Source organism: Dokdonia genika (assembly GCF_042652845.1).
Lineage (GTDB): Bacteria > Bacteroidota > Bacteroidia > Flavobacteriales > Flavobacteriaceae > Dokdonia > Dokdonia donghaensis.
Genome location: NZ_JBHSHB010000016.1, coordinates 1 through 57,671, shown reverse-complemented (window position 1 = coordinate 57,671; position 57,671 = coordinate 1). Strand labels below are relative to the sequence as shown.

Genomic DNA, 57,671 nt, shown 5'->3' with positions numbered 1-57,671 from the left:
CCACTATCTATCTTCATAAATATATAGACAAATAAGGCTAGAAGCCCTGCCATAAGTAGGTAGGGAAGTATCTCTACCACAAACCTCCATACTCCAGATGCTTCATCACCACCAGTAAGCCATCTTATAAAGCTGCTATAAATATCATTGAGTTTTTGTTTAAAGCGAGTCCACCAGGTATCTTCTGGAATGGCTTCTTTGTAATTAAACTCATCGTCGTTTTGATAGTCCCTTAATGTAGCTTCATCTATGGTAAAGGGTGAGACTTTTTCTTCATCATAGATTATGACGCCTCTAGGGTCATTATAAACTTGTTCTGGTCTATTTATTTCTTCTATAGCTATTTCTTCGGCGGTTGTCTCATCTTCATTTTGTTGTACGATGGTTGCTTTCGCGCAAAGCGAAATAAAGAAAAACGTAATAAGAAAGAGCTGTCTATGCATTAGTGCGACCTATACTGTCTATTTGATCTAAGCTTCCAGACTGGTCTTTGCGCTCATTAAGGTTAAAGTAAATGAGGTTTATAGAAATAGCAAGGATTACGTATAAAATATAATTCATTGCTGAAGCGAGTGTTTGTAGGGTTATAGAGACGGTGTCATATAAAGCAGCAGGGTCACTCATAGATCCAGCATCTACAGCTGCAAATGTTTTGATAATGGTATAAATTAATACAGGTATCTGGAAGACAAAACCTATAATGCCTATTAAAAATGCCATTATGATAACGGTGATAAAAGTCATCCACCACTCATCTTTTACAAGTCTCCAGCTTTCTTTTAATGAGGCTACAACGGTAAGCTCTTTATTTACCATTGCAGGAAAAATAACCATAAGCTTTGTATAAATATATAACAGTGGGAAAAACAAAAGTAATAATAAGATAACACCCATTGCATTAGACCCAGAGGCGATTAAAAATCCTCCAATACCTGCAGGAATAAGTGCAACTCCAAGTACGATAAGTAGGTTTACAAAACCTAGAGCAAGAAAGTTTCCGGTTTTCTTTTTTATAGTCTCTACAATAGCATCTGTCTCAGGTGCCTCACCACTTGCGACATATGCTTTTATATATTCAGAAGTACTGCCATATAACATAGAGTTGTAGATAATACCAGCTATAGCAAGACCACAACCGGCTAGTACAAAACCTATTATATCACTCTCAGTACTTAGTGCTGCTATCAAGTTTGCCCCAGAAGACTCGTTTGTATAAAAACCTATTGCTACGATGAGTAGAATAAACGGAATAATACAAGTGCGTACAAGTACTTTAAAAAGGGGTTTTGCATTAGTCCTTAAGAACTTAAATGTGTCACTTATAACATCACCTAGTTCACGTTTTTTTCTAAACTCAACGTATTTCTTTATACTCATTCTTATAATTTTTATAATGTGGGAAGCGCAGCTAGACGAGCTTTCTCTTCTTTATGTTTTTTTATAGGGTAATAGACGTAATAGAATATGATTAAGGCAAGTGAGCAACTTATAATCGTAATTGCTAGCCAGTCTGGCATCTCTGTGTGGCGTGTTACAAACCCTTCAAGAAAACCTGCAATAACAAAAAGGGGTATGGTGCTCACTACAATCTTAAGCCCGTTTTTCATTCCTCTCTTAAAAGATTCTAGGCGTGTATAGGTTTTAGGAAAGAGGATAGAGTTACCTAGTACCATACCTGCACATCCCGCAATTATAATCACAGAAATTTCTATAGTACCGTGAATCCATATAGTACGTACAGACTCCCAGCCTACACCTTGCTCAAAAAAGAAATACTGAAAACTACCTAGCATTACGGCATTACGCATTATTATATACAGCGAACCTACCGTAAAGAATATTCCATAGATAAAAGCAAATAGGGCTACCTTGATATTGTTTATGGTAATACCTAAAAACATATTTATTTCTCCCTGCTTCTTATAAACGCCCATAGGGTCGCCTTTTTCTATATTATCTAGGGTCATATTAACATAACCATCACCCATAATACTTCTTACAAAGGCACCATCACTAGCAGCGCTATAAGCACCTATAATGCTAAATAATAGAAAGACTAAAAATGCAATGAGTAGCTGTCGCTGGTATTGATACATTACAAGCGGAAACTCTTCTGTAAAGAAGGTAATAAAGCGCTTACTTGACTCGCGCTTTGTTTTATAAATAATCTGGTGTGATTGTGAAGCAAGGTGATTGAGATACTCTAAAGTCTTACTATGAGGGTAAAACGTTTGTGCATAACTTAAGTGGTCTGTAACTTCCATATACAGGCTAGATAGCTCATCTGGGTGAATCTGGTCTTTGTTTACCAGAACACTTTCAAATGTTAACCATTTATCCTTATTTTGCTTAACAAAAGCAGCCTCACGCATATACCCTTAATTATACAGGTAAAGAAAAAGAATATATGGATAACTTTCAAATAGAAACCGCTCAAAATGTGAGCATTTATCAGAATGTTGCAAGCATAGGAGATCGTATACTTGCATACATTGTCGATTTGCTCATAATTATTGCTTACTGGGTTGTTTCCATTTTTATCATAGCTCAGTTTGGGTTAGACTCTCAAGCAATGGGTGATATCTGGGCATACTACCTTGTATTAGGGCTACCTATATTTTTATACTACATACTTTTTGAGACCTTCTGGGATGGTAAAACACCGGGTAAGGCTGTGATGAAAATAAGAGTAGTAAAACTAGACGGCTCAAAACCAGGTTTTGGGAGTTACTTTGTAAGATGGCTTATGCGCATTATAGATATAGCTGGCTCTTCTGGAGGGATTGCTGTAGTAAGTATCCTTATGAGTGAGAAAGGGCAAAGACTAGGTGATATGGCAGCAGGTACAACAGTCATTACAGAAAAGAAACGAGCACGTCTATCTGACAGTTTTATTGTAGACATACCAGAAAACTATATACCTACTTATCCTCAGGTTACCGTTTTTAACGATAAGGATGTACAACTTATTAAAACGCTCTTTAAAGATGCTAAGCGCAATGGAAATCACAACGTGATCATAAAACTAGCAGACAGACTTAAAGAAAAAATGGATGTCACTCCAGAAGAGACTAATGTAGCCTTTGTAGAGCGTGTGCTTGCAGACTATAATTATTACACACAGCAGTAAATGGAAATTACCACAATTATAGACATACTAGGTACGGTCTCGTTTGCCATATCTGGAGCACTTACAGCTATGCGTAAAAAGCTTGACGTCTTTGGGATATTAATAATAGCGCTTGTTACCTCTGTAGGTGGTGGTACACTGCGAGATATTCTCATAGGCAAGACACCCGTAAGCTGGATGCTTAATATGACCTTTGTTTACGTGATTTTTGGAGCAACACTAGTGGCAATTATTTTTAGAAGTTATTTAAAATACGTGAGGAGGTCTCTCTTCTTGTTTGACACTATAGGTATTGCCTTGTATACCATTGCTGGAGTTCAGATTGCTACTGCAGCAGGTTTACACCCTGTAGTTTGTGTGGTGCTTGGTACAATCTCGGCGTGTTTTGGAGGTGTGCTTAGAGATATACTATGCAATGAGATCCCTATAATATTTCATAAAGAGATATATGCCACCGTATGTATATTAGGAGGAAGCGTATATCTAGCCTCTTCCACAGCTGGCCTGCCGCAATCTATAGCGATGCTCGTTGCAGGTTGTATTATCATTATTGTAAGAACGCTGGCAGTAGTAAAGGAGTGGAGCTTACCTAGTGTATATAAAAAAGATTATTTTAAATAAACAAAAGGTCCCTGCGTGAGCAGAGACCTTAAGAAACCTAATAGACTCTTTAGAAAATAGGTTTAAAATATTATAAAGGCTAATTCAAATAATTTAAAATCCTGATATGACTATTCAGTTGAGACTATTACTTATCTATTAGACGTAAAAAATCAATCAATGTTTCATTTACTTAGATCAATTAACAATTATTTAACCGTAAAATCAGCAGGTTAGCCCAAAAACAACAAAATCCCGAGACTCGATATCTCGGGATTTTTTGTTAGGTAGCATCTAAAATTAACACTAACCATCAAAACGAATTAAAAACGTACCTAACAAGTAAGTTAACTTATAATAGAGACGTTTAAAATAGCGGTCTGTTACACCGTAATAATTTTTTAACTTTACCTTATGTTAAAAACCACAATGGTTATCGGGGCATCCTTAAAACCTCAACGATATTCACATAGAGCAATCATCCGCCTTAATGCGCAAAATCATCCTGTGATCGCGGTAGGATTAAGAGGAGGAAAGGTAGGTGATATAGGCATCATCACTTTTGACCAAGCCATAGAGACAGTTGAGGAGCTCAAAGAAGATTTAGATACTATCACACTTTACCTCAATCCGCAGCGGCAAGAGGCTTATTATGATTTCATAATTAACCTGGCTCCTAAGCGTGTCATCTTTAACCCAGGCACAGAAAATCCTGTTCTTTATAAAATGTTACAAGCGCACAATATCGAAGTTGATGTTGCGTGTACACTTGTTTTACTGGGGACAGATCAGTATTAAAATTTTCTAGATTTTATAAGTACGCTTTCGCGAAAGCGTAATAAACTACTTTCTTATTAATAATAATCCTAAAAAGGTCAATGCACCGTTTAAGATTAATATAAAGAACCCAAATTCAAACCCCACTCCTGCCGAAAGCGTACTTATGATGTATGCAAGAATAGGCGATGCAATGGCAACTACTGGGACAAACTTGTCTTTTACATTCCATTTTGTAAAGAGTCCGTAAGCATATAGGCCTAAGAGAGGTCCATAGGTATATCCGGCAAACGTAAATAGTTTTGCGATTACTGTAGCATCTGCAATTACGTATTTAAATATGATGATCACGGCAATGAGTACAAGCGACATTACAATGTGGATGCGTTTGCGCACTGCTACTTGCTTTACAGCATCATATTTTTTTTCGATGTCTAGTATGTCTATACTAAAAGAAGTGGTAAGTGATGTAAGGGCGCTATCTGCACTTGAATATGCAGCTGCGATTAGTCCCAGTAAGAATACAATAGCCAGCCCAATACCTAAGCCACTATTTACAGCAATGGTAGGGAAGAGTTGGTCTTTATGAGCATCGATTCCATTTTGAGAAGCATATACAGTGAGTAATAATCCCAGTGCTAAGAATACAAGATTTACAATGGTAAGCACGATGGTAAACCAAAACATATTTTTTTGAGCATCACCTAGATTACGACAAGTAAGATTTTTTTGCATCATATCTTGATCTAGCCCTGTCATTACAATAGATATAAAGGCTCCAGATAAAAATTGCTTTACAAAGAAGTCACCACTTTTCCAGTCGTCAAAATAGAAAATCTGACTCATATCGCTATTAGAAATGAGATCTAAAGCCGCTCCTGCATTGAGACCCATCTCATCGCTCACAAAGTAGATTGCCACACCCACCGCGATAAGCATAAAGAGTGTTTGTAATGTGTCTGTCCACACAATAGTTTTTATACCAGCTTTAAAGGTGTATAGCCAGATAAGGATGATTGTAAGAGTTACTGTTACAAAAAATGGTACTCCCATCTCATCAAAAACAAGTAGCTGTAATACGTTTGCAACTAGGTACAATCTAAAACTCGCACCTATAATCCTGCTTAGTAAAAAGAAGGATGCTCCAGTCTTATAAGAATAGGTACCAAATCTCCCTTCTAGATAGGTGTAGATAGAAGTAAGGTTCAATTTATAGTAGAGTGGAAGTAGTACGAGGCCTATTACCGCATAACCCACAGTATAACCCAGGACGACTTGAAAATAGCTGAAGCTTGATGCCTCAATCCATCCAGGTACAGATATAAAGGTAACGCCAGATAGCGAAGCACCTATCATCCCAAAAGCAACAAGATACCAAGGAGATTGCTTGCCTGCTTTAAAAAAATCTGTATTAGAATCTCCCTTGCTTGTTAAGTAGCTTATGAGCATAAGCACACCAAAGTAACCAGCAATAAGAAGTAATATATGTAAGGGCTGCATATCAATTAAATTAAGAATACGAATATACTCTTTTGATAAATGATTGCAGATTGTGCAGTTAAGATTTCTCTATACAGGACTTCTCTTACTCGTAACGTAAAGACTCTACGGGGTCAAGTTTTGCCGCTTTTATAGCTGGAAATAATCCTGAGATAATTGCAATAACAAAGGTGATAATAGTCGCTGCAATAATAGCTCCCCAAGGCGTAGTAAATACAAAATCTGCCACAGATGCTATGAGCGCTCCTATACTTATACCAAGTACAATCCCTGTGAGACCTCCTAGCTGCCCTACGATGATTGCCTCGTATAAGAATTGTGCTGCAATGGTAGATTTTTTTGCACCGAGTGCCTTACGCACGCCTATCTCACGTGTACGCTCTGTTACAGAGACAAGCATAATATTCATAAGAGCAATACAAGACCCAAAGATTGTAATAATACTTATAACCCAAGCGGCAACACTTAGAACTCCTGTTATCTCACCTATTTGATTAATAAGGTCGTCACTGCGTCCTATACCAAAATTATTTTCTTCTAAAGGTGTAAGCCCACGTATGTTTCTAAAGGTGAGTATCGCTTCTTCTTCGGCGCTGTCTAGAAGTTCGGCGTCTTCTACCATTACACTCACGTTGTAGTTTATGTTAGGTTGTGTAAACATTGTTCTTGCTACTTGTATAGGTATGAGAACTCGCAAGTCTTGATTGTTGCCAAAGGTGGCTCCCTTTTCTTCAAGCATTCCTATTACGTTAAACTTGGTGCCACGTATACTTATAGTTTTCCCTATGGGGTTATCATCCTTAAATATATTTTTATAAAAGTCACTCCCTAGTACACAAACACGTGTGTTGTTATTTATATCAAAAGAGGTGAAGTTTCTTCCCTTTTCTAGCTTGAGGCCGGAGTTGTTTAAGAAGTTTTCATTTACACCTACTACACTTGCTTCTGGATCTGTCTTTTCATTTTCATACTTCACTTCTGCACTTCGTGTTCCTTGAAAAGAGATAGCCGTACGTGCGGTAGGGTAATTATATTGCTCTGTAAATTCTTTTACTTGGCGATAACCTATAACAGGGTTAATCACCTGTTTTTCATCAGAGCGTCTAGAGGTAAACTCATAGCGTTGCAGGTTAAAGGTGTTACTTCCCATACTTGCAAAATCTGAGCTTATTGTATTTTCAAGCGCCTTTACAAGACTTAAAATCCCTACCAGTGCCGTGATACCTATGGCAATGATAAATACAGTCAAAATAGTACGCAACAGCTGACTTTTAATACTGTCAAAGGCGATTCTTAAATTCTCGCGAAATAGTGAAAACATAGGTTCAAGTATGAATTAAGCATTTCAGAAACACAATTGTCTCTGTACACAATGTACTATAAGACTATTAACTCGTCAAAAAGTTACCAAACTTTTCAAATAATTCTCTCGTGGCTTCATTTTTTAAGATATTTGCGAGTGCATTTTAAAAATGCCACAACCGCAATTTTTGTGGTAAATCACATTGAAAAAAAGAGATATACGCTTTCGCGAAAGCATAAAAAAAATACAGGTAGTCTTTCCTTCTATTAATTTTGAAAGTAATTACCTTAAAGAATACGACTGTAACATATGAGTACAAAACCTTCTATACCTAAAGGAACCAGAGATTTTTCACCAGAAGAAGTTGCAAAGCGCAGCTATATTATGAACACCATACGCACCCAGTTTCAGCGTTTTGGTTTTCAGCCTATCGAGACGCCTAGTTTTGAAAACAGCAGCACTTTGATGGGAAAGTATGGAGAAGAAGGTGATCGCTTGATATTTAAAATTCTTAATAGTGGTGACTATTTACGTAAGGTGAAGGATGACGCTTTCGCGAAAGCGGACTCAACAGCACTCACACCACAAATTTCAGAAAAAGCACTTCGTTACGATCTTACCGTGCCTTTTGCGAGATACGTAGTACAGCACCAAAATGACATCGTTTTCCCTTTTAAACGTTTTCAGATGCAACCCGTATGGAGAGCAGATCGCCCACAAAAGGGACGTTTCCGCGAGTTCTATCAGTGTGATGCAGATGTGGTAGGAAGTGATTCTCTTTGGCAAGAAGTGGAGTTTGTACAGTTATATGATGCTGTTTTTAGCGCACTAAAGCTAGAAGGAGTGACTATCAAGATGAACAACCGTAAGGTACTTTCTGGTATTGCAGAGGTGATAGGCGCAAGTGATAAACTTATAGATTTTACCGTAGCACTAGATAAGCTTGACAAAATAGGAGAAGAGGGCGTTACTAAAGAAATGCTTGCCAAAGGCATTACTCAAGAGGCGATAGATAAAGTAGCACCGTTGTTTTCGTTATCTGGCACTTTTGGTGATCAGCTAGGGACGCTTAAAACTCTACTTGCAGATTCTGAGACGGGAATGGAAGGAATAAACGAATTGCTTTTTATCAATGATGCTATAGAGAGCTTAGGTTTACAAACCGCAACACTACAACTAGACGTAACACTCGCACGTGGTCTTAATTATTACACAGGTGCTATTTTTGAAGTAAGTGCTCCAGATGGTGTAAAGATGGGGAGTATAGGTGGCGGTGGTCGCTATGCAGACCTTACTGGTATTTTTGGTCTTAAGGATATGAGTGGTGTAGGGATCTCTTTTGGTCTAGATCGTATTTACCTTGTGATAGAAGAGCTAGGCTTATTTCCAGAAGAGGCGACAGAAGGTGTAAAAGTGTTTTTTGTAAACTTTGGTGATCAAGAAGCGGGTTATGCAATGCAAGCGATAAGCAAGCTACGCCAAGCAGGAATCTCAGCCGAGTTATATCCAGATGCTGTGACGAGCAATAAGCAAATGAAAAAGCAAATGACCTATGCAAACCGTCGCAATATTCCGTTTTTAGTATTGGCTGGAAAAGAAGAGATGGATGCAAAACAATACACGCTCAAAAATATGGCAGAAGGCTCGCAAGAGACTGTAACCATAGACGAGCTAGTAGCAGCTTTGAAATAAATTTAAACAGAGCCAGCCTATAAGAAAGGAAAGGCTGGGTGACTAACGACTATTGACACAACACCTATGAACATCGATTTTAAAAAACTTCTTCCGCATATTCTAGTTGTACTTGGCTTTATAGTCGTGGCGTTGGTTTACTTCAACCCTGTGTTATCCGGAAAGCGCATTTATCAAAATGATATTAAGCTCTATGAAGGGATGGCAAAGCAACATCGTGACTTTAGAGCAGAGACTGGTGAGGAGACTTACTGGACTAATAGTGCCTTTGGAGGGATGCCTACCTACCAGATGGGAGCGAGGTTTGAGTATGATATGATGGATAAGTTGGACCGTGTGATTCGTTTTTTACCACGCCCAGCAGATTATCTTTTTCTATATTTTATATCCTTTTATGCATTAATGCTTGTGATGCGCGTCCCTTGGAAGCTTGCCGTAGTTGGTGCGCTTGCCTTTGGACTGTCTACCTATCTCATTATCATTATAGGCGTAGGGCATAACTCAAAGGTGCACGCCATAGGGTATTTCCCGCTCGTGCTTGCCGGTATCATACTCACGTATCAAAAAAAATACCTCTGGGGGTTTTTACTCACTGCCGTGGCAATGGGACTAGAAATACAGGCAAACCATTACCAGATGACGTATTACCTAGGGTTGCTTTGTGTGATTTTAGGGATTGCATACCTCATAGATGCTATCAAGAAAAAACAACTTCCACATTTCTTTAAAGCTTCGGGAGTATTAGTAATTGCAGTGTTGCTAGGTCTCGCTACAAACGCTACAACCTTACTTGCTACGGCAGAGTATGCAAAGACAAGCATACGTGGCGAACAATTATTAAAAGATGAACTAGCCAAAGACGCCGTAGAAGACGGTCTTGGCTTTGATTACATAACGCAGTGGAGTTATGGAAAGCTAGAGTCTCTCAATCTCATTGCATCAGATTTTATGGGAACCGGTACCGCTGCCGATTTGGGTCGTGATTCCGCTTTCGCGAAAAAGCTAAGCGAGCTTGGAGTACCTCCTAATGAAGTAAGTTATTACGCTCAAGGAACGAGATTATACTGGGGAGAACAACCCTTTGTAGAAGCTCCTCCATACCTTGGAGTAACAGTTTTTGCACTTGCATTATTAGGACTGTTTCTAGTAAATGGAAGATTGCGTTGGTGGTTACTAGCAGGTATGATTGTTTCCTTAGTACTGAGTTGGGGTAAGAACGTAGAAGGAATTACACGTTTCTTTATCGACTACGTGCCATTGTACAATAAGTTTAGAGCGGTTACAAGTATACAGGTGATTTTAGAATTACTGTTACCTATCGCTGCAATGGTAGGTTTACACAGATTTTTAAACGACCGAGTAGATCAAGCCGAAAAGCAAAAGAAGTTGCTCATCGCTATAGGTTCACTAGCAGGTCTTTTTGTGATACTCTACCTTTTTAGCGGAAGCTTATTTAACCTGCGCTCTGCTGCCGAAGGACAGATGGCCATCGAGCAACCAGAAATATTAAATGCCATAAAAGAAGATCGCCTCGCTGTATTAAAAAGTGATGTGTTGAGGTCTTTACTATTTGTGATTTTTATAGGAACCGCTTTGTGGTTAACGCTCAAGAAAAAGATTTCAGAAAATATCGCAATAATCACCATTGGTGCGCTCATAGTTTTTGACCTTGTAGGTGTAGATAGACGTTCTGTAAATGAAGAAAACTTCATCACCCAGCGACAGTATAATCAAAACTTCCAGATTACTCCAGCAGATGAGGAGATACTTAAGGATGATAGTTATTTCCGCGTGATTGATCTCGCTCGAGGATTTAATAATAGTCATACTTCGTACTATTTCAATTCGCTTAACGGTTATTCTGCTGTACAACCGCGTACGATTGATGACTTATACAATCAGCAGATTGCTCAGGGTAATGCAGAGGTTCTTAATATGTACAATGTAAAATATATCCTTCAAGATAGTGAGCAGGGTATGGGGATAAGCAAAAACCCAGAAGCAAACGGTCCAGCTTGGTTTGTAAATGAGATACAGTACGTGCCAGATTATAATGCAGAGTTTGATGGGCTCACAAAAGTAGACACAAAAAATACAGTACTCATCCGTGAAGAATATCGTGAGGAACTAGGAAACTTCCAGCCGCAACGTGATAGCACGGCCGTGGTAAAAACACTGGAGGTGCAACCTAACAAACTCGTGTACCAAGTAGAAAATGGAAGCGATGGTTTTATGGTTTTTGCAGAGAACTATTATAAAAATGGATGGACTGCAACCGTAAATGGTGAAGAAACTACTATTTTACCAGTAAACTATGCCTTGAGAGGTATAAAGGTACCTGCAGGCGCTCACGAAGTAGTAATGACTTTTGAGCCACAAGTGGTAAAAACCGGAGGGATGATTATGCTAGGCAGTAGTTTATTACTTTTCTTACTAGTTGCCGGAGGAATATTCTACACGGTAAAAAACCGTGATACAGACGCACAGGCTTAATGAATAACAAGGTACTCATCATCGCATATTATTGGCCACCTGCTGGTGGTCCTGGTGTGCAACGATGGCTTAAGTTTACAAAGTACCTACCAGAATTTGGTATAAAACCTATTGTTTACGTTCCAGAAAATCCTAGTTATCCTATCGTAGATGATTCTTTGGTTGCTGAGGTTTCAGATAAGGTGACTGTAATTAAACAACCTATTAAAGAACCGTATGGGTGGGCGAGTACGCTTTCGCGAAAGCAAACTAAAACCATTTCATCGGGCATTTTACCTAAGGAAGGAAAGCAGAGCTTGTTGCAAAAAGCGATGCTCTACGTGCGTGGAAACTTCTTTGTGCCAGACGCAAGAGTAGGGTGGGTAGCACCTTCTGTGACGTTTTTGAAAAAGTATATCGAAGAAAACGATATTGAAAAAATCATTACTACAGGACCGCCACACAGCCTGCATCTCATAGGCAACCAACTCAAAAACTGGAAACTCAACCTAACTTGGCTAGCAGATTTTAGAGATCCGTGGACGACTATTGGTTATCACGATAAACTCCGAATGACCGCCAAAACAAAAGCGCGTCACAAACAGTTAGAAAAGCAAGTACTTACCACTGCAGATCATATCATAGTAACCAGCCCTGGAACAAAAAGAGAATTTCACGCGATTACCAAAAGACCTATTACCGTTATCACAAATGGGTTTGACGATAGAGTAATCACTCCGCATCAACCTACAGAGCGGTTTGTATTATCTCACATAGGTTCTTTACTCTCAGACCGCAACCCGCAGTTGTTGTGGAAGGTGTTGAGAGAATTATGTGATGAGTTACCAGCCTTTTCTAAAGCGTTAGAAATACAGCTTGTAGGGAAAGTAAGTCAAGAAATTATTGACGCAATAACGACAGCAGGTCTAGAGTCACAATTGAACCTTGTAGGTTATGTAAGTCATCAAGAAGCACAGCGATTACAAGAACAGGCAAATGCCTTGCTCCTCCTAGAAATTAACGCCGAAAAGACAAAAGGCATCATAGCAGGAAAACTCTTTGAATACCTAAGCGCACAGCGACCAATAGTCGCTATAGGTCCAAAGGACGCAGATATAGGAGCTATTATAGAAAAAACAGCAACAGGTAGTTTTGTAGATTACAGTCAAGAGAAAAAGTTGAAATCAGTGATTGAAGCGTTATTTGCTGGTGACTACAATTATGCTAGTAATACAACCGAAGTAGCCAAATATCATAGGAGAGAGCTCACAGCACAATTGAATAATTTAATAGCGCAACTATAAAAGGAAACTGTGGGAATCGTATTAAAACAATCTTTTCAGAATCTTATCACCACCTACTTAGGTTTTGGTTTAGGTGCCGTAAACACACTGTTTTTGTACGTAAACTTTATGAGCGACACCTATTATGGCTTAGTGAGCTTTATGCTGTCTACGGCGTTTATTTTAGTGCCTTTTCTAGCCTTTGGGGTTCAAAATACGATAGTCAAGTTTTACTCATCTTTTGAGGGAGAAGATCAAGATCGGTTTTTAAGTTGGATGCTGGTTTTACCACTATTTTTAATTATTCCCATTACTGGAATCACGTATTTCTTACATCAACAAATATCAGATTTCCTTTCGTCAAAAAATGAGATTGTTTCTGGCTACGTATGGTATATCTTCATTATCGCCTTATCGTCGGCTTATTTTGAGATTTTTTTCTCTTGGTCTAAACTGCAGCTCAAAAGTACATTTGGTAATTTTTTAAAGGAGGTTTTTCATCGTTTGGGCGTGACCTTACTTCTTGTGTTACTGGCTTTTTCTATCATAAATGTGGATACTTTTTTAGTGCTTACGGTTGCAATCTATGTAGTGAGAATGATTGTGATGCTGCTCTATGCCTTTGGACAACGAAAGCCTGTTTTTACGCTTTCGCGAAAGCTTAACCCCTCAAAACTTGATAGACAGCGCACCGCTATTTTAAAGTACTCAACGCTTATCATTATTGCGGGTTCTGTGGCGACTTTGCTTATCGATATTGACAAGTTTATGATAGGTAAATATGTGGCTATAGAAAATGTAGCTTACTATGCAGTAGCTATCTACATCGCAACGGTAATAGGTGTGCCTGCGAGGGCAATGCACCAGATTACGTACCCGATGGTGGCTGGTATGCTCAATAATAAACAGTGGGATGAAATGCGCATACTTTACAAGAAAAGTAGCCTGAGTTTATTAGTGATTTCTGGCTTGTTATTTTTACTGATATGCTGTAATATCAAAAGCCTTTATCTCATTGTAGGTCCAGCCTATGCGACGGCACTTTATGTAGTACTTTGTATAAGTGCGTCAAAACTTTTAGATAACTGTCTGGGTATAAATAATGCTATTGTATTTAATAGTGATTATTATCGTATTGTACTGGCAATAGGTGTTGTGGCGGTAATTGTAGCAGTAATTTTAAATATGATGTTGATTCCTACACTGGGAATTAATGGTGCTGGTGTGGCAACGCTTATCGCAACAGTAGGCTACTCGCTTGCCAAATTACTTGTGGTGCAAACCAAATTTAAAATGCAACCATTTTCTAAAAAGTCGCTATTAACCTTTGGAGTGATTGCTACCTTGTTTTGTGGGTTTTACTTTTGGGATTTTTCTTTTAATCCGCTAGTGGCAATTGTTGTAAAAGGCACTATGTTAGGAAGTATATACCTCATACTTTCTTATAAGCTTAAGCTTTCTTTAGATATTAATAACGCAATCGATAGCTTACTTGGTACTGTGTTTAAAAGATAAAAACATTGCTTAATAACATAGAAAACCCCGATTTACAATTGTAAATCGAGGCTTTAACAAACCAACCAAAGTTATCGTTAGTATTTGAGGATGAATATTTATCCTCGTACACGTATTTTTTTATTCTTCTTAATCTTTATATTTCTTCCGTTTGCACGCTGTGCTCTGTGTGTACGGTAGTTATAATCTACAAGATCTACAATACGACCTCTTCTATTATAAATTACCTTCATATCTCCTACACGATCTAGACGACCATTATTATATCTCAAGGCAACAGAACCTATCTGTCTTACTTTACCACGACGGTTGTAATCTATGAGATTGCGACCTACTTTATAAATTTCACCGTAACGGTTATACTTTACAAAAGTGTTATTTCTGTAAGGATATGTTACACCATAAGCGTGTCCTGGCGTACCTTGATTAAAACCTCTGCGCCCTTGTGTGCGAGTTTGATATCTATTACCACGTTGTGTAAAATCAAACTGTCCATTTGTATATACCTCAAAGGTGATACCTCTCTCAGTAAATGTGATAGACTGTGGTACATTGTAACGTGGCCCTCTTTCTGTAGTGTGATCGAGATCTGTCACTGTGTTTGCTTGTGCAGTCATTCCTCCTAGAAACAATACTGCGATTAATAGCTTTTTCATAATATAAAAGTATTAGGGTTGATACGTTACCGTCTTTCGGTGTACGCTTGCTAGTTAGTTTGCAATCAGCGTGCCAGAAATGGAAAAACCTTGTTACGTGCAGTGTTTAAAGGTGTTTACGCTTTCGCGAAAATGTACTCGGTATGAGTCTTAGGAATTAAAAAAGCGCTATTTCAAAACTTTTATAATCAGAAAAGCGCTATTTAATGATATAAATAACGCTTTTCCTCAACCAAACCTCAACCTTAGTTATAGATTTACTTTTTTATATTTTGGATACTTCAGTTCATAAGAAAATTCTTTGCTATTAGATGAAGCAGGAGAGAGTGTAAGTGTCCACTCAAGAATACCAGTATCCTCATCGTATAAAGCATCGCCTGTAACAATTTTTCCTACCTTGATTTCTTTGTTTTGTGATATAGGAACACGATCTACTACTTTTATAGTGATAGGTTTTGCTTTATTATTTTTTACAACTACTTCATATTCTTTGTTGATAATACGTTGCGAGCCTATTAAAGATCTAGACTTAAAATTATCTAGTTCCTTACGTTTTACAATCAAATTTGGATCAATACCTAATGATATGGAAAGCTTTTCTGTGGTTTCTAATGGATTGAGATATGTCTTGCCAGAAAAACTACCCTCAAAATAGACATTTGCCTCACCTGGTAATAAGCTATAGTTAATCCAATCTTTAATGGAAGCAGTGAGAAAAACATTTTCATTTATCGCTGGTGCTACGTAGTACTCATAACTTGCTGGAATCATAAAGCTATCTATCTCGATCACGGTTACATCACCATCTGAGTCTATAGAGTATGGTTTATTAATTTCAAACTTTGTATTGGTGATTCCTTCTGTTTTTATATCGCCAGTTGCAGTTATATTTTTTTTAGTCTTTACTAGAATTACACCATTTTTTCCGCTTGATCCATACAATGTCGTGGCAGCAAGGCCTTTTAAAACATTAATGCTTTCAATATTACTATTATCTAAAATGAGATTATTAGAGTTTCTATTACCATACATATCTTCAAAGTCTTTAGATTGAAATGGAACACCATCAACGACATAGAGAGCATCATTAGCACTGTTTATGGAGTTATAGCCTCTTATTTTAACGTTAGTTGTGGAGCCTTTACTACCTGAGCTATTGGTTATTTGAACACCAGACACTTTTCCTTCTAAAATTTTATCAATCGGCTCATTTTTAGATTCTTTCTCATTTTTGTAATTGTGTTGTGATATAATCTTTGTCGTATTATGATTATAGTTTCTATTTACAAAATTGAGATATTTAGTATCTAAATCTGGTTTTATGTTATTCGTATTGGGGTCTCCAGTAGACAGTACAAGTTGCACGTTGTCCCAATCTTCACTTGTTTTTTGATACAAATGAGCTTTGTAAGAAACATCTAGCGGAGCGTCTGTACCTGTTGCCTTAATATCATATTCTGGATACCAGCCCGCTTCACGTACATTGTATTTGAGTATTAAATTAAGAGTTGTGGCTTCTTCGCTAGATAATTTTAAGGTTATCTGTCCTTTACTTTTCTCTTCTGTGACATTTAGCTCTGCAAATTGCTTTTCTATATCTCTGATGTGTTTCTGTATTTTAGATTTTTCTAATTGAGCATCTACAAGAGCATTTTTAATTTCTGTAACACGTGTTCTGTAATAGGTAGAAAGCTCCTTTACTTTAGAAATGTCTAACTCCTTACTAGTACCTCCTAAGCGCTGATTTGCTGAGATAACTTCTTCCTCCTTAGACAATCCACTCATATTACTATTAAGTTTAAGAATTTTAATTTCTAAACTGTTTTTTAAAATATTAAGGCTGTCTATCTGAGAAGAGTTGCGCTTCTCTGTTAGGTAATTGATACCAAAGTTTATAGATAATATAGATGCGTTATCTAGACCAGATATTTGAATACTATTTTCGTCAATATCATTAGAAAGATTATCAAACAAAATACTCGTAGCACCGGGCGCAATGTTTACCTGTGATGATCTTTCTACCTGAGCACCACTTAAATAAACGGTAACCTTAGATATTTTAGATGTAGTAGGTCTTAGTGGGTTCGAGTACGCTTTCGCGAAAGCATAATTTACAAGTAGCAATAGCGAGGCGAGAAGTGTTAGTTTTTTCATCGGTTTGGTTTTTAAAGTTGCTCAAATCTATGAGTAACTCATACCGACTGAAATAGCCATTGAGGGAAGTGCCCTTATGGTTGAGTAAACATAACACTACATAGGTGTAGTGTACAGAAACTTACTCTTAAGTTCTGGAGTAGGAATCATACAGGCTTCTTTTTTGCCAAACCATTTATAGCGATTACGGGCAATAAAGTCATATACCGCATCACGCAAGAATCTCGGAAGAATTAAAAACACAGCAAGCAAAGGCCAGCCCGCAGATAGTTGCTTTGCAATGCGAAGCGCCGCCGTAGATTTTGCATATGCTTTATCTTCAGTCACTAAAATGATAGAGTCTACCTTATCAAGATCTATATGATGTTTTGTAGCAAGTTCTTTTCCTATCTCGCTTTGCAATGGAGCATATCTAAATATATCCTTCTTATCACGCTGTATGATAAAGGTGATGGCCCCGTTGCATAAATTGCAAACTCCGTCAAAAAGGATGATTTTTTTAGTCATAATTTCGAATATACTATAACGTTTTTAGTCCGGTTGATTAAAATTAAAAAGCATTTGATTTAAAATTTGAATAACTCATTTCATCAATGTTTATAGTTATATTCCAAAAGCAAATACCACCATCGTTAACTTTTAAAATACCGTTTCGTAAAGAAACTTGTTTTGGCTGAGGGTCCTCAAAATTCGGAACTGGATTCTTTACAAAACTCTCACACAAAGCGTTTACATAAAAAACTTTATCACCGTTCGCTAAAACATAAGGAACTAATTGATAATAGTAATTACTTTTCATTTTGTGCTGTGTAGGTACATCTGGATTAATTTTATAGGCGGTAATAGACTTATCTATCATAAGTTTGGCCTTATTCTTATCTGAATGAGAAGGGTGCCAAATATCAAATTCTTGAAGGTTTAAATTTTCTAGCTCTAATTTGTCTTCAAGAAAAATGTAATTGTCATCAATACTTTTTTTTGTGCAGGATATAATTATTATTAATATCAGCATAAATTTTAGAGTGTATTTCATATTGAAATCTCTTTACTTAGCATTCTTCTTTTTGCGTTGTACGAGCTCTAGTTGTTCTAGAGAAACATTCGTGGTAAACATCCCGTAATCTACGGTGGCTTTGCCTTTTTCTATACTATCTATCACTCCCACAGCCTTACCGTCAAACATACGCACACGATCTCCTTCTCTTAAAATCACCTTTGGTTTTACAACCTCTGGTGCTGTTTTCTTAGCCTCTTTCTTTTTCTCACGTATGACTTTTACGTGCTTTTCGGCTTCTTTTTTTGTGGCGATTGCTTTGGCTTTTTCTGCCTTGGCTTGTTTTGCACTTTGTTTTTTACGCTTGCTATTTTCTATCTGTACGATTTTCATAAACTCGGCTACGAGTTCGCGTTTTTTCTTATCGTGATAGAATTTCTTGCTTATGCCATCTAGCTTTGTACCTAAGTAAATCAGGCGCTGGTTGCTGTCATACAGTTCTTGGTAAGCCTCTAGCTTGCTTTGTACTTTCTCGTTTATTTCGGCGAGTTGGGCTTTTTCTTTTGCGGCTTGTTGTTCTTTCGCTTTAAGCGAACTAGTAGTTTTTGAGAGTTTGCTGCGCTCCTTTTGTAGGTTTGCGATACTCTTGTCAAAACGTATTTTTCCACGCTCTACCTTTTTCTTAGAACGGTTTATAAGCGAATAGGGGATGCCATTTTTTTGTGCCACCTCAAAGGTAAAAGAGCTTCCCGCTTCTCCCATATGTAGCTTAAATAGTGGCTCCAGCGTGCGTGCGTCAAAGAGCATATTTGCATTTACAATCTCTGGTGTCTCGTTTGCCATCATCTTGAGATTTGCATAGTGCGTTGTGATAATACCAAAGGCCTCACGCTCGTGAAAAACTTCAAGGAACGTCTCTGCCAGCGCACCACCCAGCTCAGGATCTGATCCTGTACCAAATTCATCTATAAGAATAAGCGTGTTTTTATCACACTTCTTAAGGAAGTAGTTCATATTCTTAAGGCGGTAGCTGTAGGTACTTAAGTGATTTTCTATACTCTGGTTATCACCTATATCTGTAAGAATCTTATTAAACAGGCACATTCTAGAATACTCGTGTACCGGTATAAGCATACCACTTTGTAGCATTACTTGCAGCAGCCCTACGGTTTTTAAAGTGATACTCTTACCGCCGGCATTAGGTCCAGAAATTACAATAATGCGACTCCCTTGATCTAGGTGTATGTCTTGCGGATATGTCTTCTCATTTTTTGCATTGTTATTAAGAAGAAGTAGTGGGTGATAGGCATCTTTTATGGTAAGTTCCCTATCTGTAGTGATTTTAGGAAGTAAGCCATTCAACTTTTCGGCATACTTCATTTTTGCGGCAATTACATCTATGTCACTCAGGAGGTCTTGATACTCCTCAAATAGCGGGATGAAAGGACGCATCGCATTAGTAAGTTCTTTAAGAATACGTTTTACCTCCTCATCTTCCTCAAAAATAAGGTTGTTGAGTTCGCGCTGCGCCTGTAGCGTCGCTTCTGGTTGTATATAAGTGATGCTGCCCGTTTTTGAGCTACCCATAATAGAACCTTTTACCTTACGTCTATGCATCGCAGTTACAGCAAGTACACGCACATTATCTACTATAGTCTCGCGTATATCATCTAGATAGCCATAACCAGCATACTGCCCTAGTGCGCTAGAAAAGCTTGAGTTTATGCGACCCTTAGTTTGGTTAATCGCTCGGCGTAAGGTGCCTAGGGTAGGTGTTGCATCATCGCGCACCTCACCATACTTATCTATTATTCTTGTGACAGCATCAATAATCGCTGTGGTATACTCTGTTTCCCTCACCGTATTATAAAGCGTAGGGTAGAGTTCTTCAAACTTTTTAAAAAACTTGAGGTGAATATTTACTGTCTCAGAGATGCTAGATAGTTTTTTAAAACTCCCTTTCTCGAGGGTACTATCTTCTATGGCTAGGTATTTTAACTCGTGGTCAAGACTATCAAAGCCGTGATTAGGTATTGCACTATCTGCGGTTCTAGAAGACAGATACTCATTAGTCTGATGAAGGCCAAAAAGCGCTTGCTTAGGCGTAGGGTAGGGCTCTATGGTGAGCGCTTTTGCTTTACCTTTTTCTGTCGTACAACGCTCAGAAACCTGCTCACAAACAATATCAAATTCTAAGTCTTGAAGTGTCTTTTTATTGATTTTTATCATAGGGATCTCGCTTTCGCGAAAGCGTAATAGAACCACAACGGCTCTGTAATTATTTCTTTTTTCTCTAGCTTTGAGTTGTCTAATAGCAATGACAAACTCTTATACAAAAATACGGATTATGCACGTAAATATAGAAGACAGCTGGAAGCAAGAACTCACTGCCGAATTTGAGAAGCCTTATTTTAAATCGCTTACCACATTTGTAAAGGAGGAGTATGCTACCCACACGTGCTATCCGCCGGCTGCGGAGATTTTTTCTGCCTTTGACCATTGCCCTTTTGATAAGGTAAAAGTCGTGATTATTGGCCAGGATCCTTATCACGGAGCTGAACAGGCTAACGGACTTTGCTTTTCTGTACAAGATGGCGTAGCGCATCCTCCATCACTTAGAAATATCTTTAAGGAGCTAGAGACAGATATGGGACTACCTACACCAGTATCTGGTAATCTCGATAGGTGGGCAGCACAAGGAGTGTTACTTCTCAATGCAACGCTTACAGTAAGAGCAGCCGAGGCAGGATCTCATCAAAAGCAAGGCTGGGAGCAGTTTACAGATGTGGTGATAGATACGCTTTCGCGAAAGCGTGAAAACATCATTTTCTTACTCTGGGGAGGATTTGCCAAAAAGAAAGGTAGAAAAATAGATGCGTCAAAACATTTTATCTTACTCTCTGGACATCCATCACCACTAAGCGCAAACCGTGGGTACTGGTTTGGAAACAAGCATTTTAGTAAGGTAAATGAGATTTTATTAAGTAAAGGAGAAGCACCAATAAACTGGTAAAACAAGACATAAAAAAACGACGCCGAAAATTTGAATTAGCTTTCAGCGCCGTTCTTAACTTAATATATAATTAGCTTACTCTTCTTCCTCAGTTTCTACTTCTGACCCCTTGTTGCAAGAAAATTGCAGCAGTAAAAAATTTACAGCGACTAGAATTCCTATAACAATAAAAAATGTCGTCATCTAGGGTATTGAAAGTTGGTTGTTGTGCTATAGATGCACAGAAATAGGAATGGTTGCGTATAAAATGATAAAAATTATAAATTAATCTTAAATTTATTTATATCTATCTGATTTTCAATCATATTTAGATCAAATATTTTAGACTGTACACGTGTTAATTCTTCGTCTGTAATCTGTTTTTGAGACCAAGTGGTCATAGAGAGCCATTGCTGTATGTCTTCTAGTTGTTGCTCGTATCTATTTGCTAGGGTACGGTCTATAGATGGTATTTTCTTAAAATCTGCTGTAACGGTATTAATTACATCTAGCACAATCTTTATTGATGCCTTATGTTCCTCTATAAACGACTCTCTACCTGCAATTACAAAACAACTCCAAGGTGTAGGAAAGTCACCTAGACGTCTAAAGACTCCATTATCTACAATGGGTTTTGTGGTAAAATGTTCCCACATAAAATAGTCTGCAGTACCTTCAGTGAGTGCTTCTATAGCCCCGTCTAGTGTGTTAATCACATTAAATGTAAGAGCACTAGTATCCCAGCCTCGCTGTTCTGCTTGTACGTGTGCCATTACGTGAGAGCCAGACCCATAACGACTTATGGCACAAGTAGCGTTCTCAAGTTCTTCTATAGATGTAAACTCACTTTTTGCACCTACGTGCACTCCCCATTGTAAAGGAGATGATACGTAGACTTGCAATATTTTTGATGGATTGCCATTTGCTATGTCTTTTATTATTCCTCCCGTGAGGATAACAGCAAGGTCAATCTCTTTGTTGCGCAGTGCTTTATTCATTGCTCCAGTTCCTTCTGGAAACATTATCCACTCTAGATCTATGCCGTGATGAGCAAACATCCCATCTTCTATAGCTAGGTGCCAAGGGAGGTTAAAGTGTTCTGGTACTCCGCCTATGCGTATTTTAATCATATATTAGGTATGCTTATTCTTTAAGTAGTCAAAAATAGCATATTGTGACCTAATAGGGGTTTTATTTTTATCTTGGATTTTTACATACGAGTTTGTAGCCTCAGCATCTTGTATGCGGGCTTTAACAGTATCTGCCAGTTGTAGTTTAAATATATCTAGCAACTCTTTCTTACAATCGGGTTGTGTGATAGGTACTAGTACTTCTATACGTCTATCTAAGTTGCGCGTCATAAGGTCTGCACTTCCCATATACACTTGCTCCTCACCGCCGTGATGAAAGTAGTAGATGCGACCGTGCTCTAAGTATCTATCTAATATAGAGGTAATATAAATGTTTTGACTCAAGCCAGGTATACCAGGGACTAGAGAAGTAAACCCTCTTACCAGCATACGTATTTTTACTCCTGCCTGACTAGCTTTATACAGCAACTGAATCATTTCTTTATCCTCGAGGCTGTTGATTTTTATTTTAATTTCTGCCTTTTGTCCTGCTTGAGCATATTCTATCTCATCATATATAAGTTTTTCAAAAGTGCGACGCGTGGTAAACGGACTTACTAGTAAGTGTTTGTTGCGCGGTACAATGAGGTCTCCCTGTAGTACTTTAAATACCCTATCGAGTTCTTTACTTAACTTCTTATTTGCAGAGAAGAAGCCGTGATCTGCATAAATTTTTGAGGTTTTTGCATTAAAATTACCTGTACCTATGTAAATGTATCTTCTGTTTTTTTCGTCCTCAAGACGTTTAATTAGTAATATTTTAGAATGTACTTTTATTCTGGGGTAACTATAAATGACTATAGCACCTTTTTCTTCAAATTTTCTACCCCATTTTATATTGTTCTCTTCGTCAAATCGTGCTTTGGCCTCTATAAAAATGAAGACTTTCTTACCGTTATCTAAAGCCTTAAGTAGCGCAGTTGTAAGTGGTGACTCATTTGCAACACGATAAAGCGATATTTTTATTTCGGTAACAGCTGGATCTATAGAAGCTTGTTCTATAAGACGTTCAACATAGTGAAAGGACATAAAAGGAAAATGGACCAGATGATCGCGCTCTTTTAATGCTGTAAAATAATCGTCAGTATGGGCTAGCGTGCCGTGTGGGATTGCAGGCTGATCTTGATAATGAAGTTTTGGGTTATCTGTCGGATCGGGAAAACTAAAAAAATCATTAAAGTTATGATAACGACCTCCTGGCATCATATCTACCTTACCCACATTGAGCAATTTTCTTAAGCGCGTTGCATCGTTCTTGTCCATAGATGCATCGTAGAGTAGACGAGTAGGCTGTCCTTTATGCCTGCGTTTTAACGATTCATAAATACGCTCTGCAAGTATACCATCTACCTCATCATCCAGGTATAACTCTGCATCTCTTGATATTTTTACCTCGTAAATTCCTCTAATAGTTTCGGCAGGAAAAATATCTTGCATTTTATGATGAATGATATCATCTATAAACGTGAGATAATGCGCTCCATTTTCTTCATATAGCTCTAGAAAACGATTTATTTTATCTGAGGGAATATTTACAAATCCTACCTTTTGAGTATCCTTAAATAGCACATAAAAATATAGCGCTTGATCCTGCAAGAAGATATCCCCTTGAGTTACATCTACTATGGTTACCTCTAGAAGTGGTTGTATTACTTGGTCGTAGTAATTGTCTATTAAATCAAAATGCTTTTCTGTATATGATTTTGAGGTAAGTAGGTGTATGTTATTTGCTTTAAGCTCTGGTATGATATGTAACCTAAAGACTTTACCAAAACGCTCCTGCTGAGTATTTACAGTTTTTTTTATCTCCTTTACAATCTTATTAGGTCGTAGTGTAAGTTCTTTACGTATCTTCTTTTTTACACGTTTAAGCTGGCGTAGTTGTGACACGCGCACACGAAAAAACTCATCAAGATTAGTAGAGTAAATAGCAAGAAACTTGAGGCGCTCATAAAGCGGATTATTCTCTACATCTTCTGCTTCTTGTAATACGCGCTCATTAAAAGCTAGCCAGTTTATATCGCGATGCTTAAAATTAGTCTCGTCTAGTTTAATCATAGGGAGTTTTTCTCAAATGTACAAAAGCGTACTCCCTACAGTTTTAATTATCTGTTAAATGATAAACGGAACCATTACCTCTTTATTTTATGAGTTTTAAAGCCTTTCTAAAACTTCTTGTATAAGTTTTTCTGTTTGCTCTGTAGGTTCTGTGCTAAAGGTTTTATTAACTCTATTTGCTAGGATACAATTAAGCGATATAGCTCTATGTCTCAGTAATTTTGCGAGCCCGTAAATTCCAGAGGTTTCCATTTCTAGATTTGTAACGCGCAGGTTGAGTCCGCTTTCGCGAAAGCTAAAAGAACCCAATTTATCATTCATCTCAACGTCACTCGTCTTAAGTCTAAGCATTCTACCTTGAGGCGCATAAAAACCTATGTTTGTAGCAGTAAAACCTTGGTAAAAATCTGGCTCATTAAATTTTGCTGCTAGCGTTTCATCACAAGAAACTACATAAGGAGCACTCTTTTCTGGAGCCCAGTCCATATGTTTTATAAACGCTTCTTGTACCTCAAAGTGCTGTATGTGCTTACTATCATAAAAATGTAAAAGCGCATCAAGTCCCATTGCGTAACGACTTATTAAAAACGAGTCTACGGGGATGTCTTTTTGAATCGCCCCACTGGTCCCAATGCGTATAATATCAAGTGTTGTGTGCGTATCTTTTACAGCTCTAGTCTCTAGATCTATATTTACAAGCGCATCTAGTTCATTAAGGACAATGTCAATATTATCTGTACCTATACCAGTTGATATGACGGTAATCTCTTTTCCTTTATAAGTTCCTGTGCTTGTTTTAAACTCACGTTTTTGTGTTGTAAATCGTACACTATCAAAGTATTTTGTAACCGTATCTACACGATCTGGATCACCTACGGTGATAATTGTTGTAGCAATATCTTGCGGTTTAATATTAAGATGATAGATACTCCCGTCTGGGTTAAGTATAAGTTCTGAAGAGGCTATGGCCATATTATAATTTTGTAAGCTGGTGGTTATTTTCATCATAGGTGTAATCATACTTTGATACACCACCTAGGTTGCAAGAATAAGCGATTTTTTGAAATACATTTTGACCCGTATCCAGAATGTTATTAGACTCTTCTGTGAGAGTAAGTACATCATTCTCGAGGATGAAAAATGGTCGCATTCTAGTTATCATTTTAAATAGTTGTATATCTCCATACCCATAATAACCTTGGTAATTGAGCATATAACCACAAAGTTGTTTTTCTGTTTTTATTTCATACTTGCGTATGAGTCTAAGCATATTTGTTTCCAGTGTATTAAGTCCACTCTGCACGTGCGGAAAACGCTCTTTGTGTGCACTTATACAGTTAGATAAATAGATGAAGCTAGCGTCTTTTGCACGCTGTGGTTTAAGTTTTAAGTGGTCATTACCACAATATAGTCTCCATAAATCATCTGCGAGAAAGATATCGTGGTTTGTAAGTGTAGTCTTGTCTTTATAATGGGCCAGTAGTTGCTGGTTAGATAATTGCGAGAGGCCTTTAAGCTCTTTTTCACCACTTACACGACCGCTACACACAAGTGAGACAATACCTTTGTAATATATAGCACGTAAAAAACTTATACAGGCAAGCATATTAATATGACAAAAGAGATCATATTCAAACCATAAGACGACTTCTTCATATAAATGGGCATCTGCAATAATAGCTAGTTGACTCCCAAAGATATCATTATAAGATCCAGCGTGCTCCGGGTAATTTGATTCAAAAAAGGATATACGTGCCGCTCTAAACTCCTCACTGGCTAGGTTTGCCACTGTCTTACCTTCACACAGCATCTCTCGCCATACCGCATAATCACCTTTTACCTTAAGGGCAAGTAATCTATCATTAAGGCTATCGCCGTTTGTAACGTGTAAAAGCTTTGACATAGGGATGATGTATCTTAAGAGGAAGAAGTAAGCTTATCCGCCTACACGTTTAGTTTTAAAACCTTTATCTTTTAGAAAAGACATAATACGATCTCTATAATCACCTTGTATGATGATACTTTCATTTTTAAAACTACCACCTACACCTAGTAAAACTTTAATCTCTTTGGCAAGAATTTTAAAGTCTGAGGTAGCACCGGTATACCCCTCTATAATCGTGATAGGTTTTCCTTTACGTTTTTCGTATTTACAAATGAGAGGATCATCTTGTATCCAGAGTGTATCTTCTATGTCTAGATTTTCTGTAGCATCTTTTTCCGGAGTGTGATCCGGAAAAAGATTCTTTAATTGATCACTTAAGTCCATACTTATTCTTTAATCAACCCTATTTCTACAAGACGCTGGTGTAAAAAGTCACCCGCTGTAATATCTTCAAAAGCCTTTGGGTGGTTTTCATCTACACACTCGTCAAGACAGTTAAGTTTCATATCTGACCTAGGGTGCATAAAGAAAGGAATACTGTAGCGAGCCGTTCCCCATTGCTCTTTTGGAGGGTTTACCACACGGTGTATAGTAGAACGTAATTTATTATTAGTATGACGCTCTAGCATATCACCTACGTTTATTACAAGCTCATCTTCATTAGGTATGGCATCTATCCACTCGCCATCTTTGCGTAGCACTTGCAATCCTCCGGCAGAGGCTCCCATAAGTAAGGTTATGAGGTTTATATCACCGTGAGCACCTGCACGTACGGCACCTTTAGGCTCTTCTGTAATAGGAGGGTAGTGTATAGGTCTTAAGATGCTGTTTCCGTTTCTTGCCCAGTGGTCAAAATAAAATTCATCAAGACCTATATAAAGTGCTAGCGCACGTAATACATAGATTCCTGTTTTCTCAAGCATACGGTATGCTTCCATACCTTTTTCATTAAAATCTGGCACCTCGTTTACAATCACATTTTCTGGATACTCTTCGATAAGATTTGCATCATCATCTGCCTCTTGTCCAAAATGCCAAAACTCTTTTAAGTCACCTTCTTTCTTTCCTTTTGCGTGTTCTTTTCCAAAAGAAATATAACCGCGCTGGCCACCGCCACCTTCTATTTCATACTTCTTTTTTGTAGCCTCTGGAAGTGCAAAAAAGTCCTTTACATTCTTATATAAATCATCTACAAGCTCATCACCTAGAAAATGATTCTTAAGGGATACAAATCCTATTTCTTCATATGCCTTACCTATTTCTTGAACAAATTTATTCTTAGTTGCAGCATCATCGCTCAAAAAATCTGCAAGGTTTACACTTGGTATATTATTCATCTTGTAATCTTTACTGTTGTGTGACGAAGGTAAGCATTTTTAGGGGCTTAACAGCGTTTTTCACATTTTGGAGGCTCAAATTGTTAGTAACTTTTTGTACGCTATCGCGAAAGCGTATTGCAACACATTAACACTTGCTTTATGTTAATTTCATTAGTAATTGATTCTCAAAATGGAACTTTCATACTAAATCGGAGTTAAACCGATTTATAATTTATGGTTTCCCGCCAGTATCTTTCTATCTTGAAGCTATGGAAAAGATATTAGTAGCAGGTGCCCACGGTACCACAGGAAAAAAAATAGTAAACCTTTTAAATGAATCACAATACTTTACACCTATAGCAATGGTGCGTAAGGAAGAGCAAAAATCTTTCTTTGCATCAAAGGGTATAGCAACCGTAATGGGAGATCTTGAAGAAGATGTAACTCCAGTATTTAACCAGCCTTATGATAAAGTACTTTTTGCAGCCGGATCTGGTGGTAAAAAAGTAGTTGCTGTAGACCAAGAAGGAGCAAAGAAGATGATAGATGCTTCAAAACAGAATAACATCAAGAAGTTTGTAATGCTAAGCTCTATGGGAGCAGACAACCCAGAGCAGGCAGAAGACATACAAGAGTATCTCAAAGCGAAACATAATGCAGATGTATACCTTAAAGAAAGCGGTATTAATTACACAATAGTGCGCCCAGGTAGCTTAACAAATGACGAGCTCACCAATAAGATAGAACTAGCCGAAAAGCTAGGAAAGAACGGAGAGATAAGTCGTAATGATGTAGCTCAAACGCTGGTACGCTCTCTTAATGATGATGTAGCAAATAGAGAGACTTTTGAAATTTTAAAAGGAGATACGCTCATAGCAGACGCCTTAAATAAAGTAGCAGTAGAGGAGGCATAATCACTGCTTTTTAAATTATTTACAAATTTTATGAGAAGCTAGTAGCTCGTATGTATTACATATGAGTTATTAGCTTTTTTGCATATACGTGCTTATTGATGAGCTTATTAGCTCAACATTTTACGGCAAGTCTTCGTTAGGCAATAATGATTACATTTGGTTATATCAAACACAATCTAATGGCTACGCATACAAAAACTACACTCTCATTTAATTATAATCGAGGTACTCTTGATGACAAAGTACTCTTGCAATTGTACAGAGCGATGCTCAAACCTCGTATGATAGAGGAGAAAATGCTCATCTTGCTTAGACAAGGCAAAATTTCAAAATGGTTTTCTGGTATAGGCCAAGAGGCCATTTCTGTAGGAGTTACATCTGCAATGCGCGATGAAGAGTATATCTTGCCTATGCACCGTAACCTAGGAGTGTTTACCACGAGAGAGATACCGTTGTATAGATTGTTTACACAATGGCAGGGCAAAATGAGTGGTTTTACAAAAGGAAGAGACCGTAGTTTTCACTTTGGCACTCAAGAATACAATATTGTGGGAATGATATCTCATCTGGGACCACAACTTGGTGTGGCAGACGGGATCGCTCTTGCTCATAAATTAAGAGAAGAGAAAGCCGTAACGGCCGTTTTTACGGGAGAGGGAGGTACGAGTGAAGGAGATTTTCACGAGGCGCTCAATGTAGCGTCTGTATGGCAGCTGCCTGTACTTTTTTGCATAGAGAATAACGGCTACGGACTCTCAACACCTACTAGCGAGCAGTATAATTGTGAGCATCTTGCTCAAAGAGCTCAGGGCTACGGGATGGAGTCACACATTATAGATGGCAATAACATTCTTGAAGTCTACACACAAATCTCAAGAATAACAGAGGACATACGTAATAACCCGCGACCGGTACTTATAGAGTTTAAAACCTTTAGAATGAGGGGTCACGAGGAAGCTAGTGGTACAAAATACGTACCTCAGGAGCTTATGGATATGTGGGCAAAGAAAGATCCGCTTAGTAATTATGAGGCCTATCTGGAGCAAGAAGGTATACTTTCGGCTACGGTAAAAGAACGGTATGCCGTTGAGATTAAGAATGAAATAAATGAACACCTAGAAAAGTCATATCAAGAGGAGCAAATCACTCCAGATCTCAACACAGAGATGGAAGATGTGTATGCACCTTTCCGCTTTCGCGAAAGCGTACCCAGCAACACTACAGAAGAGCTAAGACTCATAGATGCTATCTCTCAAGGCTTGCGCCAGTCTATGGAAAAGTATGACGATCTTGTGATTATGGGACAAGATGTGGCAGAGTATGGAGGCGTCTTTAAAATAACCGAAGGCTTTGTAGCGCAGTTTGGTAAAGAACGCGTGCGCAATACACCTATTTGTGAGAGCGCCATTGTTGAGACTGCAATGGGTCTTGCTATAAATGGAAAAAAAGCAATGATGGAAATGCAGTTTTCTGATTTTGCAACCTCGGGTTTTAATCCTATTGTAAACTACCTGGCTAAGTCACATTACAGATGGTCACAACCGGCAGACGTCGTGGTGCGTATGCCTTGTGGTGCAGGCGTGGCTGCTGGACCTTTTCACTCTCAAACTAATGAAGCCTGGTTTACACATACGCCAGGTCTTAAGGTGGTTTTTCCAGCTTTTCCTGCAGATGCCAAAGGATTACTTGCAACGGCTATAGAAGATCCAAATCCCGTACTATTTTTTGAGCATAAAAAGCTATACAGAAGTATAAGACAAGAAGTGCCTACAGATTATTACACAATCCCGTTAGGTAAGGCTGCACTGGTAAGAGAAGGGTCACAGCTTACCATCATCACCTACGGAGCAGGGGTGCACTGGGCGCTTGACTTATTAAAAAAAAAAACAGAGCTATCTGTTGATCTTATAGACTTGAGAACACTACAACCACTAGATAAGGAGAGCATCATCGCATCCGTTTGTAAAACGGGTAAGGCATTATTACTTACAGAAGATTCTGGCTTTGGGTCTATTATGTCAGATATTTCGGCACTAATAATGGAATCTTGTTTTGAGAAGCTGGACGCACCGGTAAAACGTGTGACAAGCTTAGATACACCTATTCCTTTTGATGCAAATCTAGAGCAGCAGTACTTACCATTAGAGCGTCTAGAAAGTGCGCTTCAAGAGCTCATAGATTATTAAGAATTTAGAATAGATTATTATTTAAAAAGGGCTTCAAATATGAAGCCCTTTTTTTTATGACGTTGAAAAATGTTAATGTTTTAAGTAAAAATGAGTTAAAAGAGAGAATCTTGGCTATCGGTTAACATTTAGCCGTTAAAGGCTGCTAAAGTCTGAAAAAAACGCAATAAATGGCAATACTTTTATACCATACTAATCAATAAAACAATCACATTATGTTACGTTACACAATCATATTTATTATTATCGCAATTATCGCTGCAATCTTTGGATTTGGTGGTATAGCCTCTGGAGCTGAGAGTATTGCAAAGATCTTATTCTTTATCTTCATTGTATTATTTGTACTATCACTAGTAAGTCGTTTATTTAAGAGATAATACGTACTTATAGAAAATATCTGGCAATCTTTCATTTTTTGAGAGATTGCCTTTTTACTTTAAAACCTAACTATTATGAAATATTTAAAAATGTCAATGCTAGTTGTTGTACTAGCTGTGATTACAAGTTGTAGTTCTACATCTGTTATTAAAGAATCAAAAAAAACACTTAAAGGAACTTGGACACTTAACGATGTGAGTTATGATCGTGCAGGAACTTATACTATCAACCTTTTAAACGATGCTTCTGAGGAGTGTATGGAAGGTAGTACTTGGAGATTTATACCTAATAATAATTTTGGAAACTATGAACTTTCGGGCGCGAGCTGCGATACCGAAACAAGATACTTTGTATGGTCTATACCTGATAACGAAGGCGATGAGATGAATTATGACATCTTATTAAAGCCTACAGATGCAAAAATGAAATCTGAGACTAATACCGGTTTTAGAATAGCCATTTCTTACCTTTCTGATAGCCAGTTACAAATGACGCAAACGGTAAATGTAGAGGGGTCTCCTTTCAAAATCACAATGAATTTTACTAAAAACGGAGAGTAATTATAACACATCAAAAAATCATAAAAATGAAAAATATATTAAGAAATATAACAGTGGTAGCACTTGGTGCTGCAATGCTTACAGGTTTTACTAGCTGTGAAGCGACAAAAAATGCAAATAATAAACAAAAAGGTGCTGTAATAGGTGCTACTGGAGGAGCCATACTAGGAGCCATTATAGGTAACAACGCTGGTAGCGGTGGTAATGGAGAATTAGGTGCAGTGATAGGTGGTGTAGTAGGCGGTGGTGCTGGTGTTCTTATAGGAAATAAAATGGACAAGCAAGCACAACAGATAGAGCAAGAAATACCAGGTGCAAGTGTTGAGCGTGTAGATGATGGTATCGTGGTGACATTTGATGAGAACTCTGGTGTATACTTTGATACAGCCAAGTTTAACATTAACGCAAATAGCCAGACTATGCTCAATAAACTGTCTAATATTATGAAAGAATACAACCAGACTAATGTTATTGTAGCAGGCCACACAGATAGTGTAGGATCTGATGCAAGCAACCTCACATTATCTCAAAACAGAGCAAACGCAGTTACAAATTATATGATAGGTACAGGGCTCTCTGCCGGGCGTTTTACGACTGTATGGTATGGAGAGGCACAACCAGCAGCTAGTAATGATACAGCAGAGGGGAGAGCTCAAAACAGAAGAGTGCAACTTGCAATAGTGCCTAATGAGCAAATGAAAGAAGATGCCATTAATCAGGCTAACGGAGGTAATTAAGAACTAGCCTCAACAGAATTCATAAAATCCTTAAAACTTTAGTTTTAAGGATTTTTTATTGTCTCGCGGTTCGTAACTTCACAATGTGAGACAAGATTATGATATCATTATTGTAGGAGGTGGCCTTGCGGGACTAACCGCAGCTCTCCATTTATCCCAATCTGCTCACAGCATTCTTCTTATAGAAAAAAATGAGTTCCCAAAACATAAAGTATGCGGTGAGTATGTCTCAAATGAGGTTTTACCGTATCTCAACCGTTTAGGTGTAGATCCCATCGCTCACGGAGCAAAGGAAATTACAAAATTTGCTTTCTCAGGTTTAAGCGGTGAGGTGCTTCGCATAGATTTACCACTAGGTGGTTTTGGTATAAGTAGGTATGCGTTAGATTATATGATGTACAATAAGCTTATTAAAAACGGCGTCACCGTTGAGAGAGCAAGCGTTTTAGACATCACGTATTGTGATGAGATGTTTGAAGTAGCCATCACAGATAAAAGCTATAGAACACCACACGTAATAGGAGCCTACGGAAAGCGGAGTACGCTAGACATTACGCTTTCGCGAAAATTTATTTCCACCCGTTCTCCTTGGCTCGGTGTGAAGGCACATTATGAAACAGATTTTCCAGAAGATGAAGTTGCCTTGCATAACTTTAAAGGCGGGTATTGTGGTCTATCTAAAGTAGAGACAGATGCTGTAAATGTTTGTTATCTGGCAGATGTTGCATCATTTAAAAAATATAAAGATTTAGATACCTATCGAGTTGAAGTATTAGAAAAGAATAAAGAGCTCAAGTCATTTTTCGCGAAAGCGAAACCCTTGTTTAATAAACCACTCACCATAAGTCAGATATCCTTTCAAAACAAGCAGACTGTGGAGAATCACATACTTATGATAGGTGATAGTGCAGGTCTTATTCACCCCTTATGTGGTAATGGTATGGCGATGGCGATACATAGTGCTAAGATTGCTAGTGAGTGTTTATTAGAATTTCTATCATACCCAAAAAGTAGAGCGCTTCTTGAACAAAATTATACCAAGCAGTGGAAGGCTGCATTTACAACCAGAATGCGCAACGGTGCTATCATACAGCGAGGCTTGCAAAGCGATACTATCACTAAAGTAGGTGTGAGAGTTTTACAGCAATCACCTAGATTACTCACTAAGATTATAACATCTACTCACGGCAAAAACCTCTTATAATGAATTTTAATAAACGTAGTACTGCTCCAGAATTAATGGATGACGCAGAGTTGCCAGAAGCAGAGCTGCGTCTTGCTCTCAAAGATCTAGCTGTGGTAAACAAATACTTAGGTGGTAACCAGATTACAATCACTGCACTTGAGGGTATGATTACCTCACAACCCGATAAAAAACTTTGGAGAGTGATGGATGTAGGTTGTGGAGATGGGGAGGTTTTAAGACAGATTGCAAGACATTTTAAAAACCTAGATTATAAGATAGAATTTATAGGGCTTGATATAAATGAGAAGAGCATTGCCAGAGCAAGAAAGAAGTCAGAGGGTATCTCACATCTCACGTTTAGTACTCAAAATATACTTACGCTAGACGCTGCTACAGCAGGGTGCGATATTATTTTATGCACCTTGACAATGCATCACTTTACAGACCAGCAAATCTGTACCTTTATTAAAACCTTTGTGCAGCTTGCAAGTACAGGAGTGATTATAAATGATTTACAGCGCAGTAAGATTGCTTATCGTTTGTTTCAGCTTTTTAGCGGTATATTTATGAAAAGTAAGATTGCTAAGTATGATGGTAAGGTGAGTATAGCTAGAGCCTTTAAAAAAGAAGAATTAGAAACCTATTCAAAACAACTCGCACTAGATAGTTATTCCATACAGTGGAAATGGGCATTTAGATACTTGTGGGTTATAAAAACAATATGAGCGTAAAAATCACAACGGTAGCAAAGCAGCTGCCACAGTACTCTCGCACCACAGAGGAGATCTTACCTTTTTTAGACATATGGTTAGACGGGCAAGAAGATCGCTTTAAGAGGAAGGTAAAAAAGATTTTTGGCAATGCCGCTGTAGATAAGCGCTACAGTATTATGGCACCAGAGGAGGTATTTACTGCTACTAGTTTACAAGAAAAAAACGATATCTACACGCGAGAGGTTGTAAAGCTAGGAGAGCAAGTGCTCTCAAAAGCACTTGATAAAGCTGCGTGGGAAGGGCAATCGCTAGATTTTATAATAACAGTGAGCTGTACAGGTATTATGATACCTTCACTAGATGCCTATTTAATAAATGCTTTAAATTTAAGACAAGACATTGTACGCCTTCCAGTAACAGAGATGGGATGTGCAGCTGGTGTAAGCGGTACCATTTATGCAAATGAGTTTCTTAAGGCAAATCCTGGCAAGAGAGCGGCGGTGATTGCTATAGAGAGTCCTACGGCTACCTTTCAGCACGATGATTACTCTATGGTAAATGTGGTGAGTGCGGCAATTTTTGGTGATGGAGCTGCCTGTGTTTTATTATCGAGTAGAGAAGAAGACAATGGGCCAGAGATAGTAGATACCGCAATGTATCACTTTTACAATGCCCAAGAGATGATGGGTTTTAAGCTGGTAAATACAGGTTTACAAATGATATTAGACCAGCAAGTACCACAACAAATAGCAGATAAGTTTCCAGACATTATACACCCGTTTCTCGCACAAAATGGATTTAGTATAGAAGATGTAAACCACCTTATATTTCATCCAGGTGGGCGTAAAATTGTAGAGACGGTAGAAGACCTTTTTGGTAAACTAGGTAAAAATATAGATGATACAAAAGAAGTTCTAAAGTTGTATGGTAATATGAGTAGCGCCACTGTTTTGTACGTTTTAGAACGTTTTCTAGACCGACAGTGTGCTCCGGGGGATCTAGGGATAATGTTGAGTTTTGGTCCTGGTTTTTCGGCACAACGCGTACTTTTAAAATGGTAATAAGAGATGAGTCAAAGCTATAAAAATAAATATGCTGTTATACTGGGTGGAAGTGCTGGATTAGGCCTTGCCACAGCAAAGAAGCTTGCCCACGAAGGAATGAATATAATTATCATACACAGGTCAAGACGTAGTGTGGTCGCAGCTTTTGAAGATGCTGTGCGGGAGATGGAGGTCTCTGGCTGTGAGATTATATCTTATAACACAGACGCACTTAACCCTAAGAAAAGGCAAGAGACTGTAGATGATATTTTAGCAAAACTCGGTAAAGGTGTCATTAAATTAATCTTGCATAGTATTGCGCGCGGTAACCTAAAACCGCTGTACAATACAGAAGGAGGTAATACACTTTCAAATGAAGATTTTAAAGGCACGCTGGATGCAATGGCAGTGAGTTATTATGATTGGGTTTCCGCTTTCGCGAAAGCGGAATTATTTACCCCATCTGCAAGAGCCATTGCGTTTACGAGTGAGGGTAGTAGTCGTGCGTGGCCACAATATGCAGCAGTTGCGGCGGCAAAAGCTGCTCTAGAGAGTATCTCACGCGGAATTGCCCTAGAGTTTGCACCGCTGGGCATAACGTCTAACTGCATACAAGCTGGCGTTACAGATACCGAAAGTTTACGCCTCATACCGGGTAGTGATAAGATGAAAGAAATGGCGGTTAAGAGAAATCCATACCAACGACTTACACTTCCTGTTGATGTGGCAAATGCAGTGTATCTTTTAACAAGAGACGAAGCCTCGTGGATTAACGGTGCAACAATACCAGTAGATGGTGGTGAACACATAAGATAATGAGCGGAGAAGAAATCATTGCAGCACTACCATATGGCGAGCCATTTTTATTTGTAGATACTATAAATATGGTTACAAAAGAGGAGATACACGGTAGTTATACCTTTAAACCCGAGGCTTTTTTTTACAAAGGCCATTTTAAAGATTTACCTGTTACTCCTGGAGTCATTCTTACAGAGTGTATGGCACAAATAGGTCTTGTAAGCTTAGGTATTTATAAAATGCAAGATAAGGACCTGTCTCAATTACAAGTAGCTTTCACAAATGCACAAACGGAGTTTTTAAAACCTGTATTACCAGGAGAACGAGTAATAGTAAAAGCTGTACAAAAATACTTTAGATTTAATAAATTAAAGTGTGTCGTAAAGTTATATGATGAAGGAGGTGATATTTGCGCTCAAGGTGAGCTAGCAGGAATTTTTAGCACAAAAGATGAAGCATAGAGTAGTGATTACGGGTATGGGAGTATGTGCTCCCAACGGAATAGGGCTAGCACAATTCTCTGATGCCATATTTTCGGGTAAAAGTGGTGTTACTTTTCATCAACAGCTAGCAGATTTGAATTTTGGCTGTCAGATTGCGGGACAGCCTGATGTTACTCCTGAGCTTTTAAAAGAATACTTCACTCCCTTACAGTTACGTGATTTACAAAGTTCTGGTATTGAGTATGGTATGATAGCAGGTGTAGACGCTTGGAAAGATGCTGGTCTTAATATTATGGATAAAGATGCTGTAGACTATGATAGTGGGATCATTTTTGGCGTTTCGCTACTGGGTGCAGAAAAATTTAGAAGCGCTATTTACCAAACTGATGAGGGTAAAGTACGCCGCTTAGGAAGCACTACAGTTATCCAAACAATGGCAAGCGGGATAAGCGCCTACTTAGGCGGTTACATAGGCTGCGGCAATCAAGTTACAACAAATAGTAGTGCCTGTACTACAGGTCTTGAGAGTGTTTTGATGGGATATGAGCGCGTGCGCAATGGTGATGCTGTGCGTATGCTAGTAGGGAGCTGTAATGACAGTGGTCCTTACATATGGGGAGGTTTTGATGCTATGCGTGTACTTACTAAAAAATATAATGAGAACCCTACGGCTGGCAGTAGGCCTATGCAAGAAGATGCAAATGGTTTTGTACCGGGCAGTGGGGCAGGAGCACTTGTGCTAGAATCTTTAGATAGTGCACTGTCAAGGGGAGCTCGCATTTATGCAGAAGTTATAGGAGGAGCTGTAAATAGTGGAGGACAGCGTATGGAAGGTACTATGACAGCGCCTAACAGTGAGGCAGTGCAGCACTGTATACGTACTGCTGTAAGAAATAGTGATATAAATAGTCGAGATATAGATACCATAAATGGTCACCTTACATCTACGGGAATGTGCCCTACAGAGATTAAAAACTGGAGTGAAGCGTTAGAGTTAAGGGGTAAAGATTTTCCTTATATTAATTCTCTCAAGAGTATGACTGGTCATTGCCTTGCTGCCGCTGGTAGCATTGAGACTGTGGCAACCATATTAGAACTTAAAGATAATAAGGTCTTTGGCAATATAAATACAGGTAATTTACATCCAGATATAAAGGGTATAATAGATGATAGCTGTGTGCCTAGTCATACCGTAAATAAAAAAATTTCTATAGCGGCTAAGGCTAGTTTTGGCTTTGGAGATGTAAATTGCTGTATGATATTTAAAAAATTTACAGCTTAAAATAAATTTGATAGTAACCTGACGAGTAAAAAATCTCATCGCACATTTAAAGATATGAACGCAAAGCATTACGACGAGTTAAAAAACATTATTAAAATCTATCTTCCAGAAGATGTCTCTGTAGATGATATTAAACCTACCAGTCATCTTACTCAAGAGCTTAATATAAATTCTGCAAATCTGGTAGACATCGTATTAGATGTAGAAGATCATTTTGATATTACCATAGAGGACGATGAGATAGAAAAGATGGAAACTGTAAAATCTGCTATTGAAATTATAGAAGCAAAGGTTTTATAAGGCTTTTTGAAGTAAAAAAGTTATTCTAAAAGCTCCCGATAGGGGGCTTTTTTATTTGTAGTACATTTCTTTATTAAAAATAACGCATTTTTATTCCGAAGTATATTTACTTTATTTTTTGTGCTAACCGATAAAAACTTACTTTTTAATAGTTTGATTTACAGTTTTTTAAGTTTAGTGTAGTTTGGGATTAATATAATTTGTAATTTTAGTCTGTAAGTAAACTTTTATCGGTGCATACTTATAATCAATGGTTTATACGATGTTTTTGTACCTTACAGACATCAATCAAACGAACATTTATGAAATCATCACTCATTGCATTATTACTTTTTCTAAGTATCCCGCTAGTCGCTTTTTCAAATCCTACGATAGACCCAGACGAAAATACTACACAAGAAACTCAAGAAGGACTTTATATTGATACAGCAAGCGCGTTAGAGCGTGAGGCCATTTTGTATACCAAAAATGGGCAAGGAGATAAGGCGGTAGCATCTCTCGAAGCTTATATTGTAAAAACTGGTGATTTCTCTCTTTTAGAAAATAGCGCATATGAAGCTTTAAAACGTAATAACGGCTTTATTGAATTAAAAGATAAGTACTTAGTTAAGTTTAGTATGGGTACTTTTTTCTATTTGTATGTAGGGTTGATAGGTATATTTATTGCCCTCATTCTAAATGCGAGAAAAAAGCAAGATAAAATGGCAAATGGTCTTATAAGTCTCTTTGTCTTTATGCACTCTTTTTTCTTAATACACGTAGCACTTTATTTATCTAATTATGTGTATTATGAGCCGCACACATTATCGATGTCTGCGCCGTTTTCATTTTTATATGGTCCTGTACTTTATTTTTACATTAAGCGAATCACAAAAAATTATGAGTTTAAAAAGACAGATGCGCTGCATTTAATACCTACGGTTATATTTTTAATACTGCTTATCCCAGTCTTTGCAATGTCTGCCGAGGGAAAATTAGAGATTATGCTTGGTGAAGGCTCTTACTCTACACTGCCGTATTTAGTGCCGGCTACTATATGTAAAGTAATATCTCTTGTAGTCTACGGATTTTTTACTATCAAACTCTATCTCAATAATAAGCAAGCAGCAAACGTTGAGATAAAGCAATTGCGTTTACGTCGTAACATAGTTGTTGTGCATAGCGTGTATGCAGTGTTTTATGCCCTTTATGCATTTATATTAATACAGTATAGTTTTGGAAGTGATTTGTTGCATATTCAACTCTTAGCAATGACAGGCCTTGTATTATATGTGGGGTATGTGGCTTACTCAAATCCACAGGCGCTTATAGGGACTACGGTTGTTAAAGTAAAAAAGGCGGTAAACAAATATCAAAACTCTGGTCTCACACCGAGTTTCTCAAATGAACTCAAAGAGCAACTTGTCAAGTTGTTAGAAGAAGATAAACTGTATAGACAAAGTACTCTCAAACTGGAGTATGTTGCAGAGCGACTAGGTACAACACGTCACAATGCTTCACAGGTAATAAATGAGCATTTTGGCCTTAACTTCTTTGAACTCATAAATAAATATAGAGTAGAAGAGGCTATGGAACGTTTAAAAAACAACCCAGAAAACCTTAACATCATAGACATTGCCTATGAGGTAGGCTATAATAACAAAGTGACTTTTAATAAGTCATTTAAAAGATTTTGTGATCTCACACCTACACAGTTTCTCAAGCTTGAAAATGTGAGCTGATCATTGTATTAAATAGTTGGAATATTCATAATCGGCTCTCAAGTAGAGTCGACTTTTTTGTGCGTCTGTGCGGTAGCTTTTACGCTTTCGCGAAAGCGTAAACCCTTTTTCATTAATCATTTCCTCATTAATTACCAGGCTATAATGATCTGAAGTTTGTACCCAGTACCCCAGCCAGTCTAATGTAGACTCTTCATAATAAAGATACCAAGTATCTGTGCCATCTTGAAACGTCACTTTAAGCTCGTGTGCTGGTTTACCTTGAAAATCTGTAATACCTGAGTACGTTTTTACCGAGCTATCTGTATCTAGCGTGTAGGGAAGACCTAACACAAAAGTTGCGGCATATAGTTTGTTTTGTAGAGCCTTCCTGCTTACAGATGTATCACGTGTACCATCCTTAAACTGCAGTATAGCAGTATCCCTCTGTATGAGTTTGTACGTGTGTAGGCTGTCTTTCCAGGTGATAGATCTCATAGCGCCATTTGTAAAATCATAGGTGTGTTTTTCGAGACGGTCTATTTCGGTAATGCTGTCTTTATCGTAAAGTTTGAATGCTTTCTCAAAAGAGAGTGATTTTATACCCTCGTAGTTTTCCTTTCCTCCGCTGGAGTTCATTATCTTTTTTAATAACGAGTTTCCAGTTATTATTTCTGGTTGCACATTCTTATCATTGTTATTAAATATGATTATTAATGCTACTGCCACAGCTCCAGCTATAGCAATAAGTGCAAGTCTTCTTTGTAAACCTCTTAGTATGGCCATAAATATGATTTAACAAATGGTAAGATACAAATAGTGGCTGTTTATGGTAGAAAAAAGGGATGGTCTAGGAGTGTTTTATTTCGCGAAAGCGTAAAAATATAGCAATCAACAAAGAGATTTTAAAATTGTTAATTACTTCTTTTTTTTGTGCTTACTTAACCCATCGCAAGTCCTTATATTAGCGACTCCACGACATTTTATGGCTCAAGAAACACAATACAACGAAGATAATATACGCTCCCTCGACTGGAAGGAGCATATCCGTATGCGTCCCGGGATGTATATAGGTAAACTAGGCGACGGCTCAAGTGCAGATGATGGTATCTATATCCTTGTAAAAGAGGTGCTTGATAACTGTATCGATGAATTTGTAATGGGTGCGGGTAAGACCATTGAGATTTCTATACAAGGCGAAAAAGTAATCGTACGCGATTACGGCCGTGGGATTCCGCTAGGAAAAGTGGTCGATGTGGTTTCAAAAATGAACACGGGTGGTAAGTATGACTCGCGTGCATTTAAGAAATCTGTAGGACTCAACGGTGTAGGTACAAAGGCTGTAAACGCACTTTCTAATTATTTTAGAGTAGAGTCTACAAGAGATGGTAAATCTGCAAGTGCAGAGTTTGAGCGTGGAGAGCTTACAAATCAAGACTTGCTAAATGAGACTTCGCGTAGGCGCGGGACTAAGGTTTCGTTTGTACCAGATAGTGAGATATTCAAGAACTTTAAGTTTCGCTCTGAGTATGTGGAGCGCCTTATAAAGAATTACGTATACCTTAATCCGGGTCTGACCATTGTTTTTAACGGTGAGAAGTTCTTTTCTGAAAATGGATTAAAAGATTTACTATCTGAGTCTATAGCAGAGGGGGATAGACTTTATGACATTATTCATCTTAAAGGTGAAGATATTGAGGTCGCAATCACACACAGTAAAACGCAGTACTCAGAAGAGTATCACTCTTTTGTAAACGGGCAACATACCACTCAAGGAGGTACACACCAAGCGGCTTTTAGAGAAAGTATCGTGCGTACGATACGAGAGTTTTATGGTAAGAACTATGAAGCTTCAGATATTAGAAAGTCCATTGTTTCTGCTATAAGTATTAAGGTGATGGAGCCTGTTTTTGAGTCGCAAACAAAGACCAAACTGGGTTCTACAGATATGGGAGGAGACTTACCTACGGTAAGAACCTACATAAATGATTTCTTGAAAACGGCCCTTGATAACTTCTTGCATAAAAATCCGCCAGTGGCAGATGCCTTGCAACGCAAGATTTTACAAGCAGAGCGTGAGCGTAAAGATCTCTCTGGAATAAGAAAACTTGCAAAGGAGAGAGCAAAAAAAGCGAGTTTACATAATAAGAAATTAAGAGATTGCCGTATACACCTTACAGATAGTAAGAAAGCCCGAAACCTAGAGACTACACTGTTTATCACAGAGGGAGACTCTGCATCTGGATCTATAACAAAGTCACGAGATGTAAACACACAAGCGGTTTTTAGCCTTAAAGGGAAACCTCTCAATAGCTACGGTCTTTCTAAAAAGATTGTTTACGAAAACGAAGAGTTTAACCTATTGCAAGCGGCACTCAATATAGAAGAGTCTATTGAAGATTTGCGCTATAACAACATTGTAATCGCTACCGATGCCGATGTAGATGGTATGCACATACGCTTGTTACTAATTACATTTTTTCTTCAGTTTTTTCCTGAAGTAATAAAGGAAGGACATCTGTATATACTTGAGACGCCACTTTTTAGAGTACGTAATAAGAAAGAAACCATATACTGCTACAGTGATCAAGAAAAGGCAGATGCGATGGCAAAGCTAGGCGCAAAGCCAGAAATTACCCGATTCAAGGGACTTGGTGAGATATCGCCAGATGAGTTTCAGTTTTTTATAGGAGAAGATATTAGGCTAGCACCAGTAATGCTCGACAAAGCACTTATGATAGAAGATCTTCTCTCTTTCTATATGGGTAAAAACACCCCAGATAGACAGAAGTTTATTATTGAAAATCTAAAGGTAGAACTAGATAGAGTAGTAGAGGAGTAAAAGAATAACGCTTTCGCGAAAGCGTAAACTAAATCAATGAGCGAAGAAATAAACGACCATAACCAAGACGAAGAATTAAACTCAGATATGCTTCCATCTCAAACTGGAGAAGGAAGTGGGGAGACGATTACTCGTGTCTCTGGAATGTTTGAAGATTGGTTTTTAGACTATGCATCTTATGTAATACTTGAGCGTGCTGTACCTGCAATAGAGGATGGCTTTAAGCCTGTGCAGCGACGTATTATGCACGCACTTAAGGAGCTAGATGATGGTCGTTATAATAAAGTAGCAAATGTAGTAGGGCACACGATGCAGTATCACCCTCACGGTGATGCGAGTATAGGTGATGCAATGGTGCAAATAGGTCAGAAAGACCTACTTATAGATACACAGGGTAACTGGGGTAATATTTTAACCGGAGACCGCGCGGCGGCATCTAGATATATTGAGGCACGCCTCTCAAAATTTGCACTAGATGTTGTGTATAACCCAAAGATTACAGACTGGCAGGCCTCTTATGATGGGCGTAAAAAAGAGCCTATAAACTTACCGGTAATGTTTCCTTTATTACTTGCTCAAGGTGCAGAGGGAATTGCTGTAGGCTTAAGTACTAAGGTGATGCCTCACAACTTTATAGAACTCATAGATGCTTCTATAAAACATCTTAAAGGAAAACGATTTACTATTTATCCAGATTTTCCTACCGCTGGTATTGCAGATTTTACAGACTATAAAGATGGTTTAAGAGGCGGGAAGATACGCTGTCGTGCTCGTATGAGCCAGCAGGATAAAAACACGCTGGTAATTACTGAGCTACCTTTTGGACAGACTACTACATCGCTCATAGATTCTATCCTTAAAGCAAATGATAAGGGTAAAATCAAGATAAAAAAGATAGAAGATAATACCTCTGCAAATGTTGAGATTCTTGTGCATTTGCCTAGCGGTATTTCTCCAGATAAAACCATAGATGCATTGTATGCATTTACAAATTGTGAGACATCTATATCACCACTAGGTTGTGTTATTGAAGATAACAAGCCACTTTTTGTGGGAGTGTCAGAGATGTTGCGCAGGTCTACAGATCGTACAAAAGCACTTCTTAAGTCTGAGTTAGAAATCCAGCTTGGAGAGTTTGAAAACCAATGGCATTATGCTTCTCTAGAGCGTATTTTTATTGAGAATAGAATTTATCGTGATATTGAAGAACAAGAAACTTGGGATGGTGTAATTAAAGCTATAGATGAAGGTTTAAAACCTCACATAGGTCACTTGAAACGTGCTGTGACTGTAGAAGATATTACACGTCTTACGGAGATACGAATTAAACGTATATCTAAGTTTGATATTGATAAAGCACAGCAGAAGATAGATGCACTTGAGGATCAAATAGCCCAAGTAAAACATCACTTAGATAATCTTACACAGTATGCGATAGACTACTTTACGCGTCTCAAAAAAGATTACGGAAAAGGAAAAGAACGTAAAACAGAGATCCGTGTTTTTGACGATATTCAAGCAGCTAAGGTTGTGCTCAGAAACACTAAACTTTATGTAAACAGGGCCGAAGGTTTTGTAGGTACTTCTCTTAAAAGGGATGAGTATGTTACAGATTGTTCAGACATAGATGATATTATTGTATTTACAAAGTCTGGATCTATGATGGTGGTTAAGGTGGAGTCTAAAACCTTTATAGGTAAAGACATCATACACGTAGCTATCTTTAAGAAAAAAGATAAACGCACCACCTATAATATGATTTACAGAGCAGGTAGTGGACTACCTACTTATGTAAAACGTTTTAATGTTACCTCTGTCACACGTAATAATGATTACCAGCTTGCTGGTGATAAAAAAGGAGCACAGGTACTCTATTTTAGCGCAAATCCAAATGGTGAGGCAGAGCTTGTTACCGTCTATTTAAGAGCTGTAGCCTCTCTGAAGAAACTTAGACTTGAGGTAGACTTTGCAGATGTACTCATAAAAGGGAGATCTTCAAAAGGAAATATTGTCTCAAAAAATGCTGTAAAATCTGTAGAGCTTAAGGAGAAAGGCCTTTCTACGCTCAAGCCTCGTAAAATATGGTTTGACGAGACTGTGCAAAGACTCAATCTTGATGAGCGCGGAGATCTTTTGGGAGAGTTTAGGCCAGATGATAGATTGCTCATTATAAACCAGCACGGTAATGTGCGTACCATTATACCAGAGGTAACGCACCACTTTGATGATGATATGATTGTACTAGAGAAGTGGGTGCCAAAAAAGCCTATAACCGCAATTTATTGGGATGGAGAAAAGGAACGTTACTACGGTAAGCGCTTCTTAATAGACAGTCCAGATAAGGAAGAAACCTTTATTTCAGATCATAGCAACAGCCAGCTAGAACTTGTATCTACAGACTGGAGACCTGTTGCAGAGATGGTTTTTTACAAGCAACGTGGTAAAGACCAGCGTGAGAATGAAACGGTGTCTATGGAAGATTTTATAGCTATTAAGGGTATTTCGGCAATGGGTAATACGTTCTTTACCGAAAAGCTAAAAGGCCTCAACTGGATAGATTCTCTACCTTATGAAGAAGTGCAAGAAGTACCTAAAACGGAGATAGAAGTAGTAGACGAGAAGGTTGTTAGTCCTTCAGGAGACCCTACTGCACAGGGCACAAAGCCTAGTGATGATGAAAACGGGGATGACGGCGAAGGGCAAACTACCTTATTTTAATAGCACAGCATTTGAGTATTTTGAACTCAATATCCATTTTTAATCTTACGAAAACATAAATTAGTTTGCCGTATATTTGGTAGACTAGACCTATTTTATGTGGTAGTATTATGAAGCAGTTAAGACATTATATCAATTTAAAGATCCTTTCTTTGGTGTTATTTGTTTTTTTTTCCGCTTTCGCGAAAGCGTATACTACATATGATCCCTGCGCATTACTTACTTCACCCGTACAAGGAGCTACAGATGTAGGAGTAACCGAAACGATATTTTTTGAAGATATACCTGGTGCGGTGAGTTACTTTGTAGATCTAGGTACTACCCCTGGTGGCATAGACATTCTTAATAATTATAACGCAGGAAGTACCCCTCAGTTTACAGCCCCACAAGGATTTCCAGAGAGTACATTAATATATATTACTATAAGAGGTTTCTTTCCGAGCGGTAATACCGTGAGTTGTGATGCTCAATTTTTTACTACAGAAGATAATACGCTTCCGCCAGGATGTACAGAAGTTGTTTCTCCCATAAATGGCGCGGTAGATGTATCTGTAAGCACAAGCATTTCGTGGTCTTATGCTCCACGAGCTACAGGTTACATTATAAACATAGGCACATCGCCTGGGGCCACAGATGTTATAAATGGGCAAGATGTGGGTAATACGCTTACGTTTACGCCACCATTTGACTTAGATTCTGATACAACATATTATATTACCATAATACCTTATAATGAAAACGGGCAAGTTACTACCTGTACAGAAACTAGCTTTACTACAGAGGTCATAGCATCTGAGATACCGGAGTGCACGCAACTTTTTAGTCCTATAGATGGGGCAATAGAGGTTGCTCTTACACCACTGCTTGAGTGGTTTCCGGTAGATAATGTAGAAGGCTATTTGATAAAAATAGGCTCAACCCCAGACGGCGATGATGTACTAGCAAATACAAACATAGGGGTAACCACATCTACACCTGTAATAGACTTTGAGGAAGGCGTTACCTACTATGTAACCATCACACCCTTTAATGCAGCTGGGCAAGCTCAGAATTGCACGCAAACTAGTTTTACAACAACACTGGGCTGTGGACCGTATACAGACGGTATTACAGGTGAAATGGTCGATCTTAACCCTGTAATTAATCTTGAAGATTCTTATGAGATTTGTGAAGAACAATCTCCCTTGCAGTTAAGTTATCAAGATCCTTACGAATCTATCTTTTGGTATGAGATTATAGAAGGGCAGCAACAACTTCTCTCATCAGATCCTAGTATTGCTATCACTCAGACAGGCACATATTTGCTAGAAGTAAATGAAGAGGCGATGGTAGAGGCAGGTTTTGTAATCTGCACAGCCACGCATATGTTTGACGTGACAATATCTACAGCTCCTGTAATAAGTAATCTAGTTATTTCAAATCAAGGTGCAACGGCAAGTGTGCTTGTGGAGCTAGAGGAGGAAGGAAATTTTGAATTTGCTAGTGGTAATCCTGCAGGACCTTATCAAGCTAGCCCATTATTGCAAAATATAAATCCATTAGATATACAAGTATACGTGAGAGATATAGGGGGCTGCGGTATGGATAGTAGAGTAATACGTCCAGATCCAGGTTTTCCAAAATATTTTACACCTAATGGTGACGGTATAAATGACACCTGGCAGGTAAGGGGAGTAGTAGTAAATGGAGAGACAGTTACTAGCATAGAGATTTATGACCGTTACGGTAAGCGATTAAAAACCATTTTGCCTTATGGTATTGGCTGGGATGGAACCTACCACGGAAGACAATTATTAGATAGTGGGTTTTGGTACAAAGCAAATACAACGTCTAATGTAATCTTTACGGGCTACTTTTCATTAAGACGACAATAGAATAGGTACGCTTTCGCGAAAAAATAAATTTATTTTATCATCAGTTAAATTAATTTATTATTGATTTTGAGAGCATTACCATTAGAGATTAATTTTTAAGGTAAAGTTTATAAATTAATCCTCATTTTATTCTTGTTTTCTTGTATTTCTTGATGTACATTTGCATCCGCTTACAATAAGCAAGTTCATTTATTAGTGAAAGGAGAGGTGCCTGAGTGGCCGAAAGGAGCGGTTTGCTAAATCGTCGTAGGTGGAAACACTTACCCAGGGTTCGAATCCCTGTCTCTCCGCAAGTGTCAAAAAAAGTCTATTTTATAGATCTTTTTGATGTATGAGATTATGCACTTAGTGCAGGTCTCGGGGTATAGCGTAGCCCGGTTATCGCGCCTCGTTTGGGACGAGGAGGTCGCAAGTTCGAATCTTGCTACCCCGACATTTTGTTGATTAGGGCTCTTAGCTCAGCTGGATAGAGCACCTCCCTTCTAAGGAGGCGGTCGAAGGTTCGAATCCTTCAGGGCTCACAACATTCAAGAAACCACATCTTTTATAGATGTGGTTTTTTTGTTTAGCCTACTTCCATTTACATTTTCATATAAAGACCTTCCACCTCATAGAACAACTTAAGCTACACAGGTCAAAAAGATTGTGGCTTTAGTTTATAGCAAACGACCTCAAAATTGTAGGATTAATGTTAACAAGCTTGTTATATTACAAAGTGTTCGCACTCAGTGTTTGAGTGTGATTTTTCATATCTTTCGCTAGGTTTTATTTGAGTTAAAATAAAACTGGCATTTATGGTAAGAAATCTCCATTAAAACGATACCCATTATGAGATCATCTTTAATTCTAATACCTGTATTATTACTATCTCTTTTTACTGTGCAAGTTAATGCGCAGGCAATAACAGTAGATGGAAGTGCAACAACCGTTGCAGATGTTGAAACTTTAATTACAGATATTCTTATAGGTAGTTCTAGTGAATGTGCAGAAATTAGTAATGTTTCAAAATCTACCGGTATAGATCAAGGTGCCGGGGTAAATGGGATTGGTTCATTTGAGGCAAATGGAGCAGATTTCCCTTATGAAGCTGGGATAGTATTAGTCTCAGGTAATGTAAATAATGTACCAGGACCAGAAGTAGACGGTACACCTAGTGGCGGCGGCTGGGCAGGTGATCCAGATCTTGAAGCAAATACTACAGCTATAAATACTAATGATGCAAGTTTTATACAGTTTGATTTTACACCATTTGTCGATGAGTTAAATTTTAACTTTATAATGGCCTCCGAAGAGTATAATCAAGGTTTTGAATGTTCATTTTCAGATGCATTTGCCTTTATTTTAACAGACTTAACGACAGGCGTAGTTCAAAATCTAGCTGTACTTCCTGGTACAAATACTCCAATTGAGGTGACTAATATTCATCCAGAAGTACCTGGAAATTGTCCTGCTATAAATGAGGAATATTTTGATCGTTATAATTTTTTACCATTTAATCCAGAAGCAAATTCTGCTATAAACTTCCGGGGACAAACGGTTTCATTAACGGCAGTAGGAACTGTAGTAGTGGGTAATCCGTATACTATAAAACTTGTAGTTGCAGATCAAGGTGACTCTATTAGAGATATCGCAGTTTTTTTAGAAGCTGGGAGTTTTAATTTAGGAGTTGATATAGGTGGTGATAGAATAGGTTCAGAATTTAATGCTGCTTGTGAAGGAGAGACACTTACGCTTGATGCTACATTTGATGGAGCTCTAAGCTATGCTTGGGAGGTAGATAATGGTGGTGGATTTGTACCGCTACTAGACGGTGCAGGGATGCAAGTTACAACACCTATTATAGATGTTAATGTAGCTGGCGAATATAGAGTGTTAGTAGATGCAGGAACCGGATGCCTTGGTGAGGATACAGCTATCATAGAGTTTGCAGAGGCGATTTACAATGATCCTTTGGATTTAACTGTATGTGATGATCCATCTGGTGATGGTGTTGAAATTTTTAATTTAAGTGATCAAACATCAGATATTTTAGGAACACAAGATCCTATGGTTGTAAGTGTTACCTATTACGAAAATCAGTCAGATGCAGAGATGAATATTAATCAGATTTCTAATCCTGATTCATATACAAATACATCCAGTTCTCAAGAGATATGGGTTCGTGTAGAAACAGATTTAAGTCCAGATTGTTTTGAGGTGGGCTCATTTATAATTTCGGTAAATAGTCAAACTATTGCAAATGATCCTGGAATTTTTATCGTTTGTGATGATGCATCAGATGGTAGTGATACAAACGGAGAGACTGTATTTGATTTATCATCGTTAAATAGTCTTATTCTTGACACTCAAGACCCAACTATGTTCAACGTTTCTTATCACGAGACGGCTATGGATGCAACAAACAATGCGATGCCATTACCATTTGCTTATACTAGTACGGATGATATGATATGGGTGCGAGTTGAAAATAATGGCGATGTAAATTGTTTCGCAATTAGAGAGATCACGCTTGATGTGGCAGAGCTTCCAGTACTTTTAAATAGTCCAGTACTGTTATCGCAATGTGATACAGATCAAGATGGTTTTGCTTTTTTCAATCTCACAGAAGCACAGACCTTACTTAGTGCCGATTCAAATAATGAAACGTTTGTTTATTTTGATTCTGGAGGATCACCAATAGTCGACCCGACGGCATATTTTAATCAAACAGCAAATAATNGAACCCCTTTTTAGCCTTCCAAAACATTCAAAAAAATTACCTGAACTTCGCTAGATGTGTTACTGTTTCTCTAAGCGGGTGCAAATATACAACTGTTTTTAATACTGACAACTTTATTTTGAAAAAAATTATTTTTTTCTGAAGCAATAAAAACAACAATCTTTAAGAACAACTCTTACAAATAAACCTCTATTTGTTAGCGGCTGCAAAACTACAACCTTTTTCGACTTTACAAACTATCTTTTGAAAATAATTTAAAATAAATTTTAAAGCCAATTAAACAGACATTTATAAGAACTACCGCTTGCAGTCAAACGGGTGGCAAAGATACACAGAAGTTCAAGTCTGACAAGAAAAAATGTGAAATATTTCTAAAATTCCTCTCAAAAACCCAACTACAACAGCTATTAAAACCATAGAACACTGATATGCTATTAATTGAACACAAAACACCTTTCGCGAAAGCGTAAAAAACTTTGTCCTATATATAATGTAAAACAGATTACCTAGTTATTGTAAACCTACATCGAACATCCTATCTTTGCTTCTTATAAATAATCGAACTATGATCAATATCACTTTGCCAGATGGCAATGTAAAACAGATGGACAAGGGAGCTACTCCTATGGATGTCGCAAAGAGCATCAGCGAGGGGCTGGCGCGCAACGTTATTTCTGCAAAATTTAATGGGGAGACCGTAGAGACCTCTACCCCACTTACAGAAGATGGATCGATTACCTTATTTACCTGGAATGATGATGAAGGGAAGACTGCTTTTAGACACTCTTCTTCTCACGTGCTTGCCCAAGCTATATTAAAGTTATACCCTGGGGCAAAACTTACTATAGGTCCAGCTATAGAAAATGGTTTTTATTATGATGTTGATCTAGGTGATCAAACTATTTCTGATAAAGACTTTAAGAAGATAGAAGATAAGATGCTCGAGATTGCTCGTGGAAAGCACGATTTTAAAATGCGATCTGTAACAAAGCAAGAAGCTCTTGATAAATATAAAGGTGAAGGAAATGAGTTTAAGGTAGAACTTATTGAAAATCTAGAAGATGGAACTATCACTTTTTGTGATCACGACGACTTTACAGATTTATGTCGCGGAGGACATATACCTAATACAGGTATCATAAAAGCCGTAAAGATTATGAGTGTTGCTGGTGCATACTGGCGTGGTGATGAAAACAAGCCACAACTTACTCGTGTTTATGGAACTTCTTTTCCAAAACAAAAAGATCTTAAGCAATACCTAGAACTTCTAGAAGAAGCAAAGAAGCGTGACCACAGAAAACTAGGAAAAGAACTTGAACTATTTACCTTCTCACAGCGCGTAGGTCAAGGTTTACCTTTATGGCTACCTAAGGGAGCTGCTTTACGTGAGCGTTTAGAAAACTTTCTTAAAGCTGCACAAAAGAAGCAAGGCTATGAGATGGTGGTATCTCCACATATAGGTCAAAAAGAATTATATGAAACATCTGGCCACTATGCAAAGTATGGAGCAGATAGCTTTCAACCTATACAAACACCTAACGAGGGTGAAGAGTTTTTACTCAAACCTATGAACTGTCCTCACCACTGTGAGATATACAACAGTCGCCCGTGGAGTTATAAAGAACTACCTAAGCGCTTTGCAGAGTTTGGAACCGTATATCGCTATGAGCAGTCTGGAGAGCTACACGGTCTTACGCGTGTAAGAGGATTTACTCAAGATGATGCACACATTTTCTGTACACCAGACCAGCTGGATGAAGAGTTTATGAAAGTAATAGACTTGGTACTTTATGTTTTTGGCTCATTAGGGTTTGAAGACTTTACAGCTCAAGTCTCTTTACGTGATCCAGAAAATCCAGATAAATATATAGGAGAAGACGAAAACTGGGTAAAAGCAGAAAATGCAATTCTTAACGCTGCAAAAGCAAAAGGGCTTAACTATGTTGTTGAAACTGGTGAGGCAGCATTTTATGGACCCAAGCTAGACTTTATGGTAAAAGATGCCTTAGGTCGCAGCTGGCAACTAGGGACTATACAGGTAGATTACAACTTGCCTGAGCGTTTCGAATTACAGTACAAAGGCAGTGACAATGAGATGCACAGGCCGGTAATGATACACCGCGCCCCTTTTGGCAGTATGGAGCGATTTGTTGCTATATTATTAGAACATACGGGTGGTAATTTCCCACTTTGGCTTATGCCACAGCAAGCTACAATTCTGACATTGAGTGAGAAATATGAGAAATATGCTCAGAATGTATTAAATTTGCTAGAAAATCACGAAATTCGCGCCCTTATAGATAACCGAGGCGAGACTATGGGTAAGAAAATACGGGAAGCAGAGATGCAAAAACTTCCGTTTATGCTTATCATAGGAGAGCAAGAGGAAAAAGATGGCACAATATCTGTAAGAAGACACGGTGGTGAGGATTTAGGTAGTATGACTATAGACGCTTTCGCGAAAATTGTATCTACCGAGATTGCATCGACAATGAAAACATTTGATTAAGTTTAATTTAAAATAGAAAAGCCATAGCAATACGTAGAAAAAGATCGAGAGGTCCTGCAAGGATCATTAAGGAAGACCAACACAAAATCAACCAAAAGATACGTGCAAAAGAAGTACGTCTAGTGGGAGATAACGTGGAAGTAGGGATTTACCCTATCCAAAAAGCACAAGCACTAGCTAGCGAACTAGAGCTAGACCTTGTTGAAATATCACCTAACGCTGCTCCGCCAGTTTGTAAGATTATAGACTATAAAAAGTTTGTTTACGAGCAAAAGAAGCGTGAAAAGATAATGAAGGCAAAAGCCTCAAAAGTGATAATCAAGGAGATTCGTTTTGGTCCTAACACAGATGATCACGACTACGAGTTTAAAAAGAAGCACGCAGAGAAGTTCCTTAAAGAAGGAGCAAAACTTAAAGCGTATGTTTTCTTTAAAGGTCGTTCTATCATCTATAAAGATAAAGGAGAAATACTACTTCTTAAGCTGGCTCAAGAGCTAGAAGAGTTAGGAAAAGTAGAGCAACTCCCAAGACTTGAAGGAAAGCGTATGACAATGTTCATCGCACCTAAAAAGAAATAAATACAATACAGACTCGAGTGTAACTCAAGAACTGTAGTTATTATATAAACCCTCCTACTCAATGAGTAAGGAGGGTTTAGTAAGAAAATAAGTGAGATAATTTAAAAAATAGGAACAGATGCCTAAAATGAAAACAAAATCCAGTGCTAAGAAGCGTTTTAAGCTTACCGGAACTGGTAAAATCAAAAGAAAGCACGCTTTTAAGAGTCACATTTTGACAAAAAAATCTAAGAAGCGCAAGCTAGCTCTGACGCACGACGGTCTTGTACACGAAGCAGATGAGAACAATGTTAAATTGATGCTTAACCTTAAGTAATCACTTTAACCGGTTAAAACAAATTATTTTTAAACCCTGGAGTATGGCCGTCTCGCCGCTTAAGAGCGAGATACACAAGAGCACACAGTGTGTGTCGCCTGCTACAAAAACACATTAAATTATGCCTAGATCAGTAAATTCAGTTGCTAAAAGAGCCCGAAGAAAAAAGGTGATGAAGCAAGCCAAAGGATACTTTGGAAGACGTAAAAACGTATGGACAGTTGCAAAGAATGCAGTAGACAAAGCAATGTCTTATGCATACAGAGACCGTCGTCAGAAGAAAAGAAATTTCCGTTCATTATGGATTACTCGTATTAATGCGGGTGCTCGTATGCACGGTATGTCTTATTCTCAGTTTATGGGAGGAGTTAAAGCAAATGGAATCGAGCTTAACCGTAAGGTGCTTGCAGACCTTGCTATGAACCACCCAGAAGCGTTTGAAGCAATAATTAATAAAGTAAAGTAAGGCGCAAGCCTCATTTAATAATACATCTCACTTATATAAAATCCCGCTCTTTTGAGCGGGATTTTTGTTTTTAAACTCATTTACTTACCGTGTTTACCTCTATAGTTTACAAGAGTGTTTACGCTTTCGCGAAAGCGTAATACAACACCTTGCACCTCCAAAAGCAGACAATTACCTCCCCTCTAGTACCTTGATAGTCAAAATATCACTATTTTTAAGGCACACCTTATACCAACTAGAGGTTATGAAAATCCAAAACTACGCCCTACTTATAGTAATCTCGCTATGTACACTTCCTGTATTTGCACAACTGGGTAGCACTCATTATCTACCGCCGTTACATACACGAGTAGGAATTACTAATGCTACAATTTATATTTCTACACCTAATGGTAGTGCAACAACCCCTGTAGACGTAGAGATAACTACAGGAGACGGGACCGTATTGCAAACAAGCCAGATTTGGAACGGAAACACAAGCACGTATGAGATAGATGTGTCTGGTAACTCTCCAATTCTTGTAAGTGAATCTCAACTTAACACTGCTATAACCACAAAAGGGATTATAGTAAATGCTTCAGATCTTATTTATGTGAGTTTGAGAACATACGTGACAAATCACGCAGGATACCTCACCGCCAAAGGCGAAGACGCCTTAGGCTCTAGGTTTAGATTGGGTAGCGCACGATTACTTAACACTAATGCATCACACAGTTTTTTTGCGAGTATTATGGCTTCTCAGGATAATACAACCGTTACATTTTCTGATTATGATGCTGCAAATATGGTTTTTCAAAATGGTTTAAACCCCACTATTACCCTTAATACAGGAGAAACCTTTGTGGTCTCTGGCTACAGTAACACTGTCGCAAATAGTGAAGGTTTTATAGGTGCTCTAGTTGAGTCGGACAAGCCTATTGTAGTTAATACAGGAAACTTAAATGGCAATTTTTATCAAGGTCAATTTGCAAGCTTATTTTCTGATATGCTTATTGATCAAATTGTAGATGAAAGCGCTACCGGTTTTGAATATATGCTCATAAGAGGTGGTGGTAATGATAGTTCTGAAGTTCCTATTATTATTGCGAATAATGACAATACCGATATTTATGTAAATGGTGATTTTATTGCAAATATTCCAAATGCGGGTGACTTCTTATATCTGGATGACCCATCTTTATATTTACCTAACACGGGAGATGCTCATAGAAATATGTACATCTCAACTCAAGACCCTTCCAAGACATTATATGTCTATCAAATGCTAGCAGGAAGGAATGGCACAAATGATGACCCTACCAATGGAGGTTCTAATTTCCCTAGCGCAACACCTGGTATGAATTTTATACCTCCATTAAGTTGCTTCTTTCAGAAAACAGTAGATTTAATACCTGAAGTCACTGAGATTTATCCTAACAATCCACAGAATTTTACAGGTAATGTTTTAATAACATCAAGAGTAGGTAACACTGTAACCGTTAATGGAACAAATTTAAATCCAGCAACTGCCCTCCAAAACCCAGGCACCTCAGAATGGGAAACCTACTTTGTGAGTGGGTTAATGGGTGATGCAGTAATTGTTTCTGATGGACCCATTGCTGCTGGTCTGTTTGGTAGTTTTAATTCAGCCGGATTTGCAGGCTACTACTCAGGATTTGCTGTAACACCAGAAGATACAGATACAGATATATGTACTGCAGCTGGACCCATAAATCTTCTGGAGCGGTTTGATGGTAATCCGCCCGCGGGAGGGACTTGGACACCTCCTTTAGATAGTGGTACAGACATTTTTGACCCTACTACAGATCCCGTATCTAACCCCTCACTTATATATAACTACGTTGCCGTGGGCGATTGCGACCCTATAGATGTTGATATCACAATAACCCTAGTAGATAATCCTTCCATTGATGTTATAGATGATCTTACTGCTTGTGAAACTTTTACACTCGCTGACCCCGCTACCCTTTCGGGAAATTTTCTCAATAACCCTCAGTATTACACAGCTCTACAATCTGACCCTACTGCCGCGCTTATAGACTGGACAACTCCCATCACCACAACGACCACTGTATTTGTTTATGATGAAAATCCCGCAGACCCAGATATGTGTCCAGATGAATTTAGCTTTACCGTAACTATTACAGATGAAGCAATAGCAAACCCTGTACCACCAGTACGTATATGTGATGATAATACAAATGATGGTACTGCGATTTTTAACTTAGAAATGTTAACCGAAAATATCATTTTAGGTTCTCAAAGCGCAGCTAGTTTTACGGTGACCTGGCATACTACAGAGCAACAGGCTATAGATAATGTAATGCCTTTTACTACACCTGCTGCATATGACACAACAAGCACAACTATTTACGCTAGAATAGAGAGTAACTCTAGTGCGATTTGTTTTGACACCACCGCTATCGACCTCATAGTAGACAGTCAACCCACAGCAAATGCAGTTCCTACACAAAACATCTGCGATGATAGCTCTGCAGATGGAATAGAGAACTTTGACCTAACCACCCTTAACAGTATTATTTTAGGAACTCAAAGTAGTACACTATTTAATATAGACTTCTACCCCACTCCTACTGATGCTTCTTCAGAAACTAATCTAATTACAACTCCTACTAATTTTACTGTTACCGGCACAGAAACTATTACTGCCAGAATAGATAATGTAAGTAACGATAGCTGCGCAGATTTTACAGACATTACTTTAACTATTATACCACAAGCTACAGCTACAGACCCTGGATCATATATAGTTTGCGATGACAGTGCAGATGGAGATGACACAAACCAGTTTACCACCTTTGACTTATCTACACTAGATGATGATATTCTAAATGGTCAAGATCCTACAATTTTCACTGTTACATATCACGATAATCCAGGAGATGCAAATGCAAACAATGGTGCTCTACCCACCTCATTTATTAATACTGATGCAGAAGTACAAGCCATCACGGCAAGAGTATCAAACACTCAAAACGATGCCTGCTTTGCTATTGTTACTTTTAATATAGTTGTTGCTCCTCTACCTGTCATAAACTCTCCTGTATCACTAAGTCAGTGTGATATTGATCAAGATGGCTTTGCATTCTTTAATCTAACAGAGGCGCAAGTTTTATTAAGCAGTGATTCTGAAAATGAGACATTTCTATATTATGACCTTAGTGGTGCTGCAATAGCTAATCCTACAGCGTACACAAACCAAATACAAAACAACGAATCCATAAGCGTTACTATATCTACAGTAAATGGATGTACACGTCAGGCTCAGATTGACCTTGAGGTAGATACTTCAGAGATTCCTGATACTTTTCAATTAGAATATTTTGAGTGTGATACAGATAGTGATGGTCAATCTGTATTTGATTTTTCTGATGCTACATCACAAGTGCTAGCTTTATTTCCTGCTGGGCAAATGCTTACTGTAAGCTACTACGAAACCCAGCAAGAAGCAGAAACAGAGACCAATCCTATTACGGCAACTATTGATGCCTATACAAATAACCTCACCTATACAGATGCAAATGGACAGCAAGGTATTTGGGTACGTGTAGATGGCGATACTGCAAATGACTGTCGTGGTCTAGGAATACACGTATTGCTCAATGTGGAGGCTAACCCCACCTTCCTACCCAACATCTCTTCACTTGAAGAATGTTCACCTATCGCAAATGCTGCACAATTTGATCTAACCCAGAACGATGCCGAGATTACGGGCGGTGATTCTAATATTCTTGTTACTTATTATGAAAATGTAGGGAATTACACGGCGATGAATGCTATTGCTAACCCTACCACTTTTTCAAACAGTAGCAACCCTCAGACCATTTACTACAGTCTAGAGGATGCTACTACAGGCTGTACTACGTTTGATTTTGTCAACCTTGCGATGAACTTTGAGCTCATCGTAAACCAGAATCCTGTACTCACC

47 protein-coding genes and 3 tRNA genes (1 of these 50 running past the window's edge) are annotated in these 57,671 nt (G+C 38.2%); 33 read left to right on the top strand and 17 right to left on the bottom strand.

Going from position 1 to position 57,671, the window contains the following annotated elements:
• The 3 genes in view from ACFO5T_RS09910 to ACFO5T_RS09900 are tightly spaced (at most 11 nt apart) and all read right to left on the bottom strand, a layout consistent with a single transcriptional unit that may run on beyond the window.
• On the bottom strand, positions 1 to 443 hold the 5' portion of the coding sequence (locus ACFO5T_RS09910; RefSeq protein ID WP_380034015.1) for a DUF4129 domain-containing protein. The gene continues 364 nt to the left of window position 1, outside the view; 443 of the gene's 807 nt are visible here — the first part of the coding sequence; its start codon is at positions 441 to 443; the stop codon falls past the left edge of the window.
• The gene (locus ACFO5T_RS09905; protein WP_380034013.1) at positions 436 to 1,377 is read right to left on the bottom strand and encodes a hypothetical protein; all 942 of its coding nucleotides are present in this window, start codon (positions 1,375 to 1,377) and stop codon (positions 436 to 438) included. The genes ACFO5T_RS09910 and ACFO5T_RS09905 overlap by 8 nt, the downstream gene beginning before the upstream one ends.
• Positions 1,378 to 1,388: 11 nt before the next feature.
• Entirely contained in the window at positions 1,389 to 2,372 is a 984-nt protein-coding gene (locus ACFO5T_RS09900) for a stage II sporulation protein M (protein WP_299148885.1), read from the bottom strand.
• A gap of 35 nt (positions 2,373 to 2,407) precedes the next feature.
• Between ACFO5T_RS09900 and ACFO5T_RS09895 the strand changes: the two genes are divergently transcribed.
• From ACFO5T_RS09895 to ACFO5T_RS09885, 3 genes are all read left to right on the top strand, one after another.
• Positions 2,408 to 3,130 carry an RDD family protein gene (locus tag ACFO5T_RS09895; protein ID WP_380034010.1) on the top strand — a complete coding sequence of 241 codons (723 nt, stop codon included), beginning with the start codon at positions 2,408 to 2,410 and terminating at the stop codon, positions 3,128 to 3,130.
• Complete coding sequence (locus tag ACFO5T_RS09890; protein ID WP_380034008.1) at positions 3,131 to 3,751, top strand: trimeric intracellular cation channel family protein; 621 nt, start codon at positions 3,131 to 3,133, stop codon at positions 3,749 to 3,751.
• Between the two features lie 393 nt (positions 3,752 to 4,144).
• Entirely contained in the window at positions 4,145 to 4,528 is a 384-nt protein-coding gene (locus tag ACFO5T_RS09885) for a CoA-binding protein (RefSeq protein ID WP_380034006.1), read from the top strand.
• Between the two features lie 45 nt (positions 4,529 to 4,573).
• Here the strand turns inward: ACFO5T_RS09885 and ACFO5T_RS09880 are convergent, their stop codons facing one another.
• Together ACFO5T_RS09880 and ACFO5T_RS09875 are read right to left on the bottom strand one after the other, a co-directional pair.
• On the bottom strand, positions 4,574 to 6,007 hold the full coding sequence (locus ACFO5T_RS09880) for a sodium:solute symporter (protein WP_380034004.1): 1,434 nt from the start codon (positions 6,005 to 6,007) through the stop codon (positions 4,574 to 4,576).
• Positions 6,008 to 6,092: 85 nt separating this feature from the next.
• Entirely contained in the window at positions 6,093 to 7,328 is a 1,236-nt protein-coding gene (locus tag ACFO5T_RS09875; RefSeq protein WP_380034002.1) for an ABC transporter permease, read from the bottom strand.
• Between the two features lie 291 nt (positions 7,329 to 7,619).
• Between ACFO5T_RS09875 and hisS the strand changes: the two genes are divergently transcribed.
• From hisS to ACFO5T_RS09855, 4 genes are all read left to right on the top strand, one after another.
• Entirely contained in the window at positions 7,620 to 9,002 is a 1,383-nt protein-coding gene (gene hisS, locus ACFO5T_RS09870) for a histidine--tRNA ligase (protein ID WP_380034000.1), read from the top strand.
• A 66-nt stretch (positions 9,003 to 9,068) separates the two neighbouring features.
• Positions 9,069 to 11,495, top strand: coding sequence for a YfhO family protein (locus ACFO5T_RS09865; RefSeq protein ID WP_380033998.1), 2,427 nt, complete (start codon positions 9,069 to 9,071; stop codon positions 11,493 to 11,495).
• Positions 11,495 to 12,778 carry a glycosyltransferase family protein gene (locus ACFO5T_RS09860; protein ID WP_380033996.1) on the top strand — a complete coding sequence of 428 codons (1,284 nt, stop codon included), beginning with the start codon at positions 11,495 to 11,497 and terminating at the stop codon, positions 12,776 to 12,778. The genes ACFO5T_RS09865 and ACFO5T_RS09860 overlap by 1 nt, the downstream gene beginning before the upstream one ends.
• 9 nt (positions 12,779 to 12,787) lie before the next feature.
• Complete coding sequence (locus tag ACFO5T_RS09855; RefSeq protein WP_380033994.1) at positions 12,788 to 14,272, top strand: lipopolysaccharide biosynthesis protein; 1,485 nt, start codon at positions 12,788 to 12,790, stop codon at positions 14,270 to 14,272.
• Positions 14,273 to 14,370: 98 nt separating this feature from the next.
• On the opposite strand, the gene ACFO5T_RS09850 is transcribed toward ACFO5T_RS09855, so the two are convergent.
• The 5 genes from ACFO5T_RS09850 to ACFO5T_RS09830 all read right to left on the bottom strand — a co-directional run bounded on the left by ACFO5T_RS09850 (position 14,371) and on the right by ACFO5T_RS09830 (position 20,305).
• Positions 14,371 to 14,928 carry a hypothetical protein gene (locus ACFO5T_RS09850; RefSeq protein ID WP_375253627.1) on the bottom strand — a complete coding sequence of 186 codons (558 nt, stop codon included), beginning with the start codon at positions 14,926 to 14,928 and terminating at the stop codon, positions 14,371 to 14,373.
• 249 nt (positions 14,929 to 15,177) lie between these two features.
• Entirely contained in the window at positions 15,178 to 17,082 is a 1,905-nt protein-coding gene (locus tag ACFO5T_RS09845) for a DUF4139 domain-containing protein (protein WP_380033992.1), read from the bottom strand.
• Between the two features lie 96 nt (positions 17,083 to 17,178).
• A complete protein-coding gene (locus ACFO5T_RS09840) occupies positions 17,179 to 17,589 on the bottom strand; it encodes a thiol-disulfide oxidoreductase DCC family protein (RefSeq protein ID WP_380033990.1) in 411 nt (136 codons plus the stop codon).
• Between the two features lie 43 nt (positions 17,590 to 17,632).
• Positions 17,633 to 18,115, bottom strand: a complete 483-nt coding sequence (locus ACFO5T_RS09835) for a hypothetical protein (RefSeq protein ID WP_380033988.1) — start codon at positions 18,113 to 18,115, stop codon at positions 17,633 to 17,635.
• A 12-nt stretch (positions 18,116 to 18,127) separates the two neighbouring features.
• A complete protein-coding gene (locus ACFO5T_RS09830) occupies positions 18,128 to 20,305 on the bottom strand; it encodes an endonuclease MutS2 (protein WP_380033986.1) in 2,178 nt (725 codons plus the stop codon).
• Between the two features lie 118 nt (positions 20,306 to 20,423).
• On the opposite strand from ACFO5T_RS09830, the gene ACFO5T_RS09825 reads away from it, so the two are divergent.
• The gene (locus tag ACFO5T_RS09825; RefSeq protein WP_380033984.1) at positions 20,424 to 21,089 is read left to right on the top strand and encodes a uracil-DNA glycosylase; all 666 of its coding nucleotides are present in this window, start codon (positions 20,424 to 20,426) and stop codon (positions 21,087 to 21,089) included.
• A 257-nt stretch (positions 21,090 to 21,346) separates the two neighbouring features.
• On the opposite strand, the gene ACFO5T_RS09820 is transcribed toward ACFO5T_RS09825, so the two are convergent.
• From ACFO5T_RS09820 to ACFO5T_RS09795, 6 genes are all read right to left on the bottom strand, one after another.
• Entirely contained in the window at positions 21,347 to 22,198 is an 852-nt protein-coding gene (locus ACFO5T_RS09820) for a substrate-binding domain-containing protein (RefSeq protein ID WP_380033982.1), read from the bottom strand.
• A 3-nt stretch (positions 22,199 to 22,201) separates the two neighbouring features.
• Positions 22,202 to 24,256, bottom strand: a complete 2,055-nt coding sequence (ppk1, locus tag ACFO5T_RS09815; protein WP_380033980.1) for a polyphosphate kinase 1 — start codon at positions 24,254 to 24,256, stop codon at positions 22,202 to 22,204.
• Positions 24,257 to 24,352: 96 nt separating this feature from the next.
• On the bottom strand, positions 24,353 to 25,228 hold the full coding sequence (locus ACFO5T_RS09810) for a nucleoside phosphorylase (protein ID WP_380034296.1): 876 nt from the start codon (positions 25,226 to 25,228) through the stop codon (positions 24,353 to 24,355).
• Position 25,229: 1 nt separating this feature from the next.
• Positions 25,230 to 26,159 (bottom strand): DUF1835 domain-containing protein, encoded by a 930-nt coding sequence (locus ACFO5T_RS09805; RefSeq protein WP_380033978.1) that lies wholly within the window; start codon positions 26,157 to 26,159, stop codon positions 25,230 to 25,232.
• Between the two features lie 33 nt (positions 26,160 to 26,192).
• Positions 26,193 to 26,525 (bottom strand): translation initiation factor, encoded by a 333-nt coding sequence (locus ACFO5T_RS09800; protein ID WP_035324927.1) that lies wholly within the window; start codon positions 26,523 to 26,525, stop codon positions 26,193 to 26,195.
• Positions 26,526 to 26,527: 2 nt separating this feature from the next.
• Complete coding sequence (locus ACFO5T_RS09795; protein WP_380033976.1) at positions 26,528 to 27,478, bottom strand: isopenicillin N synthase family dioxygenase; 951 nt, start codon at positions 27,476 to 27,478, stop codon at positions 26,528 to 26,530.
• 251 nt (positions 27,479 to 27,729) lie between these two features.
• On the opposite strand from ACFO5T_RS09795, the gene ACFO5T_RS09790 reads away from it, so the two are divergent.
• The 13 genes from ACFO5T_RS09790 to ACFO5T_RS09730 all read left to right on the top strand — a co-directional run bounded on the left by ACFO5T_RS09790 (position 27,730) and on the right by ACFO5T_RS09730 (position 39,721).
• Positions 27,730 to 28,374 carry an SDR family oxidoreductase gene (locus ACFO5T_RS09790; RefSeq protein WP_380033974.1) on the top strand — a complete coding sequence of 215 codons (645 nt, stop codon included), beginning with the start codon at positions 27,730 to 27,732 and terminating at the stop codon, positions 28,372 to 28,374.
• A 179-nt stretch (positions 28,375 to 28,553) separates the two neighbouring features.
• Positions 28,554 to 30,560: an alpha-ketoacid dehydrogenase subunit alpha/beta gene (locus ACFO5T_RS09785; RefSeq protein WP_380033973.1), complete on the top strand. Its 2,007-nt coding sequence runs from the start codon at positions 28,554 to 28,556 to the stop codon at positions 30,558 to 30,560.
• Positions 30,561 to 30,775: 215 nt separating this feature from the next.
• Positions 30,776 to 30,937, top strand: a complete 162-nt coding sequence (locus tag ACFO5T_RS09780; RefSeq protein WP_021778916.1) for a DUF1328 family protein — start codon at positions 30,776 to 30,778, stop codon at positions 30,935 to 30,937.
• Positions 30,938 to 31,012: 75 nt separating this feature from the next.
• On the top strand, positions 31,013 to 31,498 hold the full coding sequence (locus tag ACFO5T_RS09775) for a lipocalin family protein (protein WP_380033972.1): 486 nt from the start codon (positions 31,013 to 31,015) through the stop codon (positions 31,496 to 31,498).
• A gap of 26 nt (positions 31,499 to 31,524) precedes the next feature.
• Positions 31,525 to 32,235, top strand: a complete 711-nt coding sequence (locus tag ACFO5T_RS09770; protein WP_380033970.1) for a YiaD family glycine zipper/OmpA-like lipoprotein — start codon at positions 31,525 to 31,527, stop codon at positions 32,233 to 32,235.
• An 85-nt stretch (positions 32,236 to 32,320) separates the two neighbouring features.
• Positions 32,321 to 33,439 (top strand): NAD(P)/FAD-dependent oxidoreductase, encoded by a 1,119-nt coding sequence (locus tag ACFO5T_RS09765; protein ID WP_380033968.1) that lies wholly within the window; start codon positions 32,321 to 32,323, stop codon positions 33,437 to 33,439.
• The gene (locus ACFO5T_RS09760) at positions 33,439 to 34,146 is read left to right on the top strand and encodes a methyltransferase domain-containing protein (RefSeq protein WP_380033966.1); all 708 of its coding nucleotides are present in this window, start codon (positions 33,439 to 33,441) and stop codon (positions 34,144 to 34,146) included. Before ACFO5T_RS09765 ends, ACFO5T_RS09760 begins: the two co-directional genes overlap by 1 nt.
• Positions 34,143 to 35,195 carry a type III polyketide synthase gene (locus ACFO5T_RS09755; protein ID WP_380033964.1) on the top strand — a complete coding sequence of 351 codons (1,053 nt, stop codon included), beginning with the start codon at positions 34,143 to 34,145 and terminating at the stop codon, positions 35,193 to 35,195. Before ACFO5T_RS09760 ends, ACFO5T_RS09755 begins: the two co-directional genes overlap by 4 nt.
• A gap of 6 nt (positions 35,196 to 35,201) precedes the next feature.
• Complete coding sequence (locus ACFO5T_RS09750) at positions 35,202 to 35,993, top strand: SDR family oxidoreductase (RefSeq protein WP_380033962.1); 792 nt, start codon at positions 35,202 to 35,204, stop codon at positions 35,991 to 35,993.
• Positions 35,993 to 36,436, top strand: coding sequence for a 3-hydroxyacyl-ACP dehydratase FabZ family protein (locus tag ACFO5T_RS09745; protein ID WP_380033960.1), 444 nt, complete (start codon positions 35,993 to 35,995; stop codon positions 36,434 to 36,436). Before ACFO5T_RS09750 ends, ACFO5T_RS09745 begins: the two co-directional genes overlap by 1 nt.
• Positions 36,426 to 37,700: a beta-ketoacyl-[acyl-carrier-protein] synthase family protein gene (locus ACFO5T_RS09740; RefSeq protein WP_380033958.1), complete on the top strand. Its 1,275-nt coding sequence runs from the start codon at positions 36,426 to 36,428 to the stop codon at positions 37,698 to 37,700. The genes ACFO5T_RS09745 and ACFO5T_RS09740 overlap by 11 nt, the downstream gene beginning before the upstream one ends.
• Positions 37,701 to 37,754: 54 nt before the next feature.
• Positions 37,755 to 38,000, top strand: a complete 246-nt coding sequence (locus ACFO5T_RS09735; protein ID WP_021778925.1) for an acyl carrier protein — start codon at positions 37,755 to 37,757, stop codon at positions 37,998 to 38,000.
• Between the two features lie 302 nt (positions 38,001 to 38,302).
• Positions 38,303 to 39,721 (top strand): helix-turn-helix domain-containing protein, encoded by a 1,419-nt coding sequence (locus tag ACFO5T_RS09730; RefSeq protein WP_380033955.1) that lies wholly within the window; start codon positions 38,303 to 38,305, stop codon positions 39,719 to 39,721.
• Here ACFO5T_RS09730 and ACFO5T_RS09725 read toward each other — a convergent pair whose 3' ends face one another.
• Positions 39,722 to 40,486, bottom strand: coding sequence for a hypothetical protein (locus ACFO5T_RS09725; protein WP_380033953.1), 765 nt, complete (start codon positions 40,484 to 40,486; stop codon positions 39,722 to 39,724).
• A gap of 199 nt (positions 40,487 to 40,685) precedes the next feature.
• Between ACFO5T_RS09725 and ACFO5T_RS09720 the strand changes: the two genes are divergently transcribed.
• The 12 genes from ACFO5T_RS09720 to ACFO5T_RS09665 form a co-directional block, all read left to right on the top strand.
• Entirely contained in the window at positions 40,686 to 42,542 is a 1,857-nt protein-coding gene (locus tag ACFO5T_RS09720; RefSeq protein ID WP_380033951.1) for a DNA topoisomerase IV subunit B, read from the top strand.
• A 36-nt stretch (positions 42,543 to 42,578) separates the two neighbouring features.
• Positions 42,579 to 45,260: a DNA gyrase/topoisomerase IV subunit A gene (locus ACFO5T_RS09715; RefSeq protein ID WP_380033949.1), complete on the top strand. Its 2,682-nt coding sequence runs from the start codon at positions 42,579 to 42,581 to the stop codon at positions 45,258 to 45,260.
• Between the two features lie 155 nt (positions 45,261 to 45,415).
• On the top strand, positions 45,416 to 47,134 hold the full coding sequence (locus ACFO5T_RS09710) for a T9SS type B sorting domain-containing protein (protein WP_380034294.1): 1,719 nt from the start codon (positions 45,416 to 45,418) through the stop codon (positions 47,132 to 47,134).
• A gap of 201 nt (positions 47,135 to 47,335) precedes the next feature.
• A tRNA-Ser gene (locus ACFO5T_RS09705) sits at positions 47,336 to 47,424 on the top strand.
• 68 nt (positions 47,425 to 47,492) lie between these two features.
• Positions 47,493 to 47,567: transfer RNA gene (locus ACFO5T_RS09700), tRNA-Pro, on the top strand.
• Between the two features lie 14 nt (positions 47,568 to 47,581).
• Positions 47,582 to 47,655, top strand: a tRNA-Arg gene (locus ACFO5T_RS09695).
• Positions 47,656 to 47,962: 307 nt separating this feature from the next.
• The gene (locus tag ACFO5T_RS09690) at positions 47,963 to 49,867 is read left to right on the top strand and encodes a choice-of-anchor L domain-containing protein (protein WP_380033947.1); all 1,905 of its coding nucleotides are present in this window, start codon (positions 47,963 to 47,965) and stop codon (positions 49,865 to 49,867) included.
• Positions 49,868 to 50,418: 551 nt separating this feature from the next.
• The gene (thrS, locus tag ACFO5T_RS09685; protein WP_380033945.1) at positions 50,419 to 52,362 is read left to right on the top strand and encodes a threonine--tRNA ligase; all 1,944 of its coding nucleotides are present in this window, start codon (positions 50,419 to 50,421) and stop codon (positions 52,360 to 52,362) included.
• Between the two features lie 65 nt (positions 52,363 to 52,427).
• Positions 52,428 to 52,940 (top strand): translation initiation factor IF-3, encoded by a 513-nt coding sequence (gene infC, locus ACFO5T_RS09680; protein WP_262485475.1) that lies wholly within the window; start codon positions 52,428 to 52,430, stop codon positions 52,938 to 52,940.
• Positions 52,941 to 53,058: 118 nt separating this feature from the next.
• A complete protein-coding gene (gene rpmI / locus ACFO5T_RS09675) occupies positions 53,059 to 53,256 on the top strand; it encodes a 50S ribosomal protein L35 (protein WP_021778209.1) in 198 nt (65 codons plus the stop codon).
• 121 nt (positions 53,257 to 53,377) lie between these two features.
• Positions 53,378 to 53,722 carry a 50S ribosomal protein L20 gene (gene rplT / locus ACFO5T_RS09670; protein ID WP_021778208.1) on the top strand — a complete coding sequence of 115 codons (345 nt, stop codon included), beginning with the start codon at positions 53,378 to 53,380 and terminating at the stop codon, positions 53,720 to 53,722.
• A gap of 244 nt (positions 53,723 to 53,966) precedes the next feature.
• The coding region (locus ACFO5T_RS09665; protein WP_380033942.1) for an IgGFc-binding protein at positions 53,967 to 57,671 on the top strand (3,705 nt) is incomplete at its 3' end.

Excerpts from the sequence above, each read along its gene's own strand:
- ACFO5T_RS09905 (WP_380034013.1), bottom strand. The coding sequence starts at position 1,377 with ATGAGTATAAAGAAATACGTTGAGTTTAGAAAAAAACGTGAACTAGGT.
- ACFO5T_RS09900 (WP_299148885.1), bottom strand. The coding sequence starts at position 2,372 with ATGCGTGAGGCTGCTTTTGTTAAGCAAAATAAGGATAAATGGTTAACA.
- ACFO5T_RS09895 (WP_380034010.1), top strand. The coding sequence starts at position 2,408 with ATGGATAACTTTCAAATAGAAACCGCTCAAAATGTGAGCATTTATCAG.
- ACFO5T_RS09890 (WP_380034008.1), top strand. The coding sequence starts at position 3,131 with ATGGAAATTACCACAATTATAGACATACTAGGTACGGTCTCGTTTGCC.
- ACFO5T_RS09885 (WP_380034006.1), top strand. The coding sequence starts at position 4,145 with ATGTTAAAAACCACAATGGTTATCGGGGCATCCTTAAAACCTCAACGA.
- ACFO5T_RS09880 (WP_380034004.1), bottom strand. The coding sequence starts at position 6,007 with ATGCAGCCCTTACATATATTACTTCTTATTGCTGGTTACTTTGGTGTG.
- ACFO5T_RS09875 (WP_380034002.1), bottom strand. The coding sequence starts at position 7,328 with ATGTTTTCACTATTTCGCGAGAATTTAAGAATCGCCTTTGACAGTATT.
- hisS (WP_380034000.1), top strand. The coding sequence starts at position 7,620 with ATGAGTACAAAACCTTCTATACCTAAAGGAACCAGAGATTTTTCACCA.
- ACFO5T_RS09865 (WP_380033998.1), top strand. The coding sequence starts at position 9,069 with ATGAACATCGATTTTAAAAAACTTCTTCCGCATATTCTAGTTGTACTT.
- ACFO5T_RS09860 (WP_380033996.1), top strand. The coding sequence starts at position 11,495 with ATGAATAACAAGGTACTCATCATCGCATATTATTGGCCACCTGCTGGT.
- ACFO5T_RS09850 (WP_375253627.1), bottom strand. The coding sequence starts at position 14,928 with ATGAAAAAGCTATTAATCGCAGTATTGTTTCTAGGAGGAATGACTGCA.
- ACFO5T_RS09845 (WP_380033992.1), bottom strand. The coding sequence starts at position 17,082 with ATGAAAAAACTAACACTTCTCGCCTCGCTATTGCTACTTGTAAATTAT.
- ACFO5T_RS09840 (WP_380033990.1), bottom strand. The coding sequence starts at position 17,589 with ATGACTAAAAAAATCATCCTTTTTGACGGAGTTTGCAATTTATGCAAC.
- ACFO5T_RS09835 (WP_380033988.1), bottom strand. The coding sequence starts at position 18,115 with ATGAAATACACTCTAAAATTTATGCTGATATTAATAATAATTATATCC.
- ACFO5T_RS09830 (WP_380033986.1), bottom strand. The coding sequence starts at position 20,305 with ATGATAAAAATCAATAAAAAGACACTTCAAGACTTAGAATTTGATATT.
- ACFO5T_RS09825 (WP_380033984.1), top strand. The coding sequence starts at position 20,424 with ATGCACGTAAATATAGAAGACAGCTGGAAGCAAGAACTCACTGCCGAA.
- ACFO5T_RS09820 (WP_380033982.1), bottom strand. The coding sequence starts at position 22,198 with ATGATTAAAATACGCATAGGCGGAGTACCAGAACACTTTAACCTCCCT.
- ppk1 (WP_380033980.1), bottom strand. The coding sequence starts at position 24,256 with ATGATTAAACTAGACGAGACTAATTTTAAGCATCGCGATATAAACTGG.
- ACFO5T_RS09810 (WP_380034296.1), bottom strand. The coding sequence starts at position 25,228 with ATGGCCATAGCCTCTTCAGAACTTATACTTAACCCAGACGGGAGTATC.
- ACFO5T_RS09805 (WP_380033978.1), bottom strand. The coding sequence starts at position 26,159 with ATGTCAAAGCTTTTACACGTTACAAACGGCGATAGCCTTAATGATAGA.
- ACFO5T_RS09800 (WP_035324927.1), bottom strand. The coding sequence starts at position 26,525 with ATGGACTTAAGTGATCAATTAAAGAATCTTTTTCCGGATCACACTCCG.
- ACFO5T_RS09795 (WP_380033976.1), bottom strand. The coding sequence starts at position 27,478 with ATGAATAATATACCAAGTGTAAACCTTGCAGATTTTTTGAGCGATGAT.
- ACFO5T_RS09790 (WP_380033974.1), top strand. The coding sequence starts at position 27,730 with ATGGAAAAGATATTAGTAGCAGGTGCCCACGGTACCACAGGAAAAAAA.
- ACFO5T_RS09785 (WP_380033973.1), top strand. The coding sequence starts at position 28,554 with ATGGCTACGCATACAAAAACTACACTCTCATTTAATTATAATCGAGGT.
- ACFO5T_RS09780 (WP_021778916.1), top strand. The coding sequence starts at position 30,776 with ATGTTACGTTACACAATCATATTTATTATTATCGCAATTATCGCTGCA.
- ACFO5T_RS09775 (WP_380033972.1), top strand. The coding sequence starts at position 31,013 with ATGAAATATTTAAAAATGTCAATGCTAGTTGTTGTACTAGCTGTGATT.
- ACFO5T_RS09770 (WP_380033970.1), top strand. The coding sequence starts at position 31,525 with ATGAAAAATATATTAAGAAATATAACAGTGGTAGCACTTGGTGCTGCA.
- ACFO5T_RS09760 (WP_380033966.1), top strand. The coding sequence starts at position 33,439 with ATGAATTTTAATAAACGTAGTACTGCTCCAGAATTAATGGATGACGCA.
- ACFO5T_RS09755 (WP_380033964.1), top strand. The coding sequence starts at position 34,143 with ATGAGCGTAAAAATCACAACGGTAGCAAAGCAGCTGCCACAGTACTCT.
- ACFO5T_RS09750 (WP_380033962.1), top strand. The coding sequence starts at position 35,202 with ATGAGTCAAAGCTATAAAAATAAATATGCTGTTATACTGGGTGGAAGT.
- ACFO5T_RS09745 (WP_380033960.1), top strand. The coding sequence starts at position 35,993 with ATGAGCGGAGAAGAAATCATTGCAGCACTACCATATGGCGAGCCATTT.
- ACFO5T_RS09740 (WP_380033958.1), top strand. The coding sequence starts at position 36,426 with ATGAAGCATAGAGTAGTGATTACGGGTATGGGAGTATGTGCTCCCAAC.
- ACFO5T_RS09735 (WP_021778925.1), top strand. The coding sequence starts at position 37,755 with ATGAACGCAAAGCATTACGACGAGTTAAAAAACATTATTAAAATCTAT.
- ACFO5T_RS09730 (WP_380033955.1), top strand. The coding sequence starts at position 38,303 with ATGAAATCATCACTCATTGCATTATTACTTTTTCTAAGTATCCCGCTA.
- ACFO5T_RS09725 (WP_380033953.1), bottom strand. The coding sequence starts at position 40,486 with ATGGCCATACTAAGAGGTTTACAAAGAAGACTTGCACTTATTGCTATA.
- ACFO5T_RS09720 (WP_380033951.1), top strand. The coding sequence starts at position 40,686 with ATGGCTCAAGAAACACAATACAACGAAGATAATATACGCTCCCTCGAC.
- ACFO5T_RS09715 (WP_380033949.1), top strand. The coding sequence starts at position 42,579 with ATGAGCGAAGAAATAAACGACCATAACCAAGACGAAGAATTAAACTCA.
- thrS (WP_380033945.1), top strand. The coding sequence starts at position 50,419 with ATGATCAATATCACTTTGCCAGATGGCAATGTAAAACAGATGGACAAG.
- rpmI (WP_021778209.1), top strand. The coding sequence starts at position 53,059 with ATGCCTAAAATGAAAACAAAATCCAGTGCTAAGAAGCGTTTTAAGCTT.
- rplT (WP_021778208.1), top strand. The coding sequence starts at position 53,378 with ATGCCTAGATCAGTAAATTCAGTTGCTAAAAGAGCCCGAAGAAAAAAG.